Annotated in this window: 42 protein-coding genes; 29 read left to right on the top strand and 13 right to left on the bottom strand. The window is 41.3% G+C overall.

Annotated features, from left to right (window positions below):
• Positions 1 to 182: 182 nt before the first annotated feature.
• The gene (locus KTR07_RS21110; RefSeq protein WP_048692954.1) at positions 183 to 920 is read right to left on the bottom strand and encodes a bifunctional 2-polyprenyl-6-hydroxyphenol methylase/3-demethylubiquinol 3-O-methyltransferase UbiG; all 738 of its coding nucleotides are present in this window, start codon (positions 918 to 920) and stop codon (positions 183 to 185) included.
• Positions 921 to 1,067: 147 nt separating this feature from the next.
• Here KTR07_RS21110 and KTR07_RS21115 point away from each other — a divergent pair, with 147 nt between their 5' ends.
• Complete coding sequence (locus KTR07_RS21115; RefSeq protein WP_008761523.1) at positions 1,068 to 1,262, top strand: hypothetical protein; 195 nt, start codon at positions 1,068 to 1,070, stop codon at positions 1,260 to 1,262.
• 632 nt (positions 1,263 to 1,894) lie between these two features.
• Here the strand turns inward: KTR07_RS21115 and KTR07_RS21120 are convergent.
• Together KTR07_RS21120 and KTR07_RS21125 are read right to left on the bottom strand one after the other, a co-directional pair.
• Positions 1,895 to 3,172, bottom strand: a complete 1,278-nt coding sequence (locus KTR07_RS21120; protein WP_055298434.1) for a PAS domain-containing sensor histidine kinase — start codon at positions 3,170 to 3,172, stop codon at positions 1,895 to 1,897.
• Positions 3,169 to 4,545: a sigma-54 dependent transcriptional regulator gene (locus KTR07_RS21125; protein WP_008761525.1), complete on the bottom strand. Its 1,377-nt coding sequence runs from the start codon at positions 4,543 to 4,545 to the stop codon at positions 3,169 to 3,171. Before KTR07_RS21125 ends, KTR07_RS21120 begins: the two co-directional genes overlap by 4 nt.
• 214 nt (positions 4,546 to 4,759) lie before the next feature.
• Here KTR07_RS21125 and KTR07_RS21130 point away from each other — a divergent pair, with 214 nt between their 5' ends.
• The 7 genes from KTR07_RS21130 (at position 4,760) to KTR07_RS21160 (ending at position 17,840) form a co-directional block, all read left to right on the top strand.
• Positions 4,760 to 6,232: a TolC family protein gene (locus tag KTR07_RS21130; RefSeq protein ID WP_195392712.1), complete on the top strand. Its 1,473-nt coding sequence runs from the start codon at positions 4,760 to 4,762 to the stop codon at positions 6,230 to 6,232.
• Positions 6,233 to 6,281: 49 nt separating this feature from the next.
• Positions 6,282 to 7,532 carry an efflux RND transporter periplasmic adaptor subunit gene (locus tag KTR07_RS21135; protein WP_022472017.1) on the top strand — a complete coding sequence of 417 codons (1,251 nt, stop codon included), beginning with the start codon at positions 6,282 to 6,284 and terminating at the stop codon, positions 7,530 to 7,532.
• 104 nt (positions 7,533 to 7,636) lie between these two features.
• Complete coding sequence (locus tag KTR07_RS21140) at positions 7,637 to 8,311, top strand: ABC transporter ATP-binding protein (protein WP_008761529.1); 675 nt, start codon at positions 7,637 to 7,639, stop codon at positions 8,309 to 8,311.
• Between the two features lie 17 nt (positions 8,312 to 8,328).
• Complete coding sequence (locus KTR07_RS21145; protein ID WP_117577749.1) at positions 8,329 to 10,674, top strand: ABC transporter permease; 2,346 nt, start codon at positions 8,329 to 8,331, stop codon at positions 10,672 to 10,674.
• Between the two features lie 15 nt (positions 10,675 to 10,689).
• The gene (locus KTR07_RS21150; protein ID WP_011107498.1) at positions 10,690 to 13,023 is read left to right on the top strand and encodes an ABC transporter permease; all 2,334 of its coding nucleotides are present in this window, start codon (positions 10,690 to 10,692) and stop codon (positions 13,021 to 13,023) included.
• A 23-nt stretch (positions 13,024 to 13,046) separates the two neighbouring features.
• Positions 13,047 to 15,455 (top strand): ABC transporter permease, encoded by a 2,409-nt coding sequence (locus KTR07_RS21155; RefSeq protein WP_011107499.1) that lies wholly within the window; start codon positions 13,047 to 13,049, stop codon positions 15,453 to 15,455.
• Positions 15,456 to 15,482: 27 nt separating this feature from the next.
• The gene (locus KTR07_RS21160) at positions 15,483 to 17,840 is read left to right on the top strand and encodes an ABC transporter permease (protein ID WP_011107500.1); all 2,358 of its coding nucleotides are present in this window, start codon (positions 15,483 to 15,485) and stop codon (positions 17,838 to 17,840) included.
• Positions 17,841 to 18,055: 215 nt separating this feature from the next.
• On the opposite strand, the gene KTR07_RS21165 is transcribed toward KTR07_RS21160, so the two are convergent.
• Genes KTR07_RS21165 through KTR07_RS21175 form a run of 3 tightly spaced genes read right to left on the bottom strand, consistent with a single transcriptional unit; the run spans position 18,056 to position 24,540 of the window.
• Positions 18,056 to 19,378, bottom strand: coding sequence for a BT_3987 domain-containing protein (locus KTR07_RS21165; protein WP_118336994.1), 1,323 nt, complete (start codon positions 19,376 to 19,378; stop codon positions 18,056 to 18,058).
• A 30-nt stretch (positions 19,379 to 19,408) separates the two neighbouring features.
• Positions 19,409 to 21,307 carry a RagB/SusD family nutrient uptake outer membrane protein gene (locus tag KTR07_RS21170; protein ID WP_118336925.1) on the bottom strand — a complete coding sequence of 633 codons (1,899 nt, stop codon included), beginning with the start codon at positions 21,305 to 21,307 and terminating at the stop codon, positions 19,409 to 19,411.
• A 20-nt stretch (positions 21,308 to 21,327) separates the two neighbouring features.
• Positions 21,328 to 24,540 (bottom strand): TonB-dependent receptor, encoded by a 3,213-nt coding sequence (locus tag KTR07_RS21175; protein ID WP_195392711.1) that lies wholly within the window; start codon positions 24,538 to 24,540, stop codon positions 21,328 to 21,330.
• A gap of 727 nt (positions 24,541 to 25,267) precedes the next feature.
• Here KTR07_RS21175 and KTR07_RS21180 point away from each other — a divergent pair.
• On the top strand, positions 25,268 to 25,651 hold the full coding sequence (locus KTR07_RS21180) for a hypothetical protein (protein ID WP_113748502.1): 384 nt from the start codon (positions 25,268 to 25,270) through the stop codon (positions 25,649 to 25,651).
• Between the two features lie 25 nt (positions 25,652 to 25,676).
• Positions 25,677 to 26,024 (top strand): lipocalin family protein, encoded by a 348-nt coding sequence (locus KTR07_RS21185; protein WP_008765707.1) that lies wholly within the window; start codon positions 25,677 to 25,679, stop codon positions 26,022 to 26,024.
• An 89-nt stretch (positions 26,025 to 26,113) separates the two neighbouring features.
• On the opposite strand, the gene KTR07_RS21190 is transcribed toward KTR07_RS21185, so the two are convergent.
• The gene (locus KTR07_RS21190) at positions 26,114 to 27,298 is read right to left on the bottom strand and encodes an aminotransferase class I/II-fold pyridoxal phosphate-dependent enzyme (protein WP_217315499.1); all 1,185 of its coding nucleotides are present in this window, start codon (positions 27,296 to 27,298) and stop codon (positions 26,114 to 26,116) included.
• 220 nt (positions 27,299 to 27,518) lie between these two features.
• Between KTR07_RS21190 and KTR07_RS21195 the strand changes: the two genes are divergently transcribed.
• The 4 genes from KTR07_RS21195 (at position 27,519) to KTR07_RS21210 (ending at position 32,710) form a co-directional block, all read left to right on the top strand.
• Complete coding sequence (locus KTR07_RS21195) at positions 27,519 to 28,544, top strand: diacylglycerol kinase family protein (protein WP_008765709.1); 1,026 nt, start codon at positions 27,519 to 27,521, stop codon at positions 28,542 to 28,544.
• Positions 28,545 to 28,619: 75 nt separating this feature from the next.
• Complete coding sequence (gene aspS / locus KTR07_RS21200; protein WP_008765710.1) at positions 28,620 to 30,383, top strand: aspartate--tRNA ligase; 1,764 nt, start codon at positions 28,620 to 28,622, stop codon at positions 30,381 to 30,383.
• A gap of 3 nt (positions 30,384 to 30,386) precedes the next feature.
• Positions 30,387 to 32,324 (top strand): LTA synthase family protein, encoded by a 1,938-nt coding sequence (locus KTR07_RS21205; RefSeq protein ID WP_022472023.1) that lies wholly within the window; start codon positions 30,387 to 30,389, stop codon positions 32,322 to 32,324.
• On the top strand, positions 32,321 to 32,710 hold the full coding sequence (locus tag KTR07_RS21210) for a GtrA family protein (RefSeq protein WP_008761542.1): 390 nt from the start codon (positions 32,321 to 32,323) through the stop codon (positions 32,708 to 32,710). The genes KTR07_RS21205 and KTR07_RS21210 overlap by 4 nt, the downstream gene beginning before the upstream one ends.
• 102 nt (positions 32,711 to 32,812) lie before the next feature.
• Here the strand turns inward: KTR07_RS21210 and KTR07_RS21215 are convergent, their stop codons facing one another.
• The 3 genes from KTR07_RS21215 to KTR07_RS21225 all read right to left on the bottom strand — a co-directional run bounded on the left by KTR07_RS21215 (position 32,813) and on the right by KTR07_RS21225 (position 35,462).
• A complete protein-coding gene (locus tag KTR07_RS21215; RefSeq protein ID WP_055217917.1) occupies positions 32,813 to 33,697 on the bottom strand; it encodes a carbon-nitrogen hydrolase in 885 nt (294 codons plus the stop codon).
• Positions 33,698 to 33,733: 36 nt separating this feature from the next.
• Positions 33,734 to 34,849: an agmatine deiminase family protein gene (locus tag KTR07_RS21220; RefSeq protein ID WP_055217915.1), complete on the bottom strand. Its 1,116-nt coding sequence runs from the start codon at positions 34,847 to 34,849 to the stop codon at positions 33,734 to 33,736.
• A 70-nt stretch (positions 34,850 to 34,919) separates the two neighbouring features.
• The gene (locus KTR07_RS21225) at positions 34,920 to 35,462 is read right to left on the bottom strand and encodes a ferredoxin domain-containing protein (protein WP_117981273.1); all 543 of its coding nucleotides are present in this window, start codon (positions 35,460 to 35,462) and stop codon (positions 34,920 to 34,922) included.
• A gap of 86 nt (positions 35,463 to 35,548) precedes the next feature.
• Here KTR07_RS21225 and KTR07_RS21230 point away from each other — a divergent pair, with 86 nt between their 5' ends.
• From KTR07_RS21230 to KTR07_RS21240, 3 genes are read left to right on the top strand one after another with little or no spacing between them, the layout of a single operon-like run.
• Positions 35,549 to 36,169, top strand: coding sequence for an ATP-binding cassette domain-containing protein (locus tag KTR07_RS21230; protein WP_008761546.1), 621 nt, complete (start codon positions 35,549 to 35,551; stop codon positions 36,167 to 36,169).
• A gap of 34 nt (positions 36,170 to 36,203) precedes the next feature.
• Positions 36,204 to 36,998 carry an ABC transporter permease gene (locus KTR07_RS21235; RefSeq protein ID WP_117981274.1) on the top strand — a complete coding sequence of 265 codons (795 nt, stop codon included), beginning with the start codon at positions 36,204 to 36,206 and terminating at the stop codon, positions 36,996 to 36,998.
• Positions 36,995 to 37,273 (top strand): hypothetical protein, encoded by a 279-nt coding sequence (locus KTR07_RS21240; protein ID WP_117981275.1) that lies wholly within the window; start codon positions 36,995 to 36,997, stop codon positions 37,271 to 37,273. Before KTR07_RS21235 ends, KTR07_RS21240 begins: the two co-directional genes overlap by 4 nt.
• A 34-nt stretch (positions 37,274 to 37,307) precedes the next feature.
• Here KTR07_RS21240 and KTR07_RS21245 read toward each other — a convergent pair whose 3' ends face one another.
• The gene (locus tag KTR07_RS21245; protein ID WP_117577732.1) at positions 37,308 to 37,724 is read right to left on the bottom strand and encodes a DUF4891 domain-containing protein; all 417 of its coding nucleotides are present in this window, start codon (positions 37,722 to 37,724) and stop codon (positions 37,308 to 37,310) included.
• A gap of 106 nt (positions 37,725 to 37,830) precedes the next feature.
• On the opposite strand from KTR07_RS21245, the gene KTR07_RS21250 reads away from it, so the two are divergent.
• The 5 genes from KTR07_RS21250 (at position 37,831) to KTR07_RS21270 (ending at position 45,667) form a co-directional block, all read left to right on the top strand.
• Complete coding sequence (locus tag KTR07_RS21250; protein ID WP_048697464.1) at positions 37,831 to 38,925, top strand: Nif3-like dinuclear metal center hexameric protein; 1,095 nt, start codon at positions 37,831 to 37,833, stop codon at positions 38,923 to 38,925.
• A gap of 5 nt (positions 38,926 to 38,930) precedes the next feature.
• A complete protein-coding gene (locus KTR07_RS21255) occupies positions 38,931 to 39,761 on the top strand; it encodes a zinc ribbon domain-containing protein (protein WP_008761550.1) in 831 nt (276 codons plus the stop codon).
• A gap of 136 nt (positions 39,762 to 39,897) precedes the next feature.
• Positions 39,898 to 41,295: an efflux transporter outer membrane subunit gene (locus KTR07_RS21260; RefSeq protein ID WP_008765715.1), complete on the top strand. Its 1,398-nt coding sequence runs from the start codon at positions 39,898 to 39,900 to the stop codon at positions 41,293 to 41,295.
• Between the two features lie 33 nt (positions 41,296 to 41,328).
• On the top strand, positions 41,329 to 42,438 hold the full coding sequence (locus KTR07_RS21265; protein ID WP_181981936.1) for an efflux RND transporter periplasmic adaptor subunit: 1,110 nt from the start codon (positions 41,329 to 41,331) through the stop codon (positions 42,436 to 42,438).
• Between the two features lie 82 nt (positions 42,439 to 42,520).
• A complete protein-coding gene (locus tag KTR07_RS21270) occupies positions 42,521 to 45,667 on the top strand; it encodes an efflux RND transporter permease subunit (protein ID WP_217315500.1) in 3,147 nt (1,048 codons plus the stop codon).
• 123 nt (positions 45,668 to 45,790) lie between these two features.
• Here KTR07_RS21270 and KTR07_RS21275 read toward each other — a convergent pair whose 3' ends face one another.
• Positions 45,791 to 46,240 carry a type I restriction enzyme HsdR N-terminal domain-containing protein gene (locus KTR07_RS21275; RefSeq protein ID WP_008761554.1) on the bottom strand — a complete coding sequence of 150 codons (450 nt, stop codon included), beginning with the start codon at positions 46,238 to 46,240 and terminating at the stop codon, positions 45,791 to 45,793.
• 63 nt (positions 46,241 to 46,303) lie between these two features.
• Between KTR07_RS21275 and KTR07_RS21280 the strand changes: the two genes are divergently transcribed.
• The 5 genes from KTR07_RS21280 (at position 46,304) to KTR07_RS21300 (ending at position 51,575) form a co-directional block, all read left to right on the top strand.
• A complete protein-coding gene (locus KTR07_RS21280) occupies positions 46,304 to 47,080 on the top strand; it encodes an AMP nucleosidase (protein WP_008761555.1) in 777 nt (258 codons plus the stop codon).
• 25 nt (positions 47,081 to 47,105) lie between these two features.
• The gene (gene holA, locus KTR07_RS21285; RefSeq protein ID WP_008765717.1) at positions 47,106 to 48,125 is read left to right on the top strand and encodes a DNA polymerase III subunit delta; all 1,020 of its coding nucleotides are present in this window, start codon (positions 47,106 to 47,108) and stop codon (positions 48,123 to 48,125) included.
• 1,228 nt (positions 48,126 to 49,353) lie between these two features.
• On the top strand, positions 49,354 to 49,824 hold the full coding sequence (locus KTR07_RS21290; RefSeq protein ID WP_011107510.1) for a helix-turn-helix domain-containing protein: 471 nt from the start codon (positions 49,354 to 49,356) through the stop codon (positions 49,822 to 49,824).
• 75 nt (positions 49,825 to 49,899) lie between these two features.
• Entirely contained in the window at positions 49,900 to 50,676 is a 777-nt protein-coding gene (locus tag KTR07_RS21295) for a dihydroorotate dehydrogenase electron transfer subunit (protein WP_008765719.1), read from the top strand.
• A complete protein-coding gene (locus tag KTR07_RS21300) occupies positions 50,664 to 51,575 on the top strand; it encodes a dihydroorotate dehydrogenase (RefSeq protein ID WP_008765720.1) in 912 nt (303 codons plus the stop codon). Before KTR07_RS21295 ends, KTR07_RS21300 begins: the two co-directional genes overlap by 13 nt.
• Before the next feature lie 218 nt (positions 51,576 to 51,793).
• Here the strand turns inward: KTR07_RS21300 and trmD are convergent, their stop codons facing one another.
• Entirely contained in the window at positions 51,794 to 52,471 is a 678-nt protein-coding gene (gene trmD, locus KTR07_RS21305; protein ID WP_008765722.1) for a tRNA (guanosine(37)-N1)-methyltransferase TrmD, read from the bottom strand.
• 76 nt (positions 52,472 to 52,547) lie between these two features.
• Here trmD and ligA point away from each other — a divergent pair, with 76 nt between their 5' ends.
• Positions 52,548 to 54,548: an NAD-dependent DNA ligase LigA gene (gene ligA, locus KTR07_RS21310; protein WP_008765723.1), complete on the top strand. Its 2,001-nt coding sequence runs from the start codon at positions 52,548 to 52,550 to the stop codon at positions 54,546 to 54,548.
• Between the two features lie 59 nt (positions 54,549 to 54,607).
• Positions 54,608 to 55,501: a 4-hydroxy-tetrahydrodipicolinate synthase gene (dapA, locus tag KTR07_RS21315; RefSeq protein WP_008761561.1), complete on the top strand. Its 894-nt coding sequence runs from the start codon at positions 54,608 to 54,610 to the stop codon at positions 55,499 to 55,501.
• Positions 55,502 to 56,103 lie beyond the last annotated feature (602 nt).

Here is a 56,103-nt window from a genome sequence, read left to right on the forward strand (position 1 = left end):
CCCACGACCCCCTGCTCCCAAAGCAGGTGCGCTAACCGGACTGCGCTACACCCCGCTACTTTTAAAGGGTTGTTCTTTTCAAAAGCGGTGCAAAGATAGGGAGTATTTTTTAATTATCAATAACTAAATGAATGTTTTTTATTGATTAAATTACAATCGACTGAAATTCATCTGTTTGCAAGTCAACTTTTTTTCTTGGCAGAAATAAGAAGCATCATTGGACGCCGAAGTTCGTCTTGCATTTCCGGAATAGTATCCAGCATCATTTCACTCGGTTGGGGCTCTATCAATTCACAAATTTCAAATCCGGTCTGAAGAAGACTATTAATATATGTAGTTAAAGTCTTATGATACTTCACGACTTCTTCTCCTAAAAAAATAGCAGTACGTTTGCCTTCACTGAAGTAGCGGTCTACAGGCCAGTGAGCACGTTTTCCATCTTGGTCGTAATACCAATCCTGATTACCATAGGCTGTGAATATCGGATGCTCTACTGAAAAAACAAAAGAACCTCCTGCTGTGAGGCAGCTGTTGACTTTACGGCATATATTAATAAAAGATTCCAGATAATGAAAGGTCAAGGAACTGATTACGATATCATAAGTATCCGGTTGAAAGTCGAAATCCTCGATTGCCATACATTTATATTCGATGAGTGGTGAAGAATTTCTTTTTTGAGCTTCTTCCAGCATCTTCCCGGAAATATCAATTCCTGTAACACACTTTGCTCCATGTTCGATGGCATAGATACAGTGCCAGCCAAATCCGCAGCCTAAGTCCAGTACTCTCTTGTCTGTAAAGTCCGGTAGCATTTTCTGTAATATATGCCATTCTCCGGCACCTTGTAATCCCTCTACAGAGCGTGACATTTGAGCATATTGGCTGAAGAAGCGGTCGTCGTCATATTTATTTTCTTTCATAACTTCAATGAGGTTCATATTAGATGGGCAAATATATGCATTTATGCGATTATTGGGACGAATTAACTGAAAATAAAATCAGATAGGATGAACCATCTTTTGCTGTTTTCTGTTTTCAAAGTAGAAAACTAAAAATAAAAAAGCCATATGAAAACGGAAAAACAAAAAGAAACGAATGAAAAGGAAGTTCATTTGTTAGAACAAAAAGGATATGAAAGAATGGTCAATGAGATTGTTCCGGTACAACAAGCGGAAACTTACCGTAAACCGACCCAGAAAGCGGTAAAAGATGCTGTAAAGGAGTTGAATCCTGATACAAATAGTTTGGGTAGCAGAGGATGATTGAGTCCTCTGCTATTTTAAGTAGACGATCAGCAGGCTTAATGAATATTCGGGCTATACCGGACTCAGATTAGTCTATTCGTTTAGTGAAAAAACGATCATTCTGAAAAAAAGAATATTTAAACAGGCAGGAAGGGCTATAATTACATCTGTCATAAGCTAAGAATCAATAAACGCCTGCATTTTTAAATAGGGAAGTACATAATTTCATTAATTGTCTGATATACTGATCGACTTGAACTGCTCTTTCCCTTGTTGTTGATCATTAAGCTGGATGAATGGCTTAAGGATAATCATTATGCTACTTCTTACCTTGCTTATAATTCTAATAAATCAGATGAAAATAAGCACCGAATCGCCTTTTTATCTCTTTCCCATTAATGAAAAATAGGTTCCTCGGTGAGCAAGGTAGCGTTGGTTTAAAACCAACGAGGTGTTCCTTTTAAGCCAATAAGTGTTTTGTACATACGAAAAGATGTATATATTATGCCGTTTTATGCAATATTAGGCTGCGTTTTCGTATATTATTGCATTTATTTATGCAGTTTATTTTCTGGTTTGTTGCTTTTGGTACAATAATTTTTCGACGTAATCTTAAGAATAGCACATCAAGATGCAAATATCAAAGGCTCTTATTTAGGAAAAGTAAGGATAAAACTGCTTCCTTTACCCACTTCCGACTTAACATTAATACTTCCTTCATGCAAAGTCATGATTTGCTTGCATAAACTTAATCCGATACCCGAACCGGATGTTTTGGTGGTAAAGAAAGGAACAAATATTTTATCCAGCACATCGGGCAGAATACCTTCTCCATTATCAGATATCGTTAATGTCGTATTTCCGGCAGAAAGTTTTCTTGCTTTTACCTGAATCTTCTTATCTGATTTTCGACTGCATGCTTCACGGGCATTTTTCAGCAGATTAATAAGAATCTGTTCTATTTGTGTTCGGTCCACATTTAATTTCAGTTCGGGTGAGGGAACCTCAAACTGAAACTCTTCTTCCGGAAATAATTTCTTTAAATCCGTGAATAATTCCGCAATAGAAATTTGTGTACGAATAGGAGCAGGGATTCGTGTGAGCCGACGATAGTTCTCTACAAATTCCAGTAATCCTTTGCTTCTTCTGTGAATGGTCTGCATGGCTTGCAGCATAACAGAATATTCTTTTTCTCCCAGTTGACTGGGGATTCCTCTCTCGCTTAATGTTTCCGAAAGAGAAATGATTGGTGTGATAGAGTTCATGATTTCATGAGTCAGCACGCGTATCAGCTTTTGCCAGGCTTCCATTTCATTGCGTTCCAATACAGAATGAATGTTTTTTAAACTGATTAACTGCTGTTCTCTACCTTGAGTGGCAAATGTAGTGCGTGATATGGCCATTTCCAGCACAGTGCTATTTTGTTCGATACGGATGACGGGGGTGTCATGGGCAACAGAAGCTTTCAGCAATGTTTCCGGCAATTGTGATATTTGTCCTAAGTGGATAACGGCCGCCTGATTCATCCATTCTATATGTCCGGCTTTATCGACAACAAGCACTGCCGTATCAACTTTGTTCAATAAGTTCTCGTAGTATTGGTGCTTGATCTCTTCTGCCAGCAATCTTCCCCGAAAATCTTTTAAAGTATCCGAAAGTTCTTCCGCCCATTCATTCATTATTTTGTTTTTGAAAGGTGGATGGAAAGTTTGCATCATGTCATTATAGCGGAGGCCGTCTGTCAGTCGTCGCAATAGGGCAATTTGTTTGAACTGCATACGGTAAAGGTGTATAGCCGTGGTTATCAGCAATATAATGCAGATAGTAGTGCTGAACCATAACTGCTTTTGAAATAACAGGTAGCTACTGATAGAAAACAATACTATCAGTAAGATATGTAAAATCACTCTGAATGCAAATCGTCTCATAAGCCTAGTTTTTCAAGTTTGCGATATAAGGCAAAGCGGGTAATGCCTAAATAGTCGGCAGCACGTGAGATATTCCCTTCACTAAGTTTCATTGCTTTTTCAATGGTTTGCCGTTCCAGTTGTTCAAGGTTCAAAACAATTTCTTCTTCCTTTTTTTGCTTGGGGGTGACGTGGAACTGGAAGTTTTCGGGTTTTAACAAAGAACCGTCTCCCAATATTACGACACGTTCCATTGTATGTTGCAACTCCCGTACATTGCCCGGCCACGTATATTTCAATAACTTATTTTTGGCTTCCCGTGTCAAGCCACGCATTTCTTTTTTATATTTGCGTGCATAACGGTCCAGAAAATATTCGGCAAGCAGAATGATATCATTCCCACGTTCGCGGAGCGGGGGAATATGTATTTCAATTGTGTTAATACGATAGAGTAAGTCCTGACGGAAACTTCCTTCATCCACCATACGGCGAATATCCGCATTCGTTGCGCAAATCAGACGAACATCAATAGGCACGGCCTGTGTGCTTCCTAAGCGGCTGATCTGCCGTTTTTCGATCGCAGTGAGCAGCTTCGATTGCATGGGAAGCGAAAGATTACCGATTTCATCAAGGAATAAAGTACCATTGGTGGCAACTTCCATCCGTCCGGCTTTTGACTTTTTAGCATCGGTGAAAGCTCCTTTTTCAAATCCGAACAGTTCACTTTCGAAAAGTTGTTCGGGGATACTTCCCAGGTCGATGGTGACAAAAGGTTTGCCGTATCGGGGGGAACAGCGGTATAACAGTCGGGCAATCACGTCTTTTCCCGTTCCGTTTTCTCCCAAAATCAGAATGTTGGCATCTGTACTGCTAAGTTTGTTTATGGTTGCGAATACTTCCTGCATGACCGGAGATTCTCCGATAATGTCCCCTTCCGGAGAACTTTGTCCGCTGAGTGCTTCTACTTGCTCTTTTAAGATGTTTACCTCCCGTTGAGATTGGCGCAGACGCATACCGGAGGTGAGAGTAGCCAGCAATTTCTCCTTCTCCCAAGGTTTGGGGATAAAATCTGTTGCACCGGCTTTAATGGCCCGTACAGCTTTATCTGTATCCGCATATGCAGTCATGAAGATGACAATAGCTTGCGGATCAATCTGCAAAATCTGCTTCAGACTTTCAAAACCTTCCTGACCGCTAATTGCATCACGGCTGAAATTCATATCTAATAAGATAAGATCGGGCTGAAAGGTAGTCATAAAATGCTCAATCCGGTCGGGAGTGGTAGCTACCTTTATCTTTTCCGTATAGGGTTCGAGTAGTAGATTGAGGGCAAAGAGCACATCTTCGTTATCATCTACAATGAGTATCTTTCCTAGTTTGTTGACTTCATCCATAGGGTATGGGGTATATGATTCGTTACTTATCCTAAAGTTTTAATGCAAGGGCAAAGATATGGATAATAATCATGTGTTGTATGTGCGATTGCGCACTAAATTTGTGCGTATTTGCACGCTGCTTGTAATAGTGTGGTAAATGTAAATAGCTGAATTATAATGAAATATAAGAATGGCACAGGTTTTGAATAGTAAATAACAAATAAATCTAAGAATGAATCTGAAAATACTCTATATAACACTCGGAATCCTGTCGACTGAACTGCTGGCTGCTCAAAATCAAACAATGGAGATGTCGTTGGAGCAGGTGGTGAAAATAGCCCGTCTGGAATCACCTGATGCACAGACTGCACGACATAGTTTTCGTTCGGCTTACTGGAACTACCAATATTATCGGGCTAACTATTTGCCATCTTTGAGTTTGTCATCCGATCCTAATCTGAATCGTGCCATCAATAAGATTACAATGGGGGACGGTTCCGTTAAGTTTGTCGAGCAAAATCTGTTGAATACCGATCTGACTTTGAACCTGTCGCAGAATATTCCCTGGACCGGAGGTTCTCTTTTTCTCGAAACATCTGCGCAACGTATGGACTTGTTCAGCGAACATAAATACTCATGGCAAACTTCTCCTGTCATGATAGGATATCGCCAGTCGCTTTTTGGTTATAATAGTCTGAAATGGGATAAACGTATAGAACCGGTACGCTATCAGGAAGCCAAGAAAAGTTATGTGGAAACACTGGAACTTGTTTCCGCCAATGCAATTAATAAATTCTTCGCTTTGGCTACCGCTCAAAGTAATTACGATATTGCTTCTTTCAATTATACAAATGCCGACACGCTCTATCGTTACGCTCAGGGGCGCTACAATATAGGCACGATCACAGAGAATGAAATGCTGCAGTTAGAATTGAATCGTCTGACCGAAGAAACAAATCGTATGAATGCCCGTATAGAAATGGATAATTGCATGCAGGAACTTCGTTCTTATCTGGGCATTCAGGAAGATCGGGAACTTCGTGTGCGTATCAACTCCCAAGTGCCGGATTTCAGTGTCAATCTGGATGAAGCATTGGCATTGGCATACGAAAATAGTCCGGATATACAGACGATGAAACGAAGAAAACTGGAAAGCGAGAGTGCTGTGGCAAGAGCCCGTGCCAATGCGGGGCTGAAAGCAGATATTTATCTCCGTTTCGGACTGACGCAGACTGCCGAAAAGTTGCCGGATGCTTATCGGAATCTGTTAGACCAGCAATATGTAAGTCTGAGTATCGCTCTTCCTATTTTAGATTGGGGAAGAGGGAAAGGACAAGTGCGGGTAGCCCGTTCCAATCGTGATCTAGTATATACGCAAGTGGAGCAAAATCGGACGGATTTTGAATTGAATGTCCGCAAACTGGTGAAACAATTTAATCTGCAAACACAACGGGTACGTATCGCTGCCCGTACAGATGAAACGGCTCAACGAAGAAATGAAGTTGCCCGCAAACTTTATATACTGGGAAAATCCACTATCCTTGATCTGAATGCTTCCATTGCCGAGAAAGATAGTGCCCGCCGTAATTACGTATCGGCTTTGTACAATTATTGGAGCTTATATTACACACTTCGAAGTATGACACTTTACGATTTTGAACGGAATATGCTATTGACAGAAGATTACAATCTTCTTATAGAATAGCAACTTACTTAGCTTTAATAAATAAAAATATAAAATACCTGATAAAGTCATGGATATAAAATTAGAAAAGAAACCTTGGTACATTCGATACAGATACTATCTGATAGGCGGACTTTTGTTTGCTGCCTTTCTGATTTATGTAATTGTTCTGTCATTAGGCCCCCGAAAATTACGTATTGATGCCGAAAATATTCAGATAGCGGAAGTGAAAGAGGATAATTTTATGGAATATGTAGATGTGGAGGGACTGATTCAGCCTATACTGACTATCAAAATCAATACCCGCGAAGCGGGAAGCGTTGAAAGCATCGTTGGTGAGGAAGGGAGTCTGCTCCATCAGGGGGATACCATTATCGTCCTTTCCAATCCAGACCTGCTTCGCAGCATTGAAGACCAGCGTGACGAATGGGAAAAGCAAATGATTACCTATCAGGAACAGGAGATTGAGATGGAACAGAAAAGTCTTAATCTGAAGCAGCAGGCTCTGACGAATAATTATGAACTGGAACGACTGAAAAAGAGCATTGCCCTTGATCGGGAAGAGTTTCAGATGGGAGTAAAGAGTAAGGCTCAACTACAAGTAGCCGAAGATGAATATAACTACAAACTAAAAAACGCGGCATTGCAACAAGAAAGCCTGCGACATGATTCGGCTGTTACGATGATTCGTAAAGAACTGATTCGCAATGACCGTGAACGGGAGCGCAAGAAATATGAACGTACTCATGAGCGATTGAATAACCTGGTGGTGACGGCTCCTATAAAAGGGCAACTAAGCTTTGTCAGGGTTACTCCGGGGCAGCAGGTTTCTTCCGGCGAAAGCATTGCCGAAATAAAGGTACTCGATCAGTATAAGATACATACTTCGCTAAGCGAATATTACATTGACAGGATCACTACCGGACTGCCTGCTACCGTCAATTATCAGGGAAAGAAATATCCGCTGAAAATAACGAAAGTCGTCCCTGAAGTAAAAGACCGTATGTTTGATGTCGATCTTGTCTTTACCGGCGATATGCCCGATAATGTCAGAGTTGGCAAAAGCTTCCGTGTACAGATTGAATTAGGTCAGCCGGAACGGGCGCTTATTATTCCACGGGGTAATTTCTATCAGTCTACAGGAGGACAATGGATTTACAAAGTGAATGCTTCGAAGACAAAAGCAATCCGTGTACCATTAAGTATTGGGCGGCAGAATCCGCAGCAGTACGAAATTACGGAAGGTTTGCAGACGGGAGATTGGGTAATTACGACAGGATATGATACCTTTGGCGATGCAGAGGAGTTGATATTGAAATAAGGAATATATAATATTATGAAGATAATACGGTTGGTAATTTATTAAGGAACCGATTTATTTCTCATAAAAACGAATAAACACAATAACTTTTAAATATTACAATTATGATCAAGACAATTAATTTACAGAAGATTTTCAAGACCGAAGAAGTGGAAACTTGGGCGTTGAATAATGTAAGTATCGAGGTGAAGCAAGGAGAGTTCGTTGCCATTATGGGACCTTCCGGTTGTGGAAAGTCAACATTGCTCAATATTCTTGGGTTATTGGACAATCCGACAGGAGGGGAATATTACCTCAATGGAACAGAAGTTTCCAAGTACACAGAGTCACAGCGTACCAGCCTTCGTAAAGGAGTGATCGGTTTCGTCTTTCAAAGCTTCAATCTGATAGATGAATTGAATGTTTATGAAAATATTGAATTGCCTTTGCTTTACATGGGTATCTCAGCTTCCGAACGTAAAAAGAGAGTGGAGACTGCTATGGAACGAATGGCTATCACACATCGCAGCAAACACTTCCCGCAACAACTTTCCGGAGGTCAGCAGCAGCGTGTTGCTATTGCCCGTGCAGTAGTTGCCAATCCTAAGTTGATCCTGGCCGATGAGCCTACCGGTAATCTGGACTCAAAGAACGGTAAAGAAGTGATGGGGCTATTGAGTGAACTAAATAAGGAAGGAACCACTATTGTGATGGTAACACATTCACAGCACGATGCCGGTTATGCCGACCGTATCATTAATTTGTTTGACGGACAGGTAGTAACGGAAGTCAGTATGTAATATATTCATAAAGTACCATGATTAAACACTATTTGAAAGTAGCCTTTCGCAATTTGGTAAAGTACAAGACACAGAGCCTTGTCAGTATCATTGGATTAGCTGTTGGTTTCACTTGTTTTGCGCTGTCTGTCTTATGGATTCGTTATGAAATGACTTACGATACTTTCCATAACGGAGCCGACCGTATCTATATGGTACGTGCGCATTATACTGATTCCCCTGGTAGTACATCCAATGTTACTCCTTACCCTTTGGCAAACTATTTACAGGAGAAAATGCCGGAGATAGAAGCTACTGCTTCCACTTCCATATATCGGGATATGAAATTCCGTATGGGAGATAATGAACAGGAGGTAGTAATGGCTACAGCAGATTCTGTTTTCATGAACTTTTTCAATATACGGCTGCTGAAAGGAACAGTCAACTTCCTGAAAGAAAATGATCCGGAAATCGCCATTACGGAAGAGTTTGCCCGAAAGCTTTTTGGCAGTGAAGAGGATGCTTTGGGGAAAGAAGTAGAACTGAGCGGACGTCCCCGTAAGATAGGCGCCATTGTGAGCGGATGGTCCCGTCATTCCAATATACCGTATAGTGTATTGAGTTCGGCAAGGCGCTATCCACGCTGGAGTAGTAAGGGAGAACAACTGTTTATCCGTGTTCGCGCAGGAGTGGATAGGGATACTTTTCAAAAGAAGATGGAAGACATTGATATCTTGGATATTCCCAAAGAGAGCGAACTTGTGAAGCTTCTGATCACGCCCATTTCGGCTTTGCGTTATTCGGATTATGTTTCTAAAGTAGAGGTAGTTATCTCCTTCAGTTATATTTTCTATTTCTCTTTAGCAGGCGGATTGGTCATTATTTGTTCCTTATTCAATTACCTGACGCTTTATATCAGTCGGCTTTGCATGCGTAGTAGTGAAATGGCGCTTCGTAAAGTAAATGGTGCAAGTAATACATCTTTATCGGTGCAGTTTGCCATTGAACTGTTGTTGATTCTATGTATCGCCCTGTTATGCGGACTGTTGATGATAGAGGTGAGTCTGTCCGGCTTCCTGAACTTCACACAGATAGAGGCCAGTGTATATTATGGAGAGATCATTGCATATCTTTTGATTGTAATCATTCTGTCTTTCCTGTTTGCACAGATGCCTTTATCTTATTTTCGCCGTCGGACATTGCAGGAAGCGATAAAAGGAAAAGCGGTAGCTACCAGACCTTATTTGTTTCGTAAGATAGGAATTATCATGCAGTTAGTTGTCAGTCTTGCTTTTATCTTCTGTGCGGCTGTTATGATGAAGCAACTCTATTTTCTGAAAAATACGGACTTAGGAATGGAACGTCATAATGTCGGTAATGTAGCCTTATGGAATGGTGATATTAAGCAATGGTCGGCGAAGATAGCTACTTTGCCCATGGTGACAGAGGCTTTACCCCCTTCGTATTTCCCGATTATTCCTACAGGACCGATGATGTATGTCGAAATAAACAACTGGGATGATTCGTCGAAAGCGGTTGAAGAACCTTTAACAGTTGGTATGATGCCTGCTAAAGAAGAATTCTTTGAATTCTATAAATTGAATTTATTGGAAGGCGAGTTTATATCGGACAAGAATCAAGAAAATGAAGTAGTGATAGATGAAAATACATGCCGTAAATTTGGATGGAAACGGGCTTTGGGCAAAAGTTTCTATCATGAATATAATGGTCAGCGTAGCCTATATAAGGTTGTCGGAGTAGTCAGGAACTTTAGCTATCGTTCTCCTACGAGTGAACCGGGACTGATTGCTTTTCAGCATCCTAAAGCGCAAGATTATCTGTTGAATCGTGCCAGCATTCTGTTTAAATTTAGAGAGGGCACGTGGAATGAATGTCGTGCGACCATAGAGAAACTGTACAGAGAGGAATTTCCGAATGCGTATATGCGATTGTTTAATGAAGAAGAGGAATATAACAAGTACCTCCGCTCCGAAGATGCACTGATGAAATTATTGAGTTTTGTATCATTGGTTTGCGTCATTATTTCTGTATTCGGAGTTTTCTCATTGGTAACGCTGTCTTGTGAACAGCGTCAGAAAGAGATTGCTATACGTAAGGTGAACGGAGCGCAAATCCATCATATCCTGCAGATGTTCTTCCAGGAATATTTATTGTTATTGATCATAGCTGCCGTTATTGCATTCCCCACAGGATATGTTGTAATGAGGAGATGGATCGACAGCTACGTGAGACAAACATCGATAGATGGCTGGGTATATATAAGTATCTTTGTTGTGATAGCTATTATTCTTTTGCTTAGCATCATTTGGAGAGTATGGAAAGCTGCCCGGCAGAATCCGGCAGAAATTATCAAGAGTGAATAACATAAACACAATGTCATGATATATCATTATTTAAAAATAGCTTTTCGCAATCTGATCAAGTACAAGACGCAGAGTATTGTAAGTATAGTCGGCTTGGCAATTGGTTTCACCTGTTTTGCATTGTCTGCCCTATGGATACGTTATGAAATGACATACGATACGTTTCATGAAGGGGCGGAGCGCATCTACTTGGCAGGTAATAAATTTGATTTGCAGGGAGACGGATTTTCTTATTATTCATCCAGTTTGTTGGCTGATTATATAAAGAAAAACTGTCCGGAGGTGGAGAATGCTTGCCATATATATAATGGAGGTATAACTTCCATTGAACATGAGAAGAATGTATATCATACATACCAGTTGGAAGTTGATTCTAACTTTATTTCAATGTTTAATATCATTGCGATAGATGGCGATAATCGTTTGAGACTGGGGGATAAACAAGTTGCCATTACGGATAAAACCGCCAAAAAAATATTCGGAGAAGAATCCCCGATAGGCAAACAATTGCTATTTCCTGACAGAGGAAATGCTGAAATGACGATTGTCGCAGTAGTAAAATCATGGGAAGGACATTCCATGTATCCTTTTGATATTTTGTTACCATATAAAGACCGAGATCCGGATTGGGGAAGACAGCAATGCCATACTCTTTTCCGTATCTATCCGAATAGTGATGTAGAAGCTGTAGAGAAGAGACTGGCGAAATATAAAATACAACTGGACTCATATAGCCCGGTTATATCTACTCCTATAGCTCCGTTATCAACATTGAGGAGTACTCATCCGAGGGAGGATATCAATGTCAAATTGAATCATGTTCGTCTTTTTGCTTGCATTGGAGCTTTGGTTATTATTTGCGGATTATGTAACTATTTAACAATGCTTGTAACCCGTATCCGAATGCGCAAGCGCGAATTGGCACTACGAAAAGTGAATGGAGCCTCCAATGGCAATCTTCTTTCATTACTCCTTTCAGAATTGATCTTGTTGCTTGTGCTGTCATTAGGCTTGGGAATCATGATGATAGAGTTAATTCTGCCTGTTTTTAAGGAGTTGTCGCAAATCGATGAGAGTACTTCATACTTTTATAGTGAAGTGTTTGTATATATATTATTATTGTTACTGATAACAATGGGTTTTGCAGCTATACTTGTGCGCTATGTCAACAAGCGGACATTGCTCGATAGTATCAATCACAAATCAAATCTTCATCTTTCCGGCTGGTTTTATAAAGGTAGCATTTTATTCCAGCTTTTTATAAGTATTGGTTTTGTGTTCTGCACTTTGGTCATGATGAAGCAACTCAATTTTCTGCAAAATTCCAAAGAATTGGGATTGGAGAAACATAATGTGGGAGCCATTCTTTCTATTTATGGATTTGAAAATACTCCTTTCAAAGAGATACTAAAGCAGATGCCTGATGTAACAGAATGTTTATGTGGTTTTTCCAGTCCTATTCCTAAATCGTCATTTTCTTCTTATGAATTGAGGGAATGGGAAGGACAGACTGATAAAGAACAACGAATCAAATTAGAGAATGAAACAATCAATCAGGATTATGTTGATTTCTTTCAGATAGACGTTATAGAAGGTGATATGTTGGATGAAAAAGACGGACAAGGAGTAGTGGTAATCAATGAAGCTGCCGTAAAAGCTTTCGGATGGTCTCAACCGATAGGTAAAAAGATATATCTGAATGAAGTTTGCACAGTGAAAGGTGTTATCAGAGATATATATTATAATGCTCCGATTTATCCAGTGATTCCGGCTGTATTCTTTTTGCCGAAGGATAATCCGGGCAACGGAAACAGAGGGCCCTTTCTTTTTAAATTTAAAGAAGGTACATGGAAGACAGTATACCAAAAACTGCAGGAAGAGGCGCATAAGGACAATATGGATGCGGTATTGAACTTGATAAATATGGAAGATACCTATAATGAATACATGAAGTCAGAAAACACATTAAGCAAGTTACTGAGTGTTGTTTCTCTTATCTGTATCGTGATTGCCGTATTTGGCATATTCTCCTTAGTGACGTTATCATGTGAACAGCGCCGGAAAGAGATTGCTATCCGGAAAGTAAACGGTGCAAGTGTAAAGGTCATTTTGAACTTATTTTTTAAAGAGTACTTGATTTTACTTGTCATAGCGTCATTCATGGCCTTTCCATTAAGTTATCTCATCATGAAGTACTGGCTCGAAGGATATGTAAAGCAGACGCCGATAAACTTTTGGATATATGGAGGCATATTTGCAGGTATGTTACTTATAATATTCCTTAGCATCATCTGGAGAGTATGGAAAGCTGCCCGACAGAACCCGGCAGAAGTAATCAAAAGTGAATAACGTTATTATTTAATAAAAGCAATATGAAGAACCAATTATCTGCTATCAGGACTTTATCCCGTTTCAGAATATACACGATGATCAATATTATCGGGCTTGCAGTCAGTGTGGCTGCAACGTTGATAATTGTACGCTATATCCATCAGGAGATAACAGTTGACCATTTCTGTAAGGACCTGGACCGATTGTACTTGCTGACTATTCAAAGGAGTAATGGCAGCATTTCAATCACAGATAATACAGACAGGAATAATGATCCTAATTTTATAGACCCTTTAAAGAATCCGGAAGTAGAAGCATATTCTTATAGTGTTTCTTTTGACGATGATTATATTGTAGTCGATAATCACCGTTACCAGGCCAATGTTTTGGTAACTGATAGCTTGCTTTTGCAGTTGATGGACTATCCGATAGTTTCGGGAATTAAAACTATTCAGAAACCGGATGATGCAATTATTACCCGGAAATATGCCTGGCATATTTTTGGTGACGAAGACCCGATAGGGAAACAATTAACTTCATCGTCAGGTTCTGTACTTACCATTCGTGGCATTGTGGATGAACCGAGTACCAAGGCTTCTTTACAATTCGACCTGATAGCTCCGGTGAATCAGGGGAAATATACAGACTGGAGTCGGATGGGATTCTGCATGGTCCGGTTGACAAACGGAACAGACCTGAAAAAGTATAATGAAAAGATTTCCAAGCCGCAGTCATTAATATGTTACAGTCATTCTCCCATACAGTACGGGCTTACTCCCTTGAAAGGATTGTATTTCAATAAGATTGTCGAACCTTCGGCAGCTTCTTTTTTGCGGGGGAATATCAATCATGTGACGATTCTGACTGTAGTGGCTTGTATGCTGCTGTTGGTGGGAGTCTTCAATTTTATCAATATCTACACGGTTATCGTTCTAAAGCGGGCACGTGAGTTTGGTGTTAAAAAAGTATATGGTGCGAGCGGCTTTCAGATATTTATCCAGATTTATGTAGAGAATATATATATGGTGGCAGCCGCCTTGCTTATCATCTGGATGCTGATCGAAACTTCAGCCGGGATATTCGCCTCGGTATATGCAATTCCTGTAAAACCGGATATCGTTTTTGATCTGTCGCTGTCTCTCATTTTATTATTCGTATTGCCGTTGGTGACGTCTGTCTTTCCTTTTTTACGTTACAACTATTCTTCTCCGATCACTTCTTTGCGTTCTGTAAATGCCGGAGGAAATTCAATTGTTTCCCGTGCAGTATTCTTATTTATTCAATATGTCATTACGTTCAGTCTGATAGTAGTCGCATTGTTTTTTGTTCGCCAGTTGTACACAATGCTGAATGCGGATTTAGGATATCAGGCAAAGAATATCATTTCATGCCAGTTCCTGTCATTCGAGACACAAAACAGAAGATATGCAAATGATGAAGAATGGCAGAAAGAACGTGACTTGGAGCGGCATAAGGTACAGGTTATTAAACAGAAGATGGACGCATGCCCTTTATTCATTTCATGGGGATATGGGGAAGCACCTATCAATCTGGAACCATACGTCAATGTGGAGAGTAACGGAGAGAAACATAAAATGGCTATCATGTATGTTAATAATAATTACATGAATATGTTTGGCCTGAAGCTGAAAGAAGGAAGAACGTGGAATGATAAAGACCAGTTTGCCCAATATAAAATGATGATAAATGAAACAGCCAGAAAGCTCTTCCGGATAAAAGATATTAATGAAGCTTCACTGCAAACCGAATCCCGTCTATGGTGGAGTGTGGGGACAGATGAGAGTAAAAATCCTGCTTATCAGGTAGTAGGTGTGATAGAAGACTTCCGGACCGGACACTTATCTATGGGGGATGCATCACTGGCTATTCTGTATGATGAAGGAGAAAACCCTACCGAACCTTTAATGGCTAAAATAGCCGAAGGTAAACGCAAGGAAGCCATTCAATTCTTGAAGGAACTACACAACGAAGTAATGGGTGAGGGGGAGTTCAATTACTCCTTCGTCGAAGATGAAGTTGAAAAACTGTACGATGATGACAAGAGAACAACCCACATCTACGTCACCTTTGCCGGACTGGCTATCTGCGTTTCCTGCCTCGGATTGTTCGGGCTGTCATTGTATGACATTCGCCAGCGCTACAGGGAGATTGCATTGCGTAAAGTGAACGGAGCTACCGGCAAACAGATCGCTTTGTTATTGGTCAGGAAGTATCTTTATATTTTGGGAGCCGCCTTTGCTGTCGCTATTCCTTTGGTCTATTATATTATTAATGACTATACCAAAGACTTTGCGGTGAAAGCTCCGATAGGAGCAGGGATTTTTGTGACAGGCTTCATCCTTACCTTGCTTATCTCACTGGGTACATTACTCTGGCAGGTACGCAAAGCTGTCCGCATCAATCCGGCATTGATCATGAAGAACGAATAAGATTAAAAACGACTAAGATTACAACGAATGGAACGAACTGCTATGGAAAACCTCGTACTATTAAAACTTATATTCAGAAACTGGTGGCGCAATAAACTTTTTGCGGTCATCTCTTTGGTCAGTCTTGTGGTCGGTATTTCCTGTACCAATCTTCTGATCTCGTTTGTCATCCATGAATATACGATAGAAGGGGAAAATCCAAAGAAGGACCGTATCCTGCGCCTGACTCAGCGACTGCCATCCATGCAGAGCACCGGACAAGTATCATTTGTCTACGGAGGATCGGTTGCCGGAATGATAGCTCCGTTTCCGGAGATTGAATCTTATCTCCGGCTGACCGAGAAGGAGGCAACTCATATTGAAATTGAGAACCAGCGCTTTCCTCAACAGGTCATTGTTGAGGCCGACAGTTCTTTCTGCCGTTTTTTCCCGTACCAGATATTGTCCGGCAATATGAAAGAAGCCTTGACTAAGCCGGACTGTATTGCTTTGAGTGAAGAAAAGGCCATGCAATACTTCGGGAAGTTCGATTGTATCGGGCGAGAACTTTCTGTGGTATATGGAGATAAAGTTGAAATGAAAAAGGTATCTGCCATATATAAGTTTTATGCGCAGTCAGCACTCCGTATTGATTTGCTTGGTAATTCTCAGAACCTGCAGGAAGAAGGAACTTCCTGTATGATTCTTCTCAAAGAAAAGACTGACGTGTCAGCCTTTCGCGAGCGTTTTGAGTCAACAGAACTGCCTACAGTGACAGGTCCCGGTTATTATAAACTCCAGACATTACAAGAATCCTACTTTGACACAAAACTGGCTGATTCCGTGAAAACATTCAGTCATCGGCAGATCGCTTTGTTGAGTATCGGTTTATTATCAGCTTTTCTTGTCTTATTCATCGCTTGCTTCAATTACGTAAACCTAAGCTTTTCGCGCCTGCTGAAACAAGTAAACATGATTCATGTAGAGACATTGATGGGAGCTTCTCATTCATATATTTGCCGGCAACTTTTTATTGATACATTCCTTACCGTATTTATCGCTTTCATCCTTTCCATTCTTGTAATGGGGGACATACTTTCTCTTTTCAATTATTTCTTTGATGCCCGTCTGACTTTCGGTTTCATTCTTTCATGGAAAGTCTTTCCATTTATTCTTCTGTTTGTTTCTCTTTTGGCCATTATACCGGCCACCTATATGACGAAGAAACTGAACCGCATTTCTATCAGCGGATATCGGCAATTTTTTCAAGGGAGAAAAAGAAGAAGACTGGTAGCGACCCTTGTAGGCGTGCAAATGGTTATCTCCATCGGATTGATGACTGCCTTTATGATGATACGTACGCAACTTTCAACCATAGAAGGGCAGGGTGAACGCTTTAAAGGAGTTATAATTTTAGGTAATGAGGGGGCTGCCTTGACTATCCCTTTGTATAATGACATTAAAAACCTGCCCGGTATCCAAACTGCCCTGTTATCCAAAGGGCGGATAACGAGTCCTTTTAATATCATCATTCCACTAAACAGGAATGGGCAGGAAGTAATGGTAAATAAAGTTTTATTGACCGAGAACTATGGACTGCTGGACTTATTCAACATAGAACTTCTCGAACCGGAACGAACGGAGGATTTATTTTCCAAGGTAGCCCATCCGGTAGTTGTTAATGAAGCCTTTGTACAGTTCTTTGTACCGGGAGGAGAAGATCCGGTGGGGCAGACCTTAAGCAAATATGAGCAGGACAACGCCGGTGAAGGAACTATTATCGGTGTGTGCAAAGATTTCAGACTGACTTCTTTCAACTCTGCCATTACTCCGATGCAGATTATTCTTCAAGAGATTCCGGTCGATCAGGCAACCTACCTGTCTTGTCGTATAGATGAGGGCAGACGCAATGAGATAGTAAAAAATCTCCGGTTGCTGTGGGAGAAACACGAGCCGGGACATTCTTTTGTTTACATAGACGCCTATCAGCAATATATATCCAACAATACAGATATGGTGAATTTCTCCCGATTATTACTGGCTTATGCTATAATCAGTTTGTTCCTGACCCTTTTTGGTATCTTTGGAATTACATGGTATGCGGTAGAACAACGAAAAAGAGAAATTGCGATTCGTAAAGTACACGGTGCCTCTTCCCGCCAAATTCTATTGTTGTTGAATCGTCCGTTCTTCTATTATATTCTGATAGCCGACATGATCGCTATTCCTATCGTATATGTCTTGATGAAACGGTGGAGGGAACAGTTTGTGTATCCTACGGATTGGGGAATAGAAGTATTTATAGTACCTGTCGTCTTATTGATGCTTGTAACGTTTGTCACAGTTGTCCTTAACGGATATCATACGGCATTAAGTAATCCGGCTGAGACTATTAAAACGGAATGATCACTATGAATATGTAGTTCTTCAGTATCCAGTTTCTAAGAAGATAAAACGTTCTTCTTTTGCCGTTGACTTTGAAGCTAATCAACCGTTGGAAAAACAGGAAAGGTGGCATCGGACAAAATAAAAGCTACTCTCTTTGGGGGAAGAGAGTAGCTTGACTTCAAGATACACTATAGAGTGCACTTGCTATAAAATACCTATCGAATGCTCATGTGTCAGTTAATAATAGTGCCCTTGACATCCAGTTCTCTGATAGCAGCGACAGTACTGTTTCCTCCGTCATCGGGAATCGTGAGTCTGATGTAACGTGCTTTGATCGATTTTACATAATATTCCAGGGCGGCATCCTGATTCGTGAATCCGAATCTGCCGATAGGAGTCCAGTTCACGTTATCTTCACTAGCTGCAAACTCGACCACTTTGATAGGATTGTTTGAACCTCTGCCGCGCGGAAGCAATTCCACCTGTGCTATTTGTATGTTTTGCTTCATATCTATCACAATATCATACGGTAGCGGGTCGTTTCCACCTTGCCATTTGGCATGCCAGAATGTTTCAGTGTCTCCGTCTATCAGACATTTGGCTAATCCATTGCCGGCTCCTTCTCCCGAAGCTTCCTGTGTCGTAAAGGACAGAACTTCCCAGCCGCTCTTTGATATTTTCGTTCCTTCTTTTATGATGCAGAATCCTGTGTAGGTGTCTTTATCCGCACGGATAGTGGCATCGGAAGTAACTTCGCCTATTTGCACAGGAAGCATATAATTTCCCGGAAGAATGTTATCTTTCAGCTTGTAACTGACTGTGGTCTGATCAACTCCCTGAGACAATGACGGGGATTCGGGTTTGGTATAGCACTCTGCCGGCAGAAGACTGAAATAAGTCTGATTGGCACTGTTGTACGTATCTACTACCGACTGGTTGTTGACTAATGTACAGTTGATGTTCCATTTATTGCTAAAAGGTACTCCAATGGTAATCGGCAACTCTTTTACATTGTTGACATTGATTTCCTGTATACCATCGTTTATGATAGTTACAATGGGTTCGGAAACTTTAAATCCCAGTAGGAGGGTGGAACGGCCGGGGTTCAACTTCTCTCCTGTAGTGCTTGCTTTGAGTGGGAGAATGTATTGAACATTGTCATAGCCGCACAACGCATGAATCTTTGTCGGGTCGTATACGATAGTGCCTTTTGCCAGTCTGTCACCGGCAGATACGTTAACCGTTGTGTTAGTCATTTGATAACAATCTTCCGGAAGTATCTGGTAACTGGTTCCGTCGGCAGTATTGAGTGAGTCGAGCAGGCTTTTGTCTACGGTGAAGGTGACGGTACTGTTATTCAGTTCCAGTCCTCCGTGTTGTATCCATAAGTCAGCATTGTATTTTTCTCCTACATTATACGATTGCAGAATAGTCAGTCCGTTTTCAGACAATGACAAAATCCCTTCGGATGTATTGCTCGTATCAAAGGTTTCATCACAACCGATAATAGATAGAGTGATGCAGCCTGATATTAGTATATAACTTATTTTTCTCATAATGCTCATTGATTTATTGTGCTTATACAATTACCAGCCCGGATTCTGGACGAGGTTTTGTGTCTTTCTCATTTCGTGATCCGGTATTGGCTGTAAGTACATCTTTCTGTTGAATACAATTTTTTCAGTTTCCACTACGCGGTTGAACTCTTCGGTATCATTGATAGTTCCCCGAACATTCATACCGTGTGCATATCCGTTCTGGCGTCCTTCACCGTCTTTGTCGGCAATCATCCAGCGGCGTACATCAAAATAACGTTGACCTTCCGTTGCCAGTTCAATCTGACGTTCGCGCTGAATGGCTGCTCTTTGCAATTCTTTATTACCTACGATACCGGGATTCAGTATTTCTACTTTCGGCAAGCCTGCCCGTTCGCGTACGAGGTTCAGATAAGTCAGTACGCGTGAGTCGCTCGGATTTACTTCGTTGGCAACTTCTGCATATATCAGATAGAAATCCGCCAGACGGAAGATTATGGAAGGACGGTTCTGACTAGCTACACCCGGACTGGTTTTGCTGATTGATCGGTTGAAGCGCTTGAAAAGCATATATCCGGTTGTAGTGGCTTGTCCTTCCTGAACGCCTGCATTACCTCCATTGTAGAACTGGACTTGTTTGCAGGTGACAGGCCATTGGCGTCCGTTGAAGAAGACAGTGTTGTAGAAACGTGCTTCACGATTCAGATAGCGGTTACTGACTGTTACGTTGGTGTAGTTCTTAGAGTATTTTCCGTCATTCTTGTCCTTGTAAGTTCCGTAACCATCTTCTTTATAAAGTGTTGATTTCGGCAGATAGTCGGTTTCCTTGATAGGAAGTCCGTCGTTCATATAGAAGGCGTCTACGAGTTCTTGCGTTACTCCGGTCGAACCCAAACCGTTCTTTTCGCAGCGAGGAACGATTCTTCGGTCGAATGCGTCACCGTCAAGTCCTCTCCAGTCGTTGTTGGCGGTGCCCCAGATGATTTCTTTATTGTATTTCTGAAAGAGGTTGTAAACGGAGGCATCTACGTCTAGAATCTGTTCACCGGTGCTGCTTGTTGTATATTCTTTGTATAACTCGTAGCGGTTTCCGGTTTCTGCGTAATCGATGAAATCTTTGCAGGCGTTTAATGCAGTATTCCATTTGTTGTCATCACGATCCGGGAAGAGTCTTGTACCGTCTGGGTTGGTCAGAGACAGCGCTTCTCTGTATCCCCCGTTGAGAAGGGGGCTGGCTGCATATAGCCACAATTTGGCACGTACGGCCAAAGCGACACCTTTGGTTGGCCATGCGCGGTAAGATTCATTTTCGTGCATCGGTTCCTGTGGCAGTTCATTAGCTACTTCACGTAGTTCCTGATCAATATACGTGATAACTTCATCTACCGTATTTCTGGGAACATCCTGAGTCTCTGTCGCCTCGTATACCTTATCTTTTACGAGGATAATAGGACCGTATTGTTCCAATAGCAGATAATTGTAAAATGCACGCATGAAGCGTACGTTGGCACGCATCTCATTCAGTTCGTCTTCTTCCAGTCTGTCGCCTTGCGTACCGCTGGTTGTAATCACATGAGCTTTCTCTAGGAAAATGTTAGCCTGCCGGATGTATTTATAGCAGTCGCCATAGCGGTGAAAACCAGCAGTCGCCGCATTCTTGTCCGAGTTGTTGGCCTTGGCAGCATTTCCATAACCTACTACTAGTTCATCGCAGATTGCAGCCCACGGATTTTTAAAGGCTCCTACATTCAGGCTGTTTATTCCCGAATAATCGGGGATTCCTGCAAAGACATTGGCATACCATCGTTTGGTATAGGCTACGTTTTCAAATATTTGATCTGTATTTTGCAAGCCTCCTGACATCTGGTCCGAAACAGCCAGATAATCACATGAACTGACGGAGAAGAATAATCCCATCAGCAACATATATATGTGACTTTTACTTTTCATATTTTTATCTTTTATGGTTTTTAGAATGTGAAATCAAGACCGATTGTATAGGTTCGCGGCAGCGGATAGTTAAGTCCGGCATTCGCATTTCCGGCTTCCGGATCGAAATATTTGATATGATCCCATACTGCCAGGTTATATCCCATCAGATAGATACGGGCAGCTTCGAAGCCGATCTTGCTTAAGAATTTCTTAGGTATCTGATAGCCGATTTCTATATTCTTCAATCGGAGGAAAGAGCCATCGCGCAGCCACCATGTACTGGCAACGCGGTTATTAGCATTGTTCGCATTGCTCTTGTGCAGACGGGGAATAATTACATCCTGGCTCGGATTGTTCTCTGTCCAACGGTTTAATGCAAAGGTGCGATAGTTGGACTGGTCTACACCCCATGAGAATGGGTACCATCCTTCGGAAGTCTTTCCACCCAATAATACAGAAGTGTTCCCTGCTCCCTGGAAGAAGATGCTGGCGTAGATTCCTTTATATTCGGCATTTAAACCGAATCCGTAGATAATTTCCGGAGTTTCCGGATGACCGATTCCTCTTACACGGTCATAAGAGTCGATGATTCCGTCTCCATTGACGTCGGTATATTTGATGTCACCGGGACCAAGGAGTCCGCCTAAGGTTGGTTGTGGAATTTCCGAACGGAGTTTATAAGTCTTCAGACCGTTAGCGTTGGTGCTTACGGTAAAGTCGTCTTCGGTATAAAGTCGTTCTGCGATGTAATAGAGATTATCTTTATCACTGACACGTTTGCCCGTAATAGCTTGGTAGTCATACTTTGGAGGAAGTTCATCATATTCCAGAATTTTATTGCGGGTGAATGTGAATGTACCTCTTGCGCTAAGTTTTACCTTGCCTATATTTTGATGAGCGTTCACAGACATGTCAACACCTCTGTTGCGAACCTTACCGAAGTTTTGCCACGGATCGTCTCTCAGACCGCCAAGCTGGGGAACAGTCTGACGTTGCAGCAGAATCTGGCTTCTGGTAGAATCGAAGTAATCAAAGATAACTTCAAGACGGTTGTCAAACAAGCCGATATCGAAACCGTAGTTTTGTTTGTCTTCTACTTCCCATCCTAAGTAAGGAGCTGCAAAACGTCCTTCTATGATACCGTTGCCGATACCGTTCAGACCGCCTCCGGTATCATTGTAACCTTGCGTAAAACCTCCGGCATCCATTTTGTAGGTCGGACGGTACAAGAAACGGGTTCCTCCTGTGTTGTCGTTACCGGCACGTCCTACAGAGGCTCTTAATTTGAGTTTGGGGACATACTTTTTGATCACTTCCGGGTAGAAAGACTCATTGGAAATGTAGTAGGCAAGACCTACTGCCGGGAAGAAACCGAAACGGTTGCCTGAAGCAAATGCTTCCGAACCGGTGTATCCGAAGTTGCCTTCAATGAAATAGCGTCCGCTGTAACCGTAAGTTAAACGTCCTACCAGACCTTGCTTACGATAGGGAAGTGCTACATTGTGATATTGGGTTTCCTTTTGCATGTACAATAGCATGGCACCTACTTCGTGCTGGTCGAACGTACGTTTATAGTTGATGGCAGCATCTATGTAAATCTTCTTGGTTGCGCTTGTCGCACTATTCTTAGGGTCCTGCAATTCAGGGTTTCCGGATACGACTGTGGCAAATAATAGATTGCCGTTTTCGTCGCGTCCCGTAGCATGATATCTTGTCGGATTATATTCACGGCGAACGATCATTTCACTATCATAGTCATAACTTGCGTTCAGGCGTACAGACAAACCTTTGGTGATAAAATCCAGTTTCTGGTCTACATAAACTTTGGATTGAATGGCAGTACGGTATTCTTTGGCGTATCCGGAGTTCATCAATAAGTTGTACGGGTTGCGCATGTTAGCGTCACGTTCCTGTGAGTAGGTTGAAACAGTACCATCACTGTATACAGCCGGAAATGTATATGGAGGAGTAATCAGCATGGAACGGAATATATTGGCAGTTCCTGTTCCCGGATAATTATTAACTAGATACTGAAGTGCGAGGTCAACTCCTACAGTTGTAGTGCTTGATACGTTCATATCAATATTTGAACGAAGATTGATACGGTCGATGCCGATGTTTGTATTATATTGTTTGGTAGGACTTCCTTTGAAAATACCACTTTCGTTGTAATATGCTGCCGAAACAAAGTATTTTGCTTTTTCTGTACCTCCACGTACATTCAAGGTATATCTGTGTGTGAATGTGTTTTTACGTAACATTTTGTCGATCCAGTTGGTATTTGGATATAGGTCCGGATCGTCATTGTTCCGGTAATGTGCAATTAAGTCATCCGAAAACTGCGGTAATTCCCCATCATTATGGAGTGCTTCGTTGAACAGGTCCAGGTAGTCGGCCGAACCAACGAATTCGGGAAGACGGGTAGGGGAAGAAATGGTGTGTTCTGTCTTGAATGAAATCTTAGCCTTTTCTACACGTCCGCGTTTGGTAGTGACAAGTACTACACCATTGGCTCCCTCGGCACCATAAATGGCTGTTGCAGCGGCATCCTTCAAAACCGAAAACGTTTCGATTTCGTCGGGTTCAATGTCACTCATGCTTCTGGGTACACCGTCCACAAGTACCAGCGGAGATGTACCACCCGCAAAGGTACTTACGCCTCGAATCCAAAACTCTGCGTTATCATATCCGGGTTCACCCGAACGTTGTACCGCAATCAAACCGGCGACTTGTCCGGCAAGACTGTTATTCAGGCTTCGCGAAGGGACAACGATATCCTTTGGTTTGATGGAACTCATAGAAACGACTACGCTTTCCTTTTTCTGCTGTCCGTAGCCGACTACTACAACTTCATCCAGCGCTTTGGAGTCTTCGTTCAACATCACATTGATGTTGCGGCGTCCTTTTACTTTTATTTCTTCGGTTACGTATCCAAGGTATGATACTTGCAAAATAGCATTGTCGGAAGGAACCATAATCTGATAACGTCCTTCTACATCGGTTATTGCTCCGACGTTTGATTGTCCTTTTACTACAACATTGGCTCCGATGATAGATTCTCCTTTGCTGTCTGTTACTACTCCTGTTATTTTAATCTTATTTTGTTGCGTTGTTTCTGAACTCTCTATGCCATTCATCGGCTTTTCCGCATTGCCGGCATTTATGAGTGGAGAAAAACATAAAGAAAAGAACAGAACACCGATTCGCGCGGTTGTGTGTACTTTGTTTGAGGTAAATAAAATGTTTTTCATAATTTTGATTTTAAAATAATAACTAGTTTACCGGTTTTGTTTGTAAACGATAGGGATGGTAAATCATAATACTGTAATATTTCCATAGGCATTGATTGTGTGTTGATTTTTGATTAAAAACTAGGTTATGAAATATAGAATTGAGTAAACTCTAAGGCGGTATAAGTTCATGGAGAACTTGGTGGGATTAGTATTATGAGTACATATTAATTTCAAATACCCCCGGAAATATTACTTTATCAGAATTATAAAAGGAAAAGATAGGGTAAACGAAGAAATAACTTTTAAAAAAAGCATCAATTTATAGCGTACTTCTTAAAAATATAACTATTTTTGTCGCCAACAAAGCAAAGAAAGTCATTCAATATTTGTAAACCTTAAATTTTCAAAAGATGAAAGCTTATTTTTCTAAAATCTGCTACCAAGTTCTCCATGAACTTATCTGAATACATTCTTGGTCTGCTTATTATTTATTTGATTATTAATGTGTTAGCTGTTTGATTGAAGTGGGCATAAAATAGTATTTAACATATTTCTGTTTTGTCTGTCTTATCTTTATTTTACATTTTATATAATTATATATGTATTATTATTTTGTAATGAACGTATGCCAGTATAGAAAAACTGTTAATGCCTTATTTCAATTAATTTTAAGCAGGTTCATGGGAAAAACAATTTTAAAAATTACCTTTGCAATATTCTAAGTTTTATCTCAAATAAAAAGCATATGAACAAAATGAGAGTTTTTTTATTGTTTGCTGTTTTGGTTGGTGTGACAAGTGCTTGTCAATCAAAGAGCGGACAGACTGCGGGACAAGAGCAGGATGCTATGGATGATAGTCTGGCTGTAGCTCCTACAGAAGATGAGAAAACAATCTTCGGGGTAGTAGAAGATGCTTCAATGAATAATTTTATGTTGGTTACTTCGAAAGGAGATACAGTGTTCGTCAGTACAATGGATCAGGAACCAAGTGAGATCGGTGGCTTCGAACTGGGAGATACCGTACAGGTGAATTACATAGAAGAAGAGGAAGAGCCGGGATCGAATACGATACCAACTGCAAAGAAAGTGATTGTAGTAGGGAAGAAGGCGAACCGGACAAATGACTAATTAATAATCTAATTAGAACTACAGAATGAAAAAGAAAATGTTGGCAGCAACTCTGCTAATGGGTTTATTGGCTGCATGTGGAGGTAACTCAGCCTCAATTGTTGGCTCATGGGTAGAACCCGTGCCAGGTATGGAAGGACAAGTACAAGGTATTAAGATGGAAGAAGGAGGCGTTGCTTCTTCTGTCAATATGGCTACCTTGGTTTATGAAAGCTGGAAACAGGAAGGAACTAAACTGATTCTGACAGGAAAAAGTATCGGAAATGGCCAGACGATTGAATTTGTGGATACGATGGATATCAAGAGACTGACGGCTGATTCTTTGGTTCTGGATAACCAAGGAATGGAAATTCGGTACGCAAAGCAGAAGTAATTTGTGTTGCTGTAGAATTAAAAAAGCTACTTTCTAGATGATTTGTCTTTCGGAAAGTAGCTTTTTTTATAGCTTTTCAGAGATGCTGCTTACAAAAGGTCTAAAGCCTTGAAAGCTTTCACTAACTTTTCTACAGCACTGTCTATTTGTTCTTTGGTGTGAGTAGCCATTAATGCCACGCGTACCAATGTGTCTTGCGGAGCACATGCCGGCGGAATGACCGGATTGATGAATACGCCTTCGTCGAAAGCTAACTTAGTAACCATGAAAGTCTTCTCCGTATCGCGTACATAAAGAGGAATGATAGGAGATTCGGTAGCACCGATTTCGAAGCCTGCTTCACGGAAACGTTTCAGAGCATAGTTGGTTGCTTCCCACAGAGCGTTCAGTCTTTCTGGTTCGTTCTGGATGATATGAAGCGCTTCCAGAGCAGCTGCTGTTGCAGCCGGAGTGTTGGATGCACTAAAAATATAAGTACGTGCATTGTGTCGCAGCCAGTTGATAATAGAAGAATCAGCAGCGATAAAACCGCCGATAGAGGCCAGTGACTTACTGAAAGTACCCATGATCAGGTCTACTTCGTGTGTCAGACCGAAATGGTCGCATACACCACGTCCCTGTTTTCCGAATACACCCAAACCGTGAGCTTCGTCTACCATGATAGTAGCATTATATTTATGTTTCAGGCGAACGATTTCGGGTAGGTTTGCCAAGTCACCTTCCATAGAGAATACACCATCTACTATGATCAGTTTCACTGAATCCGGATTGCACTTCTGAAGTTGCTTTTCCAAATCCGCCATATCGTTGTGCTTATATTTTAATTGCTGTGAGAAGGAGAGACGACGGCCATCTACGATAGAGGCATGGTCACGGTCATCACATATTATATAATCATTTCGGTCGGTCAGGCATGAGATAACTCCGGAATTAACCGTAAAACCGGTAGAGAAGCAAAGTGCTTCATCCTTGCCAACAAAGGCAGCCAGTTCTTTTTCAAGTTGAACATGAAGATCGAGCGTACCATTCAGAAAACGTGAACCGGCACAACCGGAACCGTATTTGCGCATGGCTTTGATACCTGCTTCAATCACTTTTTCATCTCCCGTAAGGCCAGTGTATGCATTGGACCCGAACATTAACACATGTTGTCCGCCCATTTCTACTTCTGTACCCTGCTTTCCCTCAATCTCACGGAAATATGGGTAAACGCCCTGTGCCATAAATTTCTGTGGCAGGTCGTACTTAGCTAACTTCTCTTGTAATAATCCCATGAATTATAATTTATTATACTCATACTCAGATCATTCGCTGATGATCTAATTTCCTTTTATCTTAACAAGTGTTTAAAACAGGGGGCAAAGATAACAAAATTTGCTTTTATCTGTTCTTTTTAAAAGAAAAAAGTTGCTCCCATGAGATTAGAAACCTCTAATAGATCAAAATTTAATATATTTGTATTACTTTTGTCGTCTATAATTGACAAAGATTAGCATGAACGAAAGAATGAAAAGAATAATATTCGTCGTCAATCCTATTTCGGGAACACAAAGTAAAGAATTGATTCTTAACTTGCTGGATGAAAAAATTGATAAGGCGAGATACACTTGGGAAGTAGTGTATACGGAAAGAGCCGGTCATGCAGTAGAGATAGCTGCCAAAGCTGCGGAAGAGAAAGCTGACATCGTTGTGGCTATCGGGGGGGACGGAACAATTAATGAAATAGCTCGTTCGCTGGTACATACTGATACCGCATTGGGAATTATTCCCTGCGGATCGGGGAATGGACTGGCGCGGCATCTGCATATACCTATGGAACCTAAGAAGGCACTGGAAGTGCTCAATGAGGGATGCCTGGATACCATAGATTATGGTAAGATTAATGGTACGGACTTTTTCTGTACTTGTGGAGTAGGGTTTGATGCATTTGTCAGTTTGAAATTTGCTCATGCCGGAAAGCGCGGACTATTGACTTATCTCGAAAAGACGCTGCAGGAAAGTCTTAAATATCAGCCCGAAACATATGAACTGGAAACGGAAAACGGAGTCAGCAAGTATAAAGCTTTTCTAATTGCCTGCGGAAATGCGTCGCAATATGGAAACAATGCATATATAGCTCCGCAAGCCACATTGACGGATGGTTTGCTAGATGTGACCATCCTCGAGCCTTTTACCGTTTTGGATGTACCCTCTCTTGCTTTCCAGTTATTTAATAAAACTATTGATCAGAACAGCCGGATCAAGACATTCCGTTGTAAGAAGTTGTGTATTCGACGGGCTGTGCCGGGAGTCGTGCATTTTGATGGTGACCCGATGGAGACGGAGGCGGATGTAAATATCGAACTTATTAAAAGCGGATTACGCGTAGTTGTGCCGAAGACAGAAGAAAAAGATGCGGCCAACGTTCTTCAAAGAGCACAGGAATATGTGAACGGAATAAAACTGATTAATGAGGCGATTGTGGACAATATAACAGATAAAAACAAGAAAATATTGAAAAAGCTGACAAAGAAAGTCTGAAATAAATGCCGATTTCTGATTTATTGTGTACTTTTGCAAGCTACTTAACGAAAAATATCATAAATATTAGAAAATATGTTCAGAACGCACACATGTGGAGAACTGAGAATCTCCGATGTTAATAAACAAATCACGCTGTCTGGATGGGTACAGCGCAGCCGTAAAATGGGAGGTATGACTTTCATTGACCTTCGCGACCGTTACGGTATTACCCAGTTGGTTTTTAATGAAGAAATTAATGCTGAACTTTGCGACCGTGCCAATAAACTGGGTCGTGAATTCGTGATTCAGATCACAGGAACAGTGAATGAGCGTTTCAGCAAGAATGCAAACATCCCTACCGGAGATATTGAAATTATCGTTTCCGAACTGAACGTTCTGAACACCGCCATGACTCCTCCGTTTACAATTGAGGATAATACGGATGGTGGTGATGATATCCGTATGAAATACCGTTATCTGGATTTGCGTCGTAATGCCGTACGCTCTAATTTGGAATTACGTCATAAGATGACAATCGAAGTACGCAAGTATCTTGATAGCCTGGGCTTTATAGAGGTAGAAACTCCTGTACTGATCGGTTCTACTCCGGAAGGTGCACGTGACTTCGTGGTACCTTCACGCATGAATCCGGGACAATTCTATGCACTTCCGCAATCTCCGCAGACACTGAAACAGTTACTGATGGTTTCCGGTTTCGACCGTTATTTCCAGATTGCAAAATGTTTCCGTGACGAAGACTTGCGTGCCGACCGTCAACCGGAATTTACACAGATTGACTGTGAAATGAGTTTCGTAGAACAGGAAGACATCATTTCTACTTTCGAAGGAATGGCCAAACATCTGTTCAAGACTCTTCGGGGTGTTGAACTGACTGAACCGTTCCAGCGTATGCCTTGGGCTGATGCCATGAAATATTATGGCAGCGACAAACCGGATTTGCGTTTCGGCATGAAGTTCGTCGAACTGATGGACATCATGAAAGGTCACGGTTTCTCTGTATTCGATAATGCCGCATACGTTGGTGGTATCTGTGCGGAAGGGGCTGCAACTTATACCCGTAAACAACTCGATGCCTTGACTGAATTCGTCAAGAAACCGCAGATTGGTGCGAAAGGTATGGTGTATGCTCGTGTAGAAGCAGACGGTACGGTGAAATCAAGTGTAGACAAATTCTATACACAGGAAGTGCTGCAACAGATGAAGGAAGCATTTGGCGCTAAACCGGGTGATTTGATTCTGATTCTTTCCGGCGACGACGTGATGAAAACACGTAAGCAACTTTGTGAACTCCGTTTGGAAATGGGTTCCCAATTGGGATTGCGTGATAAGAATAAGTTTGTTTGCCTTTGGGTGATTGACTTTCCAATGTTTGAATGGAGTGAGGAAGAAGGTCGTCTGATGGCTATGCACCATCCGTTTACGCATCCGAAAGAAGAAGATATTCCATTGCTGGATACTGACCCGGCTGCTGTGCGTGCCGATGCTTATGATATGGTTGTCAACGGCGTGGAAGTCGGTGGAGGATCTATCCGTATTCACGATGCCCAGTTGCAAGCCAGAATGTTCGAAATCCTTGGCTTCACACCGGAGAAGGCACAGGCTCAGTTTGGCTTCCTGATGAATGCCTTCAAGTATGGTGCACCTCCTCACGGTGGTTTGGCATACGGTCTTGACCGTTGGGTGTCTCTTTTCGCCGGTCTGGATTCTATCCGTGACTGTATTGCATTCCCCAAAAATAACTCAGGACGCGATGTAATGTTGGATGCACCGTCTGAAATTGATCAGACTCAACTTGACGAACTCAACCTGATCGTTGATATCAAAGAAAATAAGTAAACGATGAACAAATATCGTTCTCTTTATAATACCACCCTGTCACTCATAATTAATTTATTATTAGTGATGGGGTGCTTTATTCTCTGTCGTGTCATCTTTCTGATAGAAAATCTGAAGGCTTTTTCCGATCTTTCAGCCGGACGAATCTGGAGAATGTTCGAGGGAGGATTCCTTTTTGATACTTCTGCCATTCTTTATACGAATCTTCTGTATATTTTCCTGATGCTGATTCCGCTTCATTATAAGGAAAATGTAATATATCAGAAGATTACAAAGGGGATTTTTGTGACAACCAACCTGATTGTCATTATTATGAACTTGATGGATACGGTTTATTTCCAATATACCCATCGAAGAACGACTGCGTCCGTATTCAGCGAATTTAAGAATGAAGGGAATCTGGGAGGTATTATAGGGACAGAATTATTGAATCACTGGTATCTGACGTTGTTTGCCATTGCTTTTGGTTATGCTTTATTTAAGTTGTATCGTAAGCCGAAGCCGGTAAAGGTAGAGCGTATGCCAGTTTATTATACGGTTCATTTGCTTACTTTGGGGCTTGGAGTGTACTTGTGTATCGGCGGAATGCGTGGCGGATTTACCGGCATGGTGCGTCCAATCACAATCAGCAACGCCAATAAGTATGTAGACCGGCCGATGGAGACGGGGATCGTACTGAATACCCCTTTTTCTATCTTCCGCACGTTTGGAAAGACCTCATTTGCCATACCTCAGTATTTCGATAAAGAGAAGATGGAAGCTTTGTACACGCCGGTGCATATGCCTGCGGATAGTGTGCAATTCAGGCCGTTGAATGTGGTTGTTTTTATTCTGGAGAGCTTTAGCAAAGAGAATAGCGGCTTTCTGAATGAAGAATTGGACAATGGAACCTATAAGGGATATATGCCTTTCCTTGATTCGTTGATGGCTGAAGGTCTGACTTTTAAATATTCATTCTCTAATGGTATGAAGAGTATCGACGGAATGCCTTCCGTATTGTCGGGTATCCCGATGTTTATAGAACCGTTCTTTCTGACACCATCTTCTTTGAACACGGTATCCAGTATAGGCGGGGAGTTGGGCAAAAAAGGATATTACACCGCTTTCTTCCACGGGGCGGACAATGGCTCTATGGGATTTGAAGCTTTTGCACGTACGGCAGGGTACACCAATTACTTTGGTCGTACGGAATATAATGAGGCTAATCCGGGTAACAAGGATTTTGACGGGCATTGGGGAATTTGGGATGAGAAATTCTTCCAGTTCTTTGGCAATACTTTATCCGGTTTTCAGCAGCCTTTTGCAGCTGCGTTGTTCAGCCTTTCTTCCCACCATCCGTTTGCAGTTCCGGCAGAATACGAAGGCGTTTTTCCGAAAGGGAATAAAGCTATTCGTCAGTGCATCGGATACACGGATCATGCTTTGAAGTTGTTCTTTGAAAAGGTTTCGAAAGAACCGTGGTATAAAAATACGCTGTTCGTATTTACAGCAGATCATACCAACTCGCCGGAACGTCCGGAGTATGAGACGGAAAGCGGGTTGTTCTCTGTTCCTGTAGTGTTTTATCAGCCGGGAAGTAATTTGAAAGGTTTCCGTAAAGATGTGATAGCACAACAAATTGATATTATGCCTACTGTATTGGGGTATTTAGGGTATGATAAACCATTTGTTTCCTTCGGGTGTGACTTATTGAATACGCCTGCTGAAGATACGTATGCCGTAAATTATATCAATGGAATATATCAATTCTTTAAAGGTGACTATTTATTGCAGTTTGATGGCCGGAACGCCGTAGCCATGTATGCGTTTAAAACGGATAAATTGCTGGAACATAATCTTCTGGGTCAGATTGATGTACAACAGTCGATGGAAGATGAACTGAAAGCAATCATTCAGCAGTACATGATACGAATGAATAACGACGAACTTGTTGTGAAATGAAAGAATCAGTGCGCATATTTCGCTTTATAGTAATCGGAACGATGAATGCTTTGATCATGGCCCTTGTTGTGTGGCTGATGATGAGAGAAATGTCATTCGAAGGTGACTATATGGTGGCTAATGTAACTGCGTATATTATAGCCCAGATTCATAACTTTATCTGGTGCAAGTATTGGATATTCCCCGTAGAAAAAAGAAAGAACAATGTCTGGAAACAGATACTGTTCTTCTGTTCTGCTTTCGGGGTTGCTTACACTGCGCAGTTTTTATTCCTTATTTTGTTGGTAGAAGGTCTGGATGTTAATGAATATCTGGCCCAGTTCCTTGGATTGTTTATTTACGGAGCTGCCAACTTTATTGCTAATAAGAAGATTACTTTCCAATAAAAAAGGATATAATACGGAGGTCCACAAGAGTTGCTATTCAGGCTTTTACTCTTGTGGACCTCTTGTATTATTTCTATCGGTGATCAATTGTGATTCTGCTCGTTAATCCAAAAAACGTTTGGTGAGTCCGTCATATTCATCAATTCGACGGTCACGGAGGAAGGGCCACCAGCGGCGAACGTTCTCCGAACGTTCCATGTCTATTTCAACTACCATGTTTTCAGGATGATCGTTGCTTGCCTGTGCCAGAAACTCTCCTTGCGGTCCGGCTACGAAGCTGTTTCCCCAAAACTGTATGCCGTTCGTTTGACCGGAAGGGTCGGGCTCGTGCCCTACACGGTTGACAGAGATAACCGGAAGACCGTTTGCTACTGCATGAGCACGTTGGGAGATTATCCACGCATTGAGTTGGCGGGCTTTTTCGTCGTCCGTATCGCTACTTTCCCAGCCGATGGCGGTAGGATAAATTAGAAGTTCAGCCCCTTTCAGAGCCATCAGACGGGCAGCTTCCGGATACCATTGATCCCAGCATACCAGTACTCCCAGTTTGCCTAAGGATGTCTGAATCGGTTCGAAACCGATATCTCCGGGGGTGAAATAAAACTTTTCGTAATAGGCAGGATCATCGGGAATGTGCATTTTCCGATATTTTCCGGCAATACTTCCGTCACGGTCGAAAACGACAGCTGTGTTATGATATAGGCCCGGTGCGCGTTTTTCAAAGAGTGAAGCAACAAGCACTACCTTATTAGCTGCTGCCAGTTCAGAGTAGAAACCTGTAGATGGTCCGGGGATAGGCTCGGCAAGGTCAAACAGATGCGTATTTTCTGTCTGGCAGAAATAAAGTGAATTGTGCAACTCCTGCAGCACGATCAGTTGTGCTCCGTGAGCAGCACAGGCTTCAATGCTTTTAGCGAGGTTCATCAGGTTGACCCGAATATCTGCAGTATTGGATTGTTGGATTAATCCTACTTTTATCTTTCTCATGATGAATAATTATTTAATATACTACTGAAATGTCCGTTATTGGATAACACCTGACGGATACTGCATGGTGACGCAATGCAGAGAACCGTGTTGCTTGATCAATGCCCGACAATCAATCCCGATGACCTGATGTTTAGGGAATGCTTGTTGTAATACTTCTCCCGCCTTCCGGTCATTATCCGGCTGTTGATAGGTGGGGTAAAGAATTGCATCATTCATAATCAGAAAGTTGGCATAGGTAGCAGGCAGTCGTTCACCGTCTTCTTCTATCTTGTCTGCCATTGGCAAAGCCAGCAGGCGATAGGGCTCTCCTGCCAATGTGCGGAATGTTTTTAATTGTTCCTCCATGGCATGCAGTGCTTCATAATGTTCGTCTTCGGTATTGTCGCATTTCACGTAGGCAATGGTGTCGGTGGAACAGAAGCGTGCCAAGGTGTCGATATGACTGTCGGTATCATCGCCGGCCAGATAACCGTGATCCAGCCAGAGGACTTTCTGCAGGTGGAAAGTTGATTTGAGATATTCTTCTATCTCTACTTGATTCAGTTTACCGTTCCGGTGGGGAGAGAGCAGGCATTCGGTGGTGGTAAGCAGTGTTCCCATACCGTCGCTCTCGATGGAACCTCCTTCGAGAACGAAGTCAAGACAGTCTATATACTGGCCTTTCAGCGCTCCGGCTTTTACAGCCTGTCCGGTAATCAGATTATCCAGTTCGGAGGCGAACTTCAATCCCCAGCCGTTGAATGTGAAGTCGAGCAGGGAAGGGTTGCCGGTATCTATCATGGTGATAGCTCCGTGGTCGCGTGCCCATGTGTCGTTTGTCTCACATTTCAGAAAGCGGACATTGTCCATGTTTACGGTAGCCACTATCTGTTTCTTTACTTCTTCGGGCTCGGGAGTCACGATTAATAATAACTCACGTTTGGCTATTTCTTTGGCTATGTTGACAAAACATTCTTGTACTTCTTTCAGCATATATGCCCAATCTGTACCGGCATGCGGCCATGTCAACTGTATGCCGCTTTGCAGATGCCATTCGGCAGGCAGGTGAGGAGCTCTCATTTCTACCTGTACAGTCATATTCTTTCCAAAGTTTAATTGCAAATCTTTTTCCGAGCCACTAGGGCTGGGAAGTCCAACCATGATTCCCATCAGACTATATTATATTTAGTTATAAAATCAGTTTATAAAATGAGCAGGTACCAGTCTTTTGACACATACCTTATGCTTTGGCTTCCTGTTTCGGCTTCCGGTCAAAGAATGGATTCTTTGAAGAGGCGCTCACCGGAATAGCCATAACCATCTTGCAGTCTTTCAGCCAATTGAGGTGTTGTGCTGCCAATCCGGCAGAGAACATGACACGGGTATCTACACGCATATCGGCTGCTGTGGCACAAGCGGAACCGATGGCGATGCCTACGTCAATACTGTTCAATGCACAGGGGACGTCTTCCGTGCGTCCGGCACATGTCGCAAATCCGCAATGTCCGCAATTCAAACCTTGTGCCTGTTCGCGTGTTCCTATCAATACAACACATTCGGCACTCAAGATGTTGTCGGCATCCCGAAGGAAAAACTTCATTCCGTGTTCTTCTACCATAGCTATCATTTTGTCCGACAACAGTTTAATATCTTCATCGGTAATCAAGGCCACTTCAATGATATCAATCCCTTTTCCTTTCGGAGCAGTGCGTGCGGCGGTCATCATTTGGCGTGCTACCTGTAATATATGCTCATGACGGGCATCTCTTTCGTTCAGTATCATAACTTTTCTCGAATTAATTAGTGAGGCAAAGATAACGTTTTTCAAGAAAATACTACCTTTGCCGGAAAGAAAGAATTGAAAACGCCATGCTACATATCAACAATGCTTGTATCGCTTTTGGGACAGAAGTACTTTTTTCCGGATTAAATCTGAATCTGGAGAGGGGGAAAACCGCCTGTATTGTAGGGCAGTCCGGCTGTGGAAAGACCTCATTGCTAAATGCGGTGATGGGCTTTGTGCCGTTAAAGGAGGGGACCATAAAAGTAGGAGATACCTTGTTGGATAAATCAACTATAGATATAATCCGGCGGCAAATTGCATGGATTCCACAAGAACTGGCCTTGCCTTTTGAATGGGTAAAGGAAATGGTGGCTCTTCCGTTTGATCTGAAAGTAAATCGTTCCGTTCCTTTTTCGGAAGAAAGGCTCTATGAATATTTTGATGATCTGGGGCTGGAACATGATTTGTATACTAAAAGGGTGAATGAAGTCTCAGGCGGACAACGTCAGCGTATCATGCTGGCAGTGGCTGCGATGCTCAACAAACCTTTGATCATTATTGATGAACCGACATCAGCGTTGGATGCCGGGTCAACAGACAAAGTGCTGGCTTTCTTCAGGCGGCAGGCAGAGAAAGGGGCGGCTGTGTTAGCTGTATCACATGATAAAGACTTTGCTTCGGGCTGTCATTATTTAATAGAACTATAAACGATATTTAATACTAGCATAAAGGGAATTTATTTTGGGAACCATCGATATTTCATATTATAATTTATTTATTGGCTTGCTATTGCTTGCCATTCCGTTCTTTTATCTTTGGAAGTTCAAGACGGGTTTGCTGAAACCTGCCGTGATAGGTACGCTTCGAATGATTATCCAGCTATTTTTTATCGGTATATATCTGAAGTATCTTTTCTTGTGGAATAATCCCTGGATTAATTTCCTTTGGGTGATTATCATGATATTTGTTGCCGGACAAACGGCGTTGGTACGTACTCAACTGAAACGGGGCATCTTGCTGATACCGATTTCTATAGGTTTTTTGTGCAGTGTAGTAGTGGTTGGATTGTACTTTATCGGTGTTGTCCTCCAGTTAGATAACATTTTCAGTGCTCAGTATTTTATTCCAATATTCGGAATTTTAATGGGAAATATGCTTTCAAGTAATGTGATCGCATTGAATACTTATTATAGCGGGCTGAAGCGGGAACAACAATTATACCGTTATTTATTAGGAAATGGAGCTACACGCCAGGAAGCTCAGGCACCATTTATAAAACAGGCTATCATCAAGTCATTCAGTCCTTTGATTGCGAATATTGCAGTGATGGGATTAGTGGCACTGCCGGGCACAATGATCGGACAAATTTTGGGAGGAAGCAGTCCGAATGTGGCAATCAAATATCAGATGATGATTATGGTTATCACCTTCACGGCTTCCATGCTATCACTGATGATTACTATTTCACTGGCTTCCCGAAGGTCATTTGATGCATATGGGAAGTTATTGGAAGTAACGAAAGAAACGAAGAAATGACTGTTACCGACCGGATATTTCAAAATGTGGCGGAACTGTCTGTTCCGCATTTTTTCATTACTGTAGAGTTCTCGGTAGTGGGAAATGAAATGCCGGAACATATCGAATCCTTCATTTGGGAAAAATATCAGGCTATTCTTCATGGCGCAAACGGACGCAAATTTGTCTATACAGAAGGAGGGTGGCGTCTTTTTTTCACTTTCTTTCCTACAGACAAAGTGGTAGATGAACGGTATGCACTAAAGAATAAGGTGCAGATGAAGTTTCACAAATAAATATTTCTTCCATTCAGGAAAGAGATCCGGTGAGTTATTGCATAGCTTGCAGTTTCTCCCTCATACAGCGAAGCTGAACGAATTGTTCTCCTGTTTGTATATACCCGCCTTCCAACATTCGTTTTGAAATTTGGAATTTATCAAGATGATGGAGTATGTACTTTTCCACACCTGATGATTGCTTTTTGGTGAAAGACAGGAAGTCAACCTTTCCATTTTCGTGAATAAATACTTTCGCTTTAATCGTACGGAGCCCCGAATCTTTGCAATGTTTGGCTTCTGCTTTATCTATCCAAAAGATAGCTGTAGCTTTTACGGTATCTACCATACAAGTTTCTGTATTATCAACGCTCATGTTTTCATTGATTGACTCATCGGAATTCTGATTCTGTTTCATTTGGCAGGAAACAGCCAGAATAATTACTAAACAGCAGGATAGAATTGTTTTCATCGTGTTCTAATTTTAAGGATATGCGACAAATTTACTAAAAAAACGATAAGATGGGAGCTTATTCCTATTTTATTTGCTATATTTGCAACCAAATTTTCTCTAAATAATGAAAATTAAGGAAATAGTAAGCGCCCTTGAACGATTCGCGCCTCTGCCATTGCAAGACGGTTTTGATAATGCCGGCCTGCAAATCGGATTGACAGATGCGGAAGCAACAGGGGCTTTGTTGTGTCTTGACGTTACTGAAGCTATCTTAGATGAAGCTATCGCGTTGGGGTATAACCTCGTCATATCGCATCATCCTTTGATATTTAAAGGTTATAAATCCATTACTGGCAAAGATTATGTGGAACGCTGTATGCTGAAAGCAATAAAAAATGATATTGTGATCTATTCAGCACACACTAATCTTGATAATGCACAGGGAGGGGTAAATTATAAGATAGCCGAAAAAATCGGATTGAAACATCTGAAAGTGCTTGAACCAAAAGAAAATAGCCTGATGAAGCTGGTGACTTTTGTCCCCATTGCTCAGGCGGATATTGTAAGGAACGCACTTTTTGCTGCCGGTTGCGGTAATATTGGTAACTATGATTCATGTAGTTACAATCTGGAAGGGGAAGGGACATTCCGTGCCAAAGAAGGAACACATCCTTTCTGTGGAGTGATTGGAGAACTCCACCGGGAAGGAGAGGTGAGAATTGAAACAATTCTTCCTGCATTCAAAAAGTCGGAAGTAGTCAGAGCACTATTGTCTGTTCATCCTTATGAGGAACCTGCATTCGACTTGTATCCGCTACAAAATGAGTGGGCACAGGCAGGATCGGGAATCGTTGGCGAACTGGAAGAGCCGGAAACGGAGATGGAATTCTTGAAACGTATAAAGAAAACGTTTGAAGTAGAGTGTCTGCGTCATAACAAACTGACAGGGAGAGAAATACAGACAGTGGCATTGTGCGGAGGTGCCGGAGCATTTTTGCTTCCGCAGGCAATCCGGTCGGGAGCCGATGTTTTTATTACAGGTGAGATTAAGTATCATGATTATTTTGGTCACGAAGGAGATATCCTGATGGCAGAAATCGGTCATTACGAAAGCGAACAATATACAAAAGAAATTTTTTATTCCATAATCCGGGATTTATTTCCTAATTTTGCGCTCCAATTGAGTAAAATAAATACGAATCCCATAAAATATTTGTAAGTAAAATGGCTAGAGAAGCAAAAAAAGATCCGAATGAGTTGACGGTGGAACAGAAGTTGAAAACACTGTTCCAGCTGCAAACTATGTTGTCTAAGATTGATGAAATCAAGACATTGAGAGGTGAACTTCCATTGGAAGTGCAGGACCTTGAAGATGAAATCGCTGGTTTGAGTACCCGTATCGACAAGATCAAAGCTGAAGTGGATGAACTGAAATCTGCTATTGCAGGTAAGAGAGTAGAAATTGAAACGGCAAAAGCTTCAGTAGAAAAATATAAGTCACAACAAGACAACGTCCGCAACAACCGTGAATATGATTTCTTGACGAAGGAAATTGAATTCCAGAGTCTGGAAATCGAACTTTGCGAAAAAAGAATCAAAGAATTCAGTGCGGACAGAGAAGAAAAAGAAGCTGAAGTAGTAAAGAATGAACAAATACTCAGCGAAAGACAAAAAGACCTCGAACAGAAGAAGGGCGAACTGGATGAAATTATCTCTGAAACTAAACAGGAAGAAGAGAAGCTAAGAGATAAAGCCAAAGATCTGGAAACTAAGATTGAACCGCGTTTGTTGCAGTCATTCAAACGTATCCGTAAGAACTCCCGCAATGGATTGGGCGTTGTATATGTACAACGTGACGCGTGCGGTGGTTGCTTTAACAAGATTCCGCCTCAGAGACAGTTGGACATCCGTTCCCGTAAGAAAGTGATCGTTTGCGAATATTGCGGACGTATTATGATCGACCCGGAATTGGCTGGTGTACAAATTGAGCATAAAGTAGAGGAAGCTCCGGCTACTACTACCAAAAGAGCAATCAGAAGAAAAACTGCTGAATAAGGTACCAATTTGAATATGTATTCGAAAGCCTCGCATTATTGCGGGGCTTTTTTTATTTCTTCTAACTTTACTACCCCTTTAAACAAACCTAACCTTGAATTGTTATCTTTTCATTTCATAAAAACCTGAACCGAATATGAATGTACGAGCGTGGAGCGTATCGCTCCTTTTGTTTCTTTCAACTGTAACTGCGGTTGGACAGACAGTGAACCGCTATTTGAATACTCCTCTTCCTAAAGAATGGGAAGAGAGTGGAGAAGTGTTTCAACAGACTCTTCCGGTGGACGACCACTGGTGGAAGTCTTTTCAGGACACCAGACTGGACTCTTTGATTGCTTTGGCAGTAGATCGCAATTATTCCGTAGCGATGGCAATTAATCGTATAGCTGCTGCACGTGCCAATCTTTGGGCAGAACGTGGAAATTTCTTTCCATCTATCGGACTGAATGCTGGATGGACCCGACAGGAAACCAGTGGAAATACCAGTACCTTACCTCAGTCTACAGATCATTATTATGATGCTGCACTCAGTATGAGTTGGGAAATCGATGTCTTCGGCAGTATCCGTAAACGGGTAAAGGCGCAGAAAGAAAACTTTGCCGCCAGCAAAGAGGAATATGCGGCGGTTATGGTTTCTCTGGCATCAGAGGTAGCCTCAGCTTATATTAACCTGCGGGAATTGCAGCAGGAACTTGAAGTGGTAAATAAGAATGTAGCTTCTCAGGAAGAAGTTTTGAAAATCACGGAAGTACGGTATAATACCGGACTTGTTGCCAAGCTGGATGTGGCACAGGCCAAATCCGTTTTATACAGTACTAAAGCCTCTATACCACAATTAGAGGCAGGTATCAATCAATATATTACGACACTGGCTGTTTTGCTGGGTATGTATCCGCAAGAAATACGTCCTGTATTGGAAACTACTGGAACATTACCTGATTATATGGAACCGATCGGAGTAGGTATGCCGGTTGATTTATTACTGAGAAGACCGGACGTACGAAGTGCGGAGAGAAGTGTGAATGCCCAAGCTGCATTACTTGGCGCTTCCAAGTCCGATTGGCTGCCGAAGATCTTTCTGAAAGGTTCGTTTGGCTATGCAGCCCGTGATTTGAATGATCTGGTGAAAAGTAAAAGTATGACCTATGAGATTGCTCCGTCATTGAGTTGGACTATTTTTAGTGGAGGACAATTAGTGAATGCAACAAGACTGGCTAAGGCACAGTTGGATGAATCTATCAATCAATTTAATCAGACAGTTCTGACTGCGGTACAGGAAACGGATAACGCCATGAACTCCTACCGGAACTCGATCAAGCAGATTGTAGCTTTGAGGGAAGTGCGTAATCAAGGTGTCGAAACTCTGAAACTTTCACTGGAACTTTATAAACAAGGGCTTTCTCCTTTTCAGAATGTGCTTGATGCACAACGGTCTTTGTTATCTTATGAGAATCAACTGGTACAGGCGCAGGGTAGCTCGTTACTGCAACTAATAAGTCTTTATAAAGCGCTGGGAGGCGGTTGGAGAGAATAAAAGAATCTATAAATAAAATATAACCTAACGGATATGAAAAAACTAATGTATATTTTTCTTGTGTTGTCGGTATTGACTGGTTGCAAGGAGAAAAAAGACGCCGGAGCAATGAAGGGAATGCCGACTCTGGCAATTAGCGTAGCGAAACCTATAGTGAAGGACATCACTTTGACGAAAGATTATCCGGGCTATCTGACAACGGAGAAAACTGTAAATCTTGTGGCCAGAGTGAACGGAACATTACAGTCTGTCTCTTACGCACCGGGCGGACGGGTAAAAAAAGGGCAGTTGCTGTTTGTAATAGAACCTACCTTATATAATGATAAGGTGGCACAAGCGGAAGCTGAACTGAAAACTGCTCAGGCACAATTGGAATATGCCCGTAATAATTATAGCCGTATGAAGGAGGCTGTGAAAAGTGATGCTGTGAGTCAGATACAGGTGTTGCAGTCGGAATCGTCTGTGACAGAAGGAGTAGCAGCTGTCAGCAATGCGGAAGCTGCTTTGAGTACAGCGCGTACAAATTTAGGATATTGTTATGTTCGTGCCCCTTTTGACGGGACAATCAGCAAGTCGACAGTGGATGTCGGCAGTTATGTCGGTGGTTCTTTGCAGCCGGTTACGCTGGCTACTATTTATAAGGACGATCAGATGTATGCGTATTTTAATGTTGCTGATAATCAATGGCTGGAGATGTCGATGAACAATCAGCAGCCAACGAAGGATCTTCCGAAAAAGATCATGGTTCAGCTGGGGAAAGAAGGTACCGAATCCTATCCGGCAACACTGGATTATCTGTCACCGAACGTAGACCTGAATACAGGAACTCTGATGGTACGTGCCAATTTTGATAATCCGCAGGGAGTACTGAAGAGTGGATTGTACGTCAGCATTACCTTACCTTATGGAGAGGCCGATCATGCAATTCTTGTGAAAGAGGCTTCCATCGGAACCGATCAGCTCGGTAAATTCCTGTATGCCGTCAATGATTCGGACATAGTACACTATCGGCATATTGAAATAGGACAACTGATTAATGATACCTTACGGCAGGTGTTGGGAGGACTCTCACCACAGGAACGATATGTTACAGAAGCTCTGATGAAGGTCAGAGATGGAATGAAGATAAAGCCGATACCCTGATGCGGTCGGCTTGTTGGTTATCTTCAGACGATGCAGGTAACTGTTTGTCCTTATATAAATATTAATCGTAAACTTATATATTATGTTTTCTAAGTTTTTCATTAACCGACCAATTTTTGCTACCGTACTTGCCCTGCTCATTGTGGTAGCCGGTTTGGTCGCACTTAATATATTGCCTGTGGCGCAATTTCCGGAGATTACACCTCCGACGGTTCAGGTATCGGCTGTCTATCCCGGTGCGAATGCTGAAACTGTAGCTCAAACGGTAGGACTCCCCATCGAACAGCAGGTGAATGGGGTGGACGGTATGCTCTATATGTCTTCAAATTCTTCCTCTTCGGGAGCATATTCTCTGACAATTACATTTGCCGTCGGTACAGATATCGATATGGCTACTGTACAAGTCCAGAACAGGGTAAGTGTTGCTCAATCATCCTTGCCGGAACCGGTAGTGGTACAGGGGGTGACTGTGCAGAAACAGTCTTCGAACATTGTCATGTTCCTGACAATGACTTCGAAAGACTCTGTATACAACAGTCTCTATCTGACTAACTATGCCAAATTGAATTTGGTCGATCAGTTATCACGTGTGCCTGGTGTAGGAGCTGTTAATGTCATGGGAGCAGGTGATTATTCCATGCGTATCTGGCTGGATCCTGAAGCTATGCGTATCCGGAACATTTCTCCGGCACAAGTATATCAGTCCATTCAGTCTCAGAATATGGAAGTGTCCGCCGGCTATATCGGTCAACCGATCGGACAGGACAATAAAAATGCCTTTCAATATACACTTAATGTACAGGGGCGACTTATTTCTCCGGAGCAATTCGGGAATATTATCATTCGTCGGGAACAGGATGGGGCAATGCTTCGCCTGAAAGATATTGCGCGAATAGATTTGGGGTCTGCTTCTTATAGTGTAGTATCACGATTGAAGGGGATGCCTACCGCAGCGATTGCTATCTATCAGCAGCCGGGCTCCAATTCGCTGGACGTTTCAAAAGGAGTGAAGGCTAAGATGGAGGAACTGGCGACCAGTTTTCCTACAGGAGTAGCCTATAACGTAACTTTGGATACAACGGATGTAATTCATGCTTCTATTGATGAAGTAATGGTGACATTTTTTGAGACAATGCTGCTGGTAGTACTGGTTATTTTCCTGTTTTTGCAGAACTGGAGAGCGGTTATTATTCCTTGTATCACAATTCCTGTATCGCTGATCGGTACATTGGCAGTTATGGCGGCATTTGGTTTTTCGATCAATACGCTGACTCTGTTCGGATTGATTCTGGCAGTTGCCATTGTAGTGGATGATGCTATTGTGGTGGTTGAGAATGCTTCAAGATTGCTGGAGACCGGACAATATTCAACTCGTGAAGCAGTCACAAAAGCTATGGGGGAAATTACGGGGCCGATTGTCGGAGTGGTGCTTGTTTTGCTTGCCGTGTTTATTCCGACGATGATGATCAGCGGTATTTCGGGGCAGTTGTATAAGCAGTTTGCACTGACAATTGCTGCTTCTACTGTATTAAGCGGTTTTAACTCACTGACACTGACGCCTGCTCTTTGTGCTCTATTCCTCAAAAAGAGCAAACCGTCTAACTTCTTTATATACAAAGGATTTAATAAAGCGTATGATAAGACACAGGGAGTCTACGATAGTACGGTGAAATGGTTGCTTCAACGTCCGCTTATCTCTTTTGTATCTTTTGCTATTCTGACAGTGATTGCCGTAATACTCTTTATGCGTTGGCCGTCGACATTTATTCCGGATGAAGATGATGGTTATTTTATTGCAGTTGTTCAGCTTCCTCCGGCAGCCAGCTTGGAACGTACACAAGCTGTCGGGGATAAAATCAATGCTATTTTGGATTCTTATCCGGAAGTGGAGAATTACATTGGAATCACTGGTTTCTCCGTGATGGGCGGAGGTGAGCAAAGTAACTCCGCAACCTATTTTGTTGTCCTGAAAAACTGGGACGAAAGGAAAGGGAAGGAGCATACGGCTGCTGCCGTTGTCGACCGTTTTAATGGCGAAGCGTATATGGAGATACAGGCAGGACAAGCATTTGCTATGGTTCCTCCGGCTATTCCAGGATTGGGTGCTTCCGGTGGCTTGCAACTTCAATTGGAAGACCGGAGGAATCTGGGACCGACAGAAATGCAGCAGGCTATTGACGCATTGCTTGCTTCTTCTCATTCCAAACCGGCCTTAGCTTCTGTATCCAGTCAGTATCAGGCAAATGTCCCTCAATATTTTCTGAATATCGATCGTGATAAGGTGCAATTTATGGGCATTGCTCTGAATGATGTATTTTCTACATTAAGCTATTATATGGGGGCGGCATACGTTAATGATTTTGTTGAATTCGGTCATATTTATCAGGTAAAGATCGAAGCGCGTGATCAGGCACAACGGGTCATTGATGATGTCTTAAAACTCAGTGTGGCTAATTCGGCAGGAGAGATGGTCCCCCTTTCTTCTTTCACCAAAGTGGAAGAGCAGTTGGGGCAGGATCAGATCAATCGTTACAATATGTATTCAACAGCTGCCCTGACTTGTAATGTAGCGCCCGGAAGCAGTTCCGGACAGGCTATTCAAGAAATGGAAACTTTGTTTAAAGAACAGCTGGGAGATGAATTCGGCTATGAATGGACGTCGGTTGCCTATCAGGAAACGCAGGCGGGAAATACGACCACCATTGTTTTGGTCATGGCCTTGATTGTAGCATTCCTTGTTTTGGCTGCGCAATATGAAAGCTGGACCAGTCCGGTGGCTGCCGTGATAGGTTTGCCGGTGGCCTTGTTGGGAGCAATGATAGGATGTATGATAATGGGAACTCCGGTCAGCGTATATACACAGATTGGTATTATCCTGCTTGTTGCACTTTCGGCAAAGAATGGTATTCTGATTGTAGAGTTTGCCCGTGATTTCCGTGCTGAGGGAAACTCAATTCGTGAGGCTGCATACGAAGCAGGACACGTCCGCTTACGTCCGATTTTGATGACTTCTTTTGCTTTTGTATTGGGGGTAATGCCTTTGCTGTTTGCTACCGGGGCTGGTGCGCAGAGTCGTATAGCGTTGGGTACTGCGGTTGTTTTCGGTATGGCGATGAATACTTTATTAGCGACAGTCTATATTCCTAATTTCTATGAATTGATGCAGAAACTGCAAGAGAAGTTTAGCAGGAAGAAAGATGACGATGTGAAAAAAGATACGAATATGTAAAAATAGAATATCGTTTTCAGAGCCTCCGGAGGCAAGACAAAGATGGTGTCACTATGTGCTTGGGATACTTACACTATGTGTGTGGTATAGTGTAAGTATCCTGACCTTATAGTGACACTATCTTTATAGGGCATTATAATCGGGAATATCCTGAAGAAAGGTATAGCTCTGATGTGCATAATCCATCCGGCAACAATAATGCTGCATTCCATTACTTACTATCAGATAATCAACTTTCAACACCATATTATAGCGGGTTATCTGATCGAATACCGCTTGTGTGATTTCGATGTGCGGAGCTTTGTATTCTACGATCATTCGTGCTGAAAGGTCTCTCCGGTAAAGCACCGTATCACATCTTTTAGTTGTGCCGTTCAGCTTTACCATTACTTCGTTGGCAAGGAGTGCGTTCGGATATCCTTTGTGTGCAATAAGAAAGTGAACAAAGTGTTGCCGTACCCATTCTTCCGGGGTAAGTGCGACATATCGTTTGCGAATCACGTCGAAAATTACATTTTTTCCGTTTCGTACGTTTATTTTAGTGTCGAATACTGGTAGGTTTAACGATAACATTTATTATTTTTGTAAGTTAAATAACGGTTTCCATTATTGGAACCACAAATTTAATAGATAATTATGAAAACGAAAGAAGAAATCGTAGCTAATTGGCTGCCCCGTTACACAAAACGTAACCTGGAAGATTTTGGAGAGTATATTCTGTTGACTAACTTCAACAAGTACGTAGAGATTTTCGCAAATCAATTTGATGTTCCTATTTTGGGTAGAGATGCCAATATGATTTCCGCCACAGCCGAAGGCATTACAATGATCAATTTCGGTATGGGGAGTCCTAATGCCGCTATTATCATGGATTTATTGGGAGCTATTCATCCTAAAGCCTGCTTATTTTTAGGTAAATGTGGTGGTATCGACAAGAAAAATCAAATTGGCGATTTAATTCTTCCTATTGCCGCTATTCGTGGTGAAGGAACATCCAATGATTATTTTCCACCTGAAGTTCCCGCTTTGCCTGCATTTATGTTGCAGCGTGCTGTTTCTTCGTCCATTCGTGACTATGGCCGTGATTATTGGACGGGTACCGTCTACACCACCAATCGCCGTATTTGGGAGCATGACGAAGCATTCAAGGAGTATCTGAAAAAGACACGTGCGATGGCGGTTGATATGGAAACGGCCACTTTGTTCAGCTGTGGCTTTGCCAATCATATTCCGACAGGAGCATTGTTATTGGTATCTGACCAGCCTATGACTCCGGATGGAGTGAAAACTGATAAAAGCGATAATTTGGTTACCAAGAACTATGTAGAAGAGCATGTTGAGATTGGTATCGCTTCTCTGCGTATGATTATTGATGCAAAGAAAACTGTAAAACACTTGAAATTCGACTGGTAACTGCCAGTCTTCCTAAAAAATATATATGGCAAAACAAGAGCTGACCTGTGATGACATCCTCAAAGAACTGAGGGCAAAGCAGTATCGTCCCATCTACTATTTGATGGGAGAAGAATCGTATTATATCGATTTGATTGCCGATTACATTACTGATAATGTCTTGAACGAAACGGAAAAAGAGTTCAACCTGACTGTAGTGTACGGTGCTGATGTGGATGTGGCGACAATCATAAATGCTGCAAAACGCTATCCTATGATGTCCGAACATCAAGTGGTGGTAGTCAAAGAAGCGCAAGCGGTCCGGAACATCGAAGAATTATCGTACTATCTTCAAAAACCGCTTCATTCCACTATTTTGGTGATATGCCATAAACATGGAACATTGGACCGCAGGAAAAAGCTGGCTGCTGAGGTAGAAAAGACCGGTGTTTTGTTCGAATCCAAGAAGATAAAAGATGCCCAGCTTCCGGCCTTTATAGCTTCCTACATGAAAAGAAAAGGAATAGATATGGAGCCTAAGGCAACGGCTATGCTGGCTGATTTTGTCGGCTCGGATTTAAGTCGTTTGACAGGTGAATTAGAAAAGCTGATTATCACTTTGCCTACGGGACAGAAACGTGTTACTCCCGAACAAATTGAGAAGAACATAGGCATAAGCAAAGATTATAATAACTTTGAATTGCGGAGTGCTCTGGTTGAAAAAGACATTCTGAAAGCAAATAAAATAATAAAATATTTTGAGGAAAATCCTAAAACGAATCCAATTCAAATGACATTGTCTTTGTTGTTTAGCTTTTATTCAAACTTGATGTTAGCATATTATGCGCCTGATAAATCGGAGCAGGGTATTGCTAATATGCTAGGGTTAAGAACTACTTGGCAAGCTCGGGACTACGCAATTGCGATGCGCAAATATAGTGGAGTAAAGACAATGCAGATTGTTGGTGAAATACGATATGCCGATGCAAAATCAAAAGGAGTGAAAAATAGTTCAATGTCTGACGGAGATATTCTTCGTGAATTAGTGTTTAAAATTTTGCATTAGTAAAACTGAATACTCTAAATAAACAAAAGGCATATACTTTTACTGTAAAACAGATTAAGTATATGCCTTCTTTATATATAGCAAATTAGTTGTGTCAAACTCATAACCAAATCTTCTTTTATAGACGAATATTTTACAATGGATCTGTTGTTCTCTTTTTCCTGACTTTTATGAATGGAAAGGAGTTTGAAGATCTTTTGCTTCCCTTCTTTAAATTCAATTTTGGTAATTTCTCTCTTTTCTAGTTTTTGAAGTTATATTATATTCATTTTCAAAATTGAAAAAATCTGATTTAATTCAGACTATAAATATAGAATGGTAAATCGTATTAGCATAAATGGTTTTGCATAAATTGGAGGGATCATCTTTCTTTTCCTGAACTGATAAAATGTCATTTTGATAATTTGTGGGATAATTGGGATATTTTTCTGTTATTTTTCTAGTTGATCTTAATTTGGGTATTGATAAAACAGGTATATTTTATTATAAGACAGGAATTTAATTCAATTTTATAGCTTCTAGAATTGAAAAAAAACAATTGATCGACTGAATGTGCGGAAATATAGCAAGGATTTACGATTTGCGAGATACTTCAGAAGAAAATGTAAAAGAAGATTTGAAGAGTTCTCAATATACATAAGTAAATAATGTATTTTATTCCTTGATTTATTGTTTTTGCAACTATTGATATTTACGTTTGTGTAATCATGCCTGTTTGTTTGTAAAGTATATATCTGTGAATAAGATACAAATGTAATCGATCTAACCGAATCACAAAAGTATATTGATTGTTTTACAGTAATAATATACAGTATATAAATGTAATAGGAGAGTGGTTAACAATTTGTTTTTTATATGTTATATTATTGTATATCATATAAATATGCTCTAATATTGAATAATCGCTCTAAAATTACTGTCTGAGTGGAGCGTATTTTTGTGAATATCGTATTTCTTTGTTGTTTGCTTATATATATTCTATTATAAATCAATGTAATATGTTATTTTGTTAAATCTGAAATGTCATCGTGGTTTATGTTTTATTTTGTGTTTTACAAACGTATTAGTCCAATCGTAATGATCGCTACACATCTGTAATATTAATATTTTTATATTTGTAATTTGCATTTGTGATTTGTAATATTTACCTTTGTATATCCGTAGTGGTTATTAGTATTTTTGTGAAACCAACGTTTAATACATACAATTGTAACAAGAAAGAAGCTGTATGGAGATAAAAGACAGAATTAGAATGATAATGGAGAGAGAAAAAGTTCCTCCAAGAGTTTTTGCTGAGACAATTGGAGTTCAGCAATCTACTCTCTCACATATTTTGAATGATCGGAATAAACCAAGCTTGGAGGTTGTAATGAAGGTACATCAGACCTATAGTTATGTAAATCTTGAATGGTTGCTTTATGGTAAAGGCGAAATGATAACATCTGCAGAAGATGCTTCTACGGTTTCTTCCAATGGAGATTATCAGCCTTCTTTGTTTGATGAGAATCCTGTAAATCCGTCCAAAGAGACGATTAATCCGGAAAATCGCAAGGAAATGGCATTAAGAACAGCCGAAAATGCACCTAAAGAGATTGTAAAACAGGAGATTAGGTACATAGAAAAGCCTGCCAGAAAAATCACTGAAATAAGAATATTCTTTGATGATAATACTTATGAAACCTTTCGACCTGAAAAATGAGAGGTAAAATCGGTGGTTTGAGCAAATTCCTGTATCTTTGCACCGGAATACGAATTTATACTTTTATATCCATACATGAAGAAATTTATTTTAGATCTGACAGTTACTGAGAATATCAGATTGAATGCAAACTATGTATTGCTGAAATTGACTTCTCAGTCATTGCTGCCCGAGATGTTGCCGGGGCAGTTTGCCGAACTTCGGGTGGACGGTTCATCTACTACATTTTTACGCCGTCCTATTTCTATTAATTTTGTAGACAAGCGACAAAACGAAGTGTGGTTCCTTATTCAGTTGATTGGAGACGGAACAAGACGTTTAGCAGAAGTAAATTCGGGCGATGTGATCAACGTAGTACTTCCTTTGGGGAATGGCTATACAATGCCTCAAAAGCCTTCTGATAAGCTTTTGCTTGTGGGCGGAGGTGTCGGAACAGCCCCTATGTTATATTTAGGTGAACAATTGGCGAAAAATGGTCATAAACCTACCTTCCTTTTAGGGGCTCGTAGCAATAAAGACTTGTTGCAGCTGGAAGAATTTGCTAAATATGGAGAGGTATATACTACTACAGAAGACGGAAGTCACGGAGAAAAAGGATACGTCACCCAGCATTCTATATTAAATCAGGTACATTTTGAGCAGATTTATACTTGTGGTCCTAAACCGATGATGATGGCTGTGGCAAAATATGCCAAAAGTAATCAGATAGAATGTGAAGTTTCTTTGGAAAATACAATGGCTTGTGGAATTGGAGCATGTCTCTGTTGTGTGGAAAATACGACAGAAGGACATTTGTGTGTATGTAAAGAAGGTCCTGTTTTTAATATAAATAAACTACTATGGCAGATTTAAGTGTAAACATTGGTGAATTGCAGATGAAGAACCCGGTGATGACTGCATCTGGTACATTTGGATATGGTGAAGAGTTCTCGGATTTCATTGATATAGCGCGAATAGGCGGTATTATTGTAAAAGGTACTACTCTTCACAAACGTGAAGGTAACCCATATCCTCGTATGGCAGAGACTCCTTCCGGTATGCTAAATGCTGTAGGACTGCAAAATAAGGGGGTTGACTACTTTGTGGAACAGATATATCCTCGTATAAAAGACATTCAAACGAATATGATTGTAAACGTGTCGGGGTCTGCTATTGAGGATTATGTGAAAACTGCAGAGATCATTAATGAACTTGACAAAATTCCTGCTATAGAACTAAATATCTCGTGCCCCAATGTAAAGCAAGGAGGTATGGCTTTTGGTGTGTCAGCAAAAGGTGCTTCTGAAGTAGTAAAAGCGGTACGTGCAGCTTACAAAAAGACACTTATCGTTAAACTCTCTCCGAACGTTACTGATATCACAGAAATTGCCCGTGCAGCAGAAGAAAGTGGTGCGGATAGTGTATCATTAATCAATACATTGCTAGGAATGGCTATTGATGCGGAACGTAAACGTCCCATTCTGTCAACAGTGACAGGAGGAATGTCCGGTGCTGCTGTGAAACCGATTGCCTTGCGTATGGTTTGGCAAGTTGCAAAGGCGGTAAATATTCCTGTCATAGGATTGGGAGGTATTATGAACTGGAAAGATGCTGTTGAGTTTATGCTTGCCGGTGCTTCTGCGATCCAGATTGGTACGGCAAATTTTATAGATCCGGCTGTTACAATCAAAGTTGAAGATGGTATAAATAATTACTTGGAAAGACACGGATGTAAGTCAGTAAAAGAAATTATTGGTGCGCTTGAGGTATAATTGAAAACATACAATAACTCTTCGCATATAATATGAAAGAAAAATGCTATTTTACTTTTTAAGTATACTGAGTAAAATCAAGGCCGGAATGATAGATGAAAAGAAGATTCCCAGTGCGAAGAGTAAAATAACAGATTTGTCTTTCTTGTAGAATATAAATAAAAACGACGGTGAAAATTCTCATATTTCTCACCGTCGTTTTTATTTACATATATCTTTTAGTCTTCCAGTAAGTCTGGGCGAAGTTTTTTGGTTCGTTCTAAAGATTGCTGTAGCTCCCATTCTTTTATTTTTGCTTCATGGCCGGATAACAAAATATCGGGTACTTTCCAGCCTTTATAGTCAGCAGGACGAGTATATACAGGTGCCGCCAACAGATTATCCTGAAAAGAATCAGAAAGTGCCGACTGTTCGTCTGAAATCACTCCGGGGATGATACGGACAATTGCGTCCGCCATGACTGCTGCTGCCAGTTCGCCTCCTGTCAGCACATAATCTCCGATACTGATTTCTTTGGTGATCAGGTGTTCACGGATACGATAATCAATACCTTTGAAATGTCCGCAAAGGATAATCAGGTTTTGGGCCAAAGAAAGGCTGTTGGCCATTGGCTGATTGAACTGTTCTCCGTCGGGGGTCGTAAAAATCACTTCATCATAGTCGCGTTCAGCCTTCAGAGCGTTAATGCAGCGTTCGATAGGCTCTATCTTCATGACCATGCCGGCGAATCCGCCAAAAGGATAATCATCGACACGACGATATTTGTCTTCGGTATAATCGCGCAGATTGTGGATATGTATTTCTGCAAGTCCCTTATTCTGAGCTCGTTTCATGATGGAGCAATTGAAGAAGCCTTCAATCATTTCGGGTAAAACTGTTATAATATCAATACGCATAATCTTTATAATTTTTCGCAAAAGTACAAATATTCAAAGATAAACCTGTATTTTTGCCTTAAACAATCGAAGAAATATGGATATAAAGGAAAAAATAGAGGAATTGCGTGCTGAACTTCATCGGCACAACTATAATTATTACGTTTTGAATGCTCCCGAAATTTCAGATAAGGAGTTTGATGATAAGATGCGTGAACTCCAGGATCTGGAGCTGGCACATCCGGAATATAAAGATGAAAATTCGCCCACTATGCGTGTCGGCAGTGACATTAACAAGAATTTCACGCAGGTTGCACATAAATACCCCATGTTGTCTTTGGCAAATACGTACTCTGAAGGCGAAGTTACAGATTTTTATGAGCGTGTACGAAAAGCGTTGAATGAGGATTTTGAGATTTGCTGTGAGATGAAATATGATGGTACTTCCATTTCTCTGACCTACGAAGATGGAAAACTGGTTCGTGCCGTTACACGCGGAGATGGAGAAAAGGGCGATGATGTGACAGATAATGTAAAGACAATCCGTTCTATTCCACTTGTGCTCCATGGTGACAATTATCCTTCTTCTTTTGAGATTCGTGGGGAAATCCTTATGCCCTGGGAAGTATTTGAGGAGTTGAACCGCGAAAAAGAAGCACGTGAGGAGCCGCTTTTCGCTAATCCGAGAAATGCAGCCTCAGGAACATTGAAGCTTCAGAATTCTTCTATTGTAGCTTCTCGCAAGCTGGATGCGTATTTATATTATCTTTTGGGAGATAATCTGCCTTGTGATGGACATTATGAAAATCTTCAGGAAGCCGCAAAATGGGGATTTAAAATCTCTGATTTGACGCGTAAATGCCAGACGTTGGAAGAGGTTTTTGAATTTATCAATTATTGGGATGTAGAACGAAAGAATCTGCCTGTAGCTACTGATGGAATCGTCTTGAAGGTAAATAGTCTGAGACAACAAAAGAATCTCGGTTTTACGGCGAAATCTCCTAGATGGGCGATTGCCTATAAATTTCAGGCAGAACGTGCATTGACACGATTGAATATGGTAACTTATCAGGTAGGCAGAACAGGCGCTGTAACTCCTGTTGCCAACTTAGATGCTGTTCAGCTATCCGGAACGGTTGTCAAACGTGCTTCATTGCATAATGCGGATATTATCGAAGGGCTTGATCTGCATATCGGAGATATGGTTTATGTAGAAAAAGGTGGTGAGATCATTCCTAAAATTACAGGAGTGGATAAAGATGCCCGTAGTTTTATGCTTGGTGAGAAGGTCAGGTTTATTACCAATTGCCCCGAATGTGGCAGCAAATTAATTAGATATGAAGGCGAAGCTGCCCATTATTGTCCTAATGAAACTGCATGTCCCCCTCAGATTAAAGGTAAAATAGAGCATTTTATTAGTCGGAAAGCCATGAATATTGATGGATTGGGTCCTGAAACGGTGGATATGTTCTATCGTTTGGGGTTGATTCATAATACGGCGGATCTGTATGAATTGAAAGCCGATGATATCAAAGGGTTGGATCGTATGGGAGAAAAATCTGCAGAGAATATTATTACGGGGATTGAGCAGAGTAAGACAGTTCCTTTTGAACGTGTCATCTTTGCTTTGGGAATTCGGTTTGTTGGCGAGACGGTAGCAAAGAAAATAGCCAAGTCGTTCGGGGACATTGACGAGCTGCGACAGGCTGACCTTGAAAAGCTGATAAGTATCGATGAAATCGGGGAAAAAATAGCGCGAAGCATTCTTCTGTATTTCTCAAATGAGTCTAACCGAGAGTTAGTTGGCAGGTTAAAAGAGGCTGGGTTACAGCTCTATCGTACAGAAGAAGATATGAGTGGATATACGGATAAATTAGCTGGTCAGTCTATTGTGATCAGCGGTGTATTTACGCATCATTCACGGGACGAATATAAAGACCTTATTGAGAAAAATGGCGGTAAGAATGTGGGAAGTATCTCTGCTAAGACCAGTTTTATCCTTGCCGGTGACAATATGGGGCCAGCCAAACTGGAAAAAGCAAAAAAACTTGGAGTAACCATACTAAGCGAGGACGAATTTCTGAAACTTATATCGTAAGATATGAAAAATATTCGTACTTTTGCGCCTAATAAAATTAGAGATTATAATTAAAACTCATGATACAGACTAAATTGAAAGGAATGGGGGTAGCACTGATTACTCCTTTCAAAGAGGATGAAAGCGTTGATTATGATGCGTTGATGCGTTTGGTAGACTATCTATTGCAGAATAATGCGGATTTCTTGTGTGTGCTGGGGACTACAGCCGAAACACCGACTCTTACCGAAGAAGAGAAGAAAACCATCAAAAAGATGGTGATTGACCGCGTTAACGGAAGAATTCCTATTTTGCTGGGTGTAGGCGGTAACAATACACGTGCAATAGTAGAAACATTGAAAAATGACGATTTTACAGGAGTTGACGCTATATTGTCTGTAGTGCCATATTATAATAAGCCATCGCAAGAGGGAATTTATCAGCATTATAAAGCCATATCGGAAGCTACGGAACTTCCTATCGTGTTGTATAATGTGCCGGGGCGTACAGGAGTAAATATGACTGCTGAGACGACCTTGCGCATTGCTCGTAATTTTAGTAATGTAATCGCTATTAAAGAAGCTTCCGGTAATATTACTCAAATGGATGACATTATCAAGAATAAACCAGATAATTTCAATGTTATTTCCGGTGATGACGGTATTACTTTTCCGTTAATAACCTTGGGAGCTGTTGGAGTGATCTCTGTAATCGGCAATGCTTTCCCGCGTGAATTCAGCCGTATGACACGTTTGGCGCTTCAAGGTGATTTTGCTAATGCACTCACTATTCATCATCGATTTACTGAGCTATTTGATCTTTTGTTTGTGGATGGAAATCCGGCAGGAGTAAAATCCATGCTGAATGCAATGGGGATGATTGAAAATAAACTTCGATTGCCGTTGGTTCCGACTCGAATTACGACATTTGAGGCAATACGTAAAGTCTTAAACGAACTGAATATTAAATGTTGATCTGATACTGAGAAGTATCGATTCTCCATACATTTTATAAATAGGTATTCCCCCTTCACCTTTTTGTTATGCCTCCCATGAACAGGCAGATACAAGGTGAAGGGGATTTTTTTTAGTTCTTTCTATTTTTTGCTATTAGCATAATTTGATTAGCTAATAGCAAAATCCGATAAGCTAATAGCATATTTGATAAACTAATGTAGTATAAAAGTGAAATGCTTTCCCTTCATCCTGTATCCGCTTGTTTATAGTGGTTTCGAGCAAAAGGTGAAGATGAAAGTGCATTGTTTGAACATACGTTGCCATGCACTTTTTAAACTTTCCAATGTTTGAAAGTAAACTTCTTGATGTTTGAAAATAACTATTAAAGTGTTTTTGTAAAACATCCTATTGATTGTACATAATCATACGGTCGTTTGATGTGAAATGATCGCTCGATTTAGATAAAATAACCGCTTAATTTTTTTCTCGTGATGCCGAATTTCTTCGATGGAATGGGGTAAAAAACAAAATCCTCCACAAAAAAAATGCAGAGGACTTTGGTGATCGCGACAGGATTCAAACCTGTAACCGGCTGATCCGTAGTCAGCTACTCTATTCAG

Source organism: Bacteroides sp. MSK.20.82 (genome assembly GCF_019052485.1).
GTDB lineage: Bacteria > Bacteroidota > Bacteroidia > Bacteroidales > Bacteroidaceae > Bacteroides > Bacteroides thetaiotaomicron.

What these genes read in the sequence shown, in the direction of transcription:
- KTR07_RS21110 (WP_048692954.1), bottom strand. Translation starts at nt 920, where the DNA reads ATGAAAGAAAATAAATATGACGACGACCGCTTCTTCAGCCAATATGCT.
- KTR07_RS21115 (WP_008761523.1), top strand. Translation starts at nt 1,068, where the DNA reads ATGAAAACGGAAAAACAAAAAGAAACGAATGAAAAGGAAGTTCATTTG.
- KTR07_RS21120 (WP_055298434.1), bottom strand. Translation starts at nt 3,172, where the DNA reads ATGAGACGATTTGCATTCAGAGTGATTTTACATATCTTACTGATAGTA.
- KTR07_RS21125 (WP_008761525.1), bottom strand. Translation starts at nt 4,545, where the DNA reads ATGGATGAAGTCAACAAACTAGGAAAGATACTCATTGTAGATGATAAC.
- KTR07_RS21130 (WP_195392712.1), top strand. Translation starts at nt 4,760, where the DNA reads ATGAATCTGAAAATACTCTATATAACACTCGGAATCCTGTCGACTGAA.
- KTR07_RS21135 (WP_022472017.1), top strand. Translation starts at nt 6,282, where the DNA reads ATGGATATAAAATTAGAAAAGAAACCTTGGTACATTCGATACAGATAC.
- KTR07_RS21140 (WP_008761529.1), top strand. Translation starts at nt 7,637, where the DNA reads ATGATCAAGACAATTAATTTACAGAAGATTTTCAAGACCGAAGAAGTG.
- KTR07_RS21145 (WP_117577749.1), top strand. Translation starts at nt 8,329, where the DNA reads ATGATTAAACACTATTTGAAAGTAGCCTTTCGCAATTTGGTAAAGTAC.
- KTR07_RS21150 (WP_011107498.1), top strand. Translation starts at nt 10,690, where the DNA reads ATGATATATCATTATTTAAAAATAGCTTTTCGCAATCTGATCAAGTAC.
- KTR07_RS21155 (WP_011107499.1), top strand. Translation starts at nt 13,047, where the DNA reads ATGAAGAACCAATTATCTGCTATCAGGACTTTATCCCGTTTCAGAATA.
- KTR07_RS21160 (WP_011107500.1), top strand. Translation starts at nt 15,483, where the DNA reads ATGGAACGAACTGCTATGGAAAACCTCGTACTATTAAAACTTATATTC.
- KTR07_RS21165 (WP_118336994.1), bottom strand. Translation starts at nt 19,378, where the DNA reads ATGAGAAAAATAAGTTATATACTAATATCAGGCTGCATCACTCTATCT.
- KTR07_RS21170 (WP_118336925.1), bottom strand. Translation starts at nt 21,307, where the DNA reads ATGAAAAGTAAAAGTCACATATATATGTTGCTGATGGGATTATTCTTC.
- KTR07_RS21175 (WP_195392711.1), bottom strand. Translation starts at nt 24,540, where the DNA reads ATGAAAAACATTTTATTTACCTCAAACAAAGTACACACAACCGCGCGA.
- KTR07_RS21180 (WP_113748502.1), top strand. Translation starts at nt 25,268, where the DNA reads ATGAACAAAATGAGAGTTTTTTTATTGTTTGCTGTTTTGGTTGGTGTG.
- KTR07_RS21185 (WP_008765707.1), top strand. Translation starts at nt 25,677, where the DNA reads ATGAAAAAGAAAATGTTGGCAGCAACTCTGCTAATGGGTTTATTGGCT.
- KTR07_RS21190 (WP_217315499.1), bottom strand. Translation starts at nt 27,298, where the DNA reads ATGGGATTATTACAAGAGAAGTTAGCTAAGTACGACCTGCCACAGAAA.
- KTR07_RS21195 (WP_008765709.1), top strand. Translation starts at nt 27,519, where the DNA reads ATGAACGAAAGAATGAAAAGAATAATATTCGTCGTCAATCCTATTTCG.
- aspS (WP_008765710.1), top strand. Translation starts at nt 28,620, where the DNA reads ATGTTCAGAACGCACACATGTGGAGAACTGAGAATCTCCGATGTTAAT.
- KTR07_RS21205 (WP_022472023.1), top strand. Translation starts at nt 30,387, where the DNA reads ATGAACAAATATCGTTCTCTTTATAATACCACCCTGTCACTCATAATT.
- KTR07_RS21210 (WP_008761542.1), top strand. Translation starts at nt 32,321, where the DNA reads ATGAAAGAATCAGTGCGCATATTTCGCTTTATAGTAATCGGAACGATG.
- KTR07_RS21215 (WP_055217917.1), bottom strand. Translation starts at nt 33,697, where the DNA reads ATGAGAAAGATAAAAGTAGGATTAATCCAACAATCCAATACTGCAGAT.
- KTR07_RS21220 (WP_055217915.1), bottom strand. Translation starts at nt 34,849, where the DNA reads ATGGGAATCATGGTTGGACTTCCCAGCCCTAGTGGCTCGGAAAAAGAT.
- KTR07_RS21225 (WP_117981273.1), bottom strand. Translation starts at nt 35,462, where the DNA reads ATGATACTGAACGAAAGAGATGCCCGTCATGAGCATATATTACAGGTA.
- KTR07_RS21230 (WP_008761546.1), top strand. Translation starts at nt 35,549, where the DNA reads ATGCTACATATCAACAATGCTTGTATCGCTTTTGGGACAGAAGTACTT.
- KTR07_RS21240 (WP_117981275.1), top strand. Translation starts at nt 36,995, where the DNA reads ATGACTGTTACCGACCGGATATTTCAAAATGTGGCGGAACTGTCTGTT.
- KTR07_RS21245 (WP_117577732.1), bottom strand. Translation starts at nt 37,724, where the DNA reads ATGAAAACAATTCTATCCTGCTGTTTAGTAATTATTCTGGCTGTTTCC.
- KTR07_RS21250 (WP_048697464.1), top strand. Translation starts at nt 37,831, where the DNA reads ATGAAAATTAAGGAAATAGTAAGCGCCCTTGAACGATTCGCGCCTCTG.
- KTR07_RS21255 (WP_008761550.1), top strand. Translation starts at nt 38,931, where the DNA reads ATGGCTAGAGAAGCAAAAAAAGATCCGAATGAGTTGACGGTGGAACAG.
- KTR07_RS21260 (WP_008765715.1), top strand. Translation starts at nt 39,898, where the DNA reads ATGAATGTACGAGCGTGGAGCGTATCGCTCCTTTTGTTTCTTTCAACT.
- KTR07_RS21265 (WP_181981936.1), top strand. Translation starts at nt 41,329, where the DNA reads ATGAAAAAACTAATGTATATTTTTCTTGTGTTGTCGGTATTGACTGGT.
- KTR07_RS21270 (WP_217315500.1), top strand. Translation starts at nt 42,521, where the DNA reads ATGTTTTCTAAGTTTTTCATTAACCGACCAATTTTTGCTACCGTACTT.
- KTR07_RS21275 (WP_008761554.1), bottom strand. Translation starts at nt 46,240, where the DNA reads ATGTTATCGTTAAACCTACCAGTATTCGACACTAAAATAAACGTACGA.
- KTR07_RS21280 (WP_008761555.1), top strand. Translation starts at nt 46,304, where the DNA reads ATGAAAACGAAAGAAGAAATCGTAGCTAATTGGCTGCCCCGTTACACA.
- holA (WP_008765717.1), top strand. Translation starts at nt 47,106, where the DNA reads ATGGCAAAACAAGAGCTGACCTGTGATGACATCCTCAAAGAACTGAGG.
- KTR07_RS21290 (WP_011107510.1), top strand. Translation starts at nt 49,354, where the DNA reads ATGGAGATAAAAGACAGAATTAGAATGATAATGGAGAGAGAAAAAGTT.
- KTR07_RS21295 (WP_008765719.1), top strand. Translation starts at nt 49,900, where the DNA reads ATGAAGAAATTTATTTTAGATCTGACAGTTACTGAGAATATCAGATTG.
- KTR07_RS21300 (WP_008765720.1), top strand. Translation starts at nt 50,664, where the DNA reads ATGGCAGATTTAAGTGTAAACATTGGTGAATTGCAGATGAAGAACCCG.
- trmD (WP_008765722.1), bottom strand. Translation starts at nt 52,471, where the DNA reads ATGCGTATTGATATTATAACAGTTTTACCCGAAATGATTGAAGGCTTC.
- ligA (WP_008765723.1), top strand. Translation starts at nt 52,548, where the DNA reads ATGGATATAAAGGAAAAAATAGAGGAATTGCGTGCTGAACTTCATCGG.
- dapA (WP_008761561.1), top strand. Translation starts at nt 54,608, where the DNA reads ATGATACAGACTAAATTGAAAGGAATGGGGGTAGCACTGATTACTCCT.